General features: G+C 67.5%; 56 protein-coding genes and 1 tRNA gene (2 of these 57 running past the window's edge). 27 read left to right on the top strand and 30 right to left on the bottom strand.

Annotated features, from left to right (window positions below; all coding sequences use genetic code 11):
* Positions 1-527, top strand: partial view of an alpha-D-ribose 1-methylphosphonate 5-triphosphate diphosphatase gene (locus tag LC066_RS15515; protein WP_224900831.1) — the 3' end only. The gene continues 658 nt to the left of window position 1, outside the view; only the last 527 of its 1185 coding nucleotides appear in the window; the start codon falls outside the window, past its left edge; it ends in the stop codon at positions 525-527.
* Between the two features lie 139 nt (positions 528-666).
* Here the strand turns inward: LC066_RS15515 and LC066_RS15510 are convergent, their stop codons facing one another.
* The 5 genes from LC066_RS15510 to phnC all read right to left on the bottom strand — a co-directional run bounded on the left by LC066_RS15510 (position 667) and on the right by phnC (position 5489).
* Entirely contained in the window at positions 667-1284 is a 618-nt protein-coding gene (locus LC066_RS15510; protein WP_224900828.1) for a chloramphenicol acetyltransferase, read from the bottom strand.
* Between the two features lie 124 nt (positions 1285-1408).
* Complete coding sequence (gene phnE / locus LC066_RS15505; RefSeq protein ID WP_224900825.1) at positions 1409-2740, bottom strand: phosphonate ABC transporter, permease protein PhnE; 1332 nt, start codon at positions 2738-2740, stop codon at positions 1409-1411.
* Positions 2737-3627 (bottom strand): phosphonate ABC transporter, permease protein PhnE, encoded by an 891-nt coding sequence (gene phnE, locus LC066_RS15500; RefSeq protein WP_224900822.1) that lies wholly within the window; start codon positions 3625-3627, stop codon positions 2737-2739. Before phnE (LC066_RS15500) ends, phnE (LC066_RS15505) begins: the two co-directional genes overlap by 4 nt.
* Positions 3628-3697: 70 nt before the next feature.
* On the bottom strand, positions 3698-4600 hold the full coding sequence (phnD, locus tag LC066_RS15495; RefSeq protein ID WP_085887160.1) for a phosphonate ABC transporter substrate-binding protein: 903 nt from the start codon (positions 4598-4600) through the stop codon (positions 3698-3700).
* A gap of 67 nt (positions 4601-4667) precedes the next feature.
* Positions 4668-5489, bottom strand: a complete 822-nt coding sequence (gene phnC / locus LC066_RS15490) for a phosphonate ABC transporter ATP-binding protein (RefSeq protein WP_224900819.1) — start codon at positions 5487-5489, stop codon at positions 4668-4670.
* A gap of 457 nt (positions 5490-5946) precedes the next feature.
* Between phnC and LC066_RS15485 the strand changes: the two genes are divergently transcribed.
* The gene (locus LC066_RS15485; RefSeq protein WP_224900816.1) at positions 5947-7437 is read left to right on the top strand and encodes a sensor histidine kinase; all 1491 of its coding nucleotides are present in this window, start codon (positions 5947-5949) and stop codon (positions 7435-7437) included.
* A 3-nt stretch (positions 7438-7440) separates the two neighbouring features.
* On the top strand, positions 7441-7860 hold the full coding sequence (locus LC066_RS15480) for a response regulator (RefSeq protein ID WP_224900813.1): 420 nt from the start codon (positions 7441-7443) through the stop codon (positions 7858-7860).
* A 402-nt stretch (positions 7861-8262) separates the two neighbouring features.
* Here LC066_RS15480 and LC066_RS15475 read toward each other — a convergent pair whose 3' ends face one another.
* On the bottom strand, positions 8263-8982 hold the full coding sequence (locus LC066_RS15475; RefSeq protein ID WP_224900810.1) for a response regulator: 720 nt from the start codon (positions 8980-8982) through the stop codon (positions 8263-8265).
* 189 nt (positions 8983-9171) lie between these two features.
* Between LC066_RS15475 and LC066_RS15470 the strand changes: the two genes are divergently transcribed.
* From LC066_RS15470 to hisH, 3 genes are all read left to right on the top strand, one after another.
* Complete coding sequence (locus LC066_RS15470) at positions 9172-10032, top strand: sensor histidine kinase (protein ID WP_224900807.1); 861 nt, start codon at positions 9172-9174, stop codon at positions 10030-10032.
* Positions 10033-10224: 192 nt separating this feature from the next.
* Positions 10225-10812, top strand: coding sequence for an imidazoleglycerol-phosphate dehydratase HisB (gene hisB, locus LC066_RS15465; RefSeq protein WP_224900804.1), 588 nt, complete (start codon positions 10225-10227; stop codon positions 10810-10812).
* A gap of 62 nt (positions 10813-10874) precedes the next feature.
* Positions 10875-11519: an imidazole glycerol phosphate synthase subunit HisH gene (gene hisH / locus LC066_RS15460; protein WP_224900801.1), complete on the top strand. Its 645-nt coding sequence runs from the start codon at positions 10875-10877 to the stop codon at positions 11517-11519.
* A 4-nt stretch (positions 11520-11523) separates the two neighbouring features.
* Here hisH and LC066_RS15455 read toward each other — a convergent pair whose 3' ends face one another.
* The 3 genes from LC066_RS15455 to LC066_RS15445 form a co-directional block, all read right to left on the bottom strand.
* Complete coding sequence (locus LC066_RS15455; protein WP_224900799.1) at positions 11524-12033, bottom strand: hypothetical protein; 510 nt, start codon at positions 12031-12033, stop codon at positions 11524-11526.
* Positions 12034-12120: 87 nt separating this feature from the next.
* Entirely contained in the window at positions 12121-12543 is a 423-nt protein-coding gene (locus LC066_RS15450; protein ID WP_224900796.1) for a DUF2147 domain-containing protein, read from the bottom strand.
* A gap of 268 nt (positions 12544-12811) precedes the next feature.
* Entirely contained in the window at positions 12812-13195 is a 384-nt protein-coding gene (locus tag LC066_RS15445; protein ID WP_224900793.1) for a DUF2147 domain-containing protein, read from the bottom strand.
* A 212-nt stretch (positions 13196-13407) separates the two neighbouring features.
* On the opposite strand from LC066_RS15445, the gene hisA reads away from it, so the two are divergent.
* The 5 genes from hisA (at position 13408) to LC066_RS15420 (ending at position 16003) form a co-directional block, all read left to right on the top strand.
* On the top strand, positions 13408-14130 hold the full coding sequence (gene hisA / locus LC066_RS15440; RefSeq protein WP_222474859.1) for a 1-(5-phosphoribosyl)-5-[(5-phosphoribosylamino)methylideneamino]imidazole-4-carboxamide isomerase: 723 nt from the start codon (positions 13408-13410) through the stop codon (positions 14128-14130).
* 1 nt (position 14131) lies between these two features.
* Positions 14132-14509 (top strand): hypothetical protein, encoded by a 378-nt coding sequence (locus LC066_RS15435; protein WP_224900790.1) that lies wholly within the window; start codon positions 14132-14134, stop codon positions 14507-14509.
* Positions 14506-14838, top strand: coding sequence for a hypothetical protein (locus LC066_RS15430; protein WP_222474861.1), 333 nt, complete (start codon positions 14506-14508; stop codon positions 14836-14838). The genes LC066_RS15435 and LC066_RS15430 overlap by 4 nt, the downstream gene beginning before the upstream one ends.
* A gap of 73 nt (positions 14839-14911) precedes the next feature.
* Complete coding sequence (gene hisF, locus LC066_RS15425) at positions 14912-15673, top strand: imidazole glycerol phosphate synthase subunit HisF (RefSeq protein ID WP_222474862.1); 762 nt, start codon at positions 14912-14914, stop codon at positions 15671-15673.
* A 9-nt stretch (positions 15674-15682) separates the two neighbouring features.
* Positions 15683-16003 carry a phosphoribosyl-ATP diphosphatase gene (locus tag LC066_RS15420; RefSeq protein WP_085887175.1) on the top strand — a complete coding sequence of 107 codons (321 nt, stop codon included), beginning with the start codon at positions 15683-15685 and terminating at the stop codon, positions 16001-16003.
* Positions 16004-16007: 4 nt separating this feature from the next.
* Here LC066_RS15420 and LC066_RS15415 read toward each other — a convergent pair whose 3' ends face one another.
* The 3 genes from LC066_RS15415 to rlmB form a co-directional block, all read right to left on the bottom strand.
* Positions 16008-16889, bottom strand: coding sequence for a DMT family transporter (locus LC066_RS15415; RefSeq protein ID WP_224900787.1), 882 nt, complete (start codon positions 16887-16889; stop codon positions 16008-16010).
* 42 nt (positions 16890-16931) lie between these two features.
* Positions 16932-17366 (bottom strand): CoA-binding protein, encoded by a 435-nt coding sequence (locus LC066_RS15410; protein WP_224900784.1) that lies wholly within the window; start codon positions 17364-17366, stop codon positions 16932-16934.
* 315 nt (positions 17367-17681) lie between these two features.
* Positions 17682-18461, bottom strand: a complete 780-nt coding sequence (rlmB, locus tag LC066_RS15405; RefSeq protein ID WP_222474865.1) for a 23S rRNA (guanosine(2251)-2'-O)-methyltransferase RlmB — start codon at positions 18459-18461, stop codon at positions 17682-17684.
* Positions 18462-18719: 258 nt separating this feature from the next.
* Between rlmB and LC066_RS15400 the strand changes: the two genes are divergently transcribed.
* Positions 18720-18803 (top strand) — tRNA-Tyr (locus tag LC066_RS15400).
* Positions 18804-19039: 236 nt separating this feature from the next.
* Here LC066_RS15400 and LC066_RS15395 read toward each other — a convergent pair.
* From LC066_RS15395 to LC066_RS15375, 5 genes are all read right to left on the bottom strand, one after another.
* The gene (locus tag LC066_RS15395) at positions 19040-19621 is read right to left on the bottom strand and encodes an NYN domain-containing protein (protein ID WP_224900781.1); all 582 of its coding nucleotides are present in this window, start codon (positions 19619-19621) and stop codon (positions 19040-19042) included.
* Between the two features lie 527 nt (positions 19622-20148).
* Positions 20149-20316 carry a hypothetical protein gene (locus LC066_RS15390; RefSeq protein WP_224900778.1) on the bottom strand — a complete coding sequence of 56 codons (168 nt, stop codon included), beginning with the start codon at positions 20314-20316 and terminating at the stop codon, positions 20149-20151.
* Positions 20313-21437, bottom strand: a complete 1125-nt coding sequence (locus LC066_RS15385) for a YeeE/YedE family protein (RefSeq protein ID WP_224900775.1) — start codon at positions 21435-21437, stop codon at positions 20313-20315. The genes LC066_RS15390 and LC066_RS15385 overlap by 4 nt, the downstream gene beginning before the upstream one ends.
* The gene (locus tag LC066_RS15380) at positions 21434-22342 is read right to left on the bottom strand and encodes a sulfurtransferase (protein ID WP_224900773.1); all 909 of its coding nucleotides are present in this window, start codon (positions 22340-22342) and stop codon (positions 21434-21436) included. Before LC066_RS15380 ends, LC066_RS15385 begins: the two co-directional genes overlap by 4 nt.
* Positions 22343-22660: 318 nt before the next feature.
* Positions 22661-24109, bottom strand: coding sequence for an aldehyde dehydrogenase (locus LC066_RS15375; protein ID WP_224900770.1), 1449 nt, complete (start codon positions 24107-24109; stop codon positions 22661-22663).
* Between the two features lie 239 nt (positions 24110-24348).
* Between LC066_RS15375 and LC066_RS15370 the strand changes: the two genes are divergently transcribed.
* Positions 24349-24825 carry a response regulator gene (locus tag LC066_RS15370; RefSeq protein WP_224900767.1) on the top strand — a complete coding sequence of 159 codons (477 nt, stop codon included), beginning with the start codon at positions 24349-24351 and terminating at the stop codon, positions 24823-24825.
* A gap of 3 nt (positions 24826-24828) precedes the next feature.
* Positions 24829-26793 carry a sensor histidine kinase gene (locus tag LC066_RS15365; protein ID WP_224900764.1) on the top strand — a complete coding sequence of 655 codons (1965 nt, stop codon included), beginning with the start codon at positions 24829-24831 and terminating at the stop codon, positions 26791-26793.
* Between the two features lie 42 nt (positions 26794-26835).
* On the opposite strand, the gene LC066_RS15360 is transcribed toward LC066_RS15365, so the two are convergent.
* The 5 genes from LC066_RS15360 to LC066_RS15340 form a co-directional block, all read right to left on the bottom strand.
* Positions 26836-28125: a TRAP transporter large permease gene (locus LC066_RS15360; RefSeq protein WP_222478393.1), complete on the bottom strand. Its 1290-nt coding sequence runs from the start codon at positions 28123-28125 to the stop codon at positions 26836-26838.
* A gap of 85 nt (positions 28126-28210) precedes the next feature.
* Positions 28211-29212 carry a TRAP transporter substrate-binding protein DctP gene (gene dctP, locus LC066_RS15355; protein WP_224900761.1) on the bottom strand — a complete coding sequence of 334 codons (1002 nt, stop codon included), beginning with the start codon at positions 29210-29212 and terminating at the stop codon, positions 28211-28213.
* 32 nt (positions 29213-29244) lie between these two features.
* Entirely contained in the window at positions 29245-29712 is a 468-nt protein-coding gene (locus LC066_RS15350) for a TRAP transporter small permease (RefSeq protein WP_224900757.1), read from the bottom strand.
* Between the two features lie 73 nt (positions 29713-29785).
* Positions 29786-30922, bottom strand: coding sequence for a MaoC family dehydratase N-terminal domain-containing protein (locus LC066_RS15345; protein WP_224900754.1), 1137 nt, complete (start codon positions 30920-30922; stop codon positions 29786-29788).
* Between the two features lie 29 nt (positions 30923-30951).
* The gene (locus LC066_RS15340; RefSeq protein ID WP_222478401.1) at positions 30952-32517 is read right to left on the bottom strand and encodes an acyl-CoA synthetase; all 1566 of its coding nucleotides are present in this window, start codon (positions 32515-32517) and stop codon (positions 30952-30954) included.
* 149 nt (positions 32518-32666) lie between these two features.
* Here LC066_RS15340 and LC066_RS15335 point away from each other — a divergent pair, with 149 nt between their 5' ends.
* From LC066_RS15335 to LC066_RS15310, 6 genes are all read left to right on the top strand, one after another.
* Positions 32667-33452 (top strand): IclR family transcriptional regulator, encoded by a 786-nt coding sequence (locus tag LC066_RS15335; RefSeq protein ID WP_224900751.1) that lies wholly within the window; start codon positions 32667-32669, stop codon positions 33450-33452.
* A 4-nt stretch (positions 33453-33456) separates the two neighbouring features.
* On the top strand, positions 33457-33882 hold the full coding sequence (locus LC066_RS15330; protein WP_224900748.1) for a PaaI family thioesterase: 426 nt from the start codon (positions 33457-33459) through the stop codon (positions 33880-33882).
* Positions 33879-35099, top strand: coding sequence for a CaiB/BaiF CoA transferase family protein (locus tag LC066_RS15325; RefSeq protein WP_224900745.1), 1221 nt, complete (start codon positions 33879-33881; stop codon positions 35097-35099). Before LC066_RS15330 ends, LC066_RS15325 begins: the two co-directional genes overlap by 4 nt.
* Positions 35100-35336: 237 nt before the next feature.
* The gene (locus LC066_RS15320; protein ID WP_224900743.1) at positions 35337-36332 is read left to right on the top strand and encodes a hypothetical protein; all 996 of its coding nucleotides are present in this window, start codon (positions 35337-35339) and stop codon (positions 36330-36332) included.
* Between the two features lie 173 nt (positions 36333-36505).
* A complete protein-coding gene (locus tag LC066_RS15315; RefSeq protein ID WP_224900740.1) occupies positions 36506-39232 on the top strand; it encodes a hypothetical protein in 2727 nt (908 codons plus the stop codon).
* Positions 39233-39426: 194 nt separating this feature from the next.
* Positions 39427-41304 (top strand): monovalent cation:proton antiporter-2 (CPA2) family protein, encoded by a 1878-nt coding sequence (locus LC066_RS15310; RefSeq protein WP_224900737.1) that lies wholly within the window; start codon positions 39427-39429, stop codon positions 41302-41304.
* A gap of 88 nt (positions 41305-41392) precedes the next feature.
* Here the strand turns inward: LC066_RS15310 and cobT are convergent, their stop codons facing one another.
* Entirely contained in the window at positions 41393-42403 is a 1011-nt protein-coding gene (gene cobT / locus LC066_RS15305; protein ID WP_224900734.1) for a nicotinate-nucleotide--dimethylbenzimidazole phosphoribosyltransferase, read from the bottom strand.
* A 67-nt stretch (positions 42404-42470) separates the two neighbouring features.
* On the opposite strand from cobT, the gene cobS reads away from it, so the two are divergent.
* Positions 42471-43208: an adenosylcobinamide-GDP ribazoletransferase gene (cobS, locus tag LC066_RS15300; protein ID WP_224900731.1), complete on the top strand. Its 738-nt coding sequence runs from the start codon at positions 42471-42473 to the stop codon at positions 43206-43208.
* Between the two features lie 73 nt (positions 43209-43281).
* Here cobS and LC066_RS15295 read toward each other — a convergent pair whose 3' ends face one another.
* The 5 genes from LC066_RS15295 to LC066_RS15275 all read right to left on the bottom strand — a co-directional run bounded on the left by LC066_RS15295 (position 43282) and on the right by LC066_RS15275 (position 48320).
* Complete coding sequence (locus LC066_RS15295) at positions 43282-43791, bottom strand: CarD family transcriptional regulator (RefSeq protein ID WP_085887203.1); 510 nt, start codon at positions 43789-43791, stop codon at positions 43282-43284.
* A 265-nt stretch (positions 43792-44056) separates the two neighbouring features.
* Positions 44057-44395: a ferredoxin FdxA gene (fdxA, locus tag LC066_RS15290; RefSeq protein WP_222478418.1), complete on the bottom strand. Its 339-nt coding sequence runs from the start codon at positions 44393-44395 to the stop codon at positions 44057-44059.
* Positions 44396-44445: 50 nt separating this feature from the next.
* Entirely contained in the window at positions 44446-44811 is a 366-nt protein-coding gene (locus tag LC066_RS15285) for an RNA-binding S4 domain-containing protein (RefSeq protein ID WP_224900726.1), read from the bottom strand.
* Between the two features lie 24 nt (positions 44812-44835).
* On the bottom strand, positions 44836-47727 hold the full coding sequence (locus LC066_RS15280) for a helicase-related protein (RefSeq protein WP_224900721.1): 2892 nt from the start codon (positions 47725-47727) through the stop codon (positions 44836-44838).
* 29 nt (positions 47728-47756) lie between these two features.
* On the bottom strand, positions 47757-48320 hold the full coding sequence (locus LC066_RS15275; protein WP_085887207.1) for a tetratricopeptide repeat protein: 564 nt from the start codon (positions 48318-48320) through the stop codon (positions 47757-47759).
* 71 nt (positions 48321-48391) lie between these two features.
* Between LC066_RS15275 and LC066_RS15270 the strand changes: the two genes are divergently transcribed.
* From LC066_RS15270 to LC066_RS15250, 5 genes are all read left to right on the top strand, one after another.
* The gene (locus LC066_RS15270; protein ID WP_085887208.1) at positions 48392-48688 is read left to right on the top strand and encodes an SCP2 sterol-binding domain-containing protein; all 297 of its coding nucleotides are present in this window, start codon (positions 48392-48394) and stop codon (positions 48686-48688) included.
* A 99-nt stretch (positions 48689-48787) separates the two neighbouring features.
* Positions 48788-49747, top strand: a complete 960-nt coding sequence (locus tag LC066_RS15265) for an alpha/beta fold hydrolase (protein ID WP_222478424.1) — start codon at positions 48788-48790, stop codon at positions 49745-49747.
* A gap of 91 nt (positions 49748-49838) precedes the next feature.
* Positions 49839-51689 (top strand): M3 family oligoendopeptidase, encoded by a 1851-nt coding sequence (locus LC066_RS15260; RefSeq protein WP_224900718.1) that lies wholly within the window; start codon positions 49839-49841, stop codon positions 51687-51689.
* A gap of 1 nt (position 51690) precedes the next feature.
* Positions 51691-51921 carry a hypothetical protein gene (locus LC066_RS15255; protein ID WP_222478428.1) on the top strand — a complete coding sequence of 77 codons (231 nt, stop codon included), beginning with the start codon at positions 51691-51693 and terminating at the stop codon, positions 51919-51921.
* A gap of 71 nt (positions 51922-51992) precedes the next feature.
* Positions 51993-53180, top strand: coding sequence for a dipeptidase (locus LC066_RS15250; protein WP_224900715.1), 1188 nt, complete (start codon positions 51993-51995; stop codon positions 53178-53180).
* A gap of 115 nt (positions 53181-53295) precedes the next feature.
* On the opposite strand, the gene rpoH is transcribed toward LC066_RS15250, so the two are convergent.
* Together rpoH and LC066_RS15240 are read right to left on the bottom strand one after the other, a co-directional pair.
* Positions 53296-54192 carry an RNA polymerase sigma factor RpoH gene (gene rpoH, locus LC066_RS15245; protein ID WP_224900712.1) on the bottom strand — a complete coding sequence of 299 codons (897 nt, stop codon included), beginning with the start codon at positions 54190-54192 and terminating at the stop codon, positions 53296-53298.
* 293 nt (positions 54193-54485) lie between these two features.
* Positions 54486-55550: an RluA family pseudouridine synthase gene (locus tag LC066_RS15240; RefSeq protein WP_100148562.1), complete on the bottom strand. Its 1065-nt coding sequence runs from the start codon at positions 55548-55550 to the stop codon at positions 54486-54488.
* On the opposite strand from LC066_RS15240, the gene LC066_RS15235 reads away from it, so the two are divergent.
* Positions 55549-55564, top strand: the 5' portion of a protein-coding gene (locus LC066_RS15235) for a DUF6476 family protein (RefSeq protein ID WP_224900709.1). It continues 299 nt past the right edge of the window; only the first 16 of its 315 coding nucleotides appear in the window; it begins with the start codon at positions 55549-55551; its stop codon lies off the right edge, out of view. The two genes, LC066_RS15240 and LC066_RS15235, sit on opposite strands and share 2 nt — an antisense overlap.

The raw sequence follows: 55564 nt of genomic DNA, 5'->3' as shown, positions 1-55564 counted from the left end.
GCATGGGCGTGACCTACGGCAGCCACGACGACCCCGATGGCGAGACGCGTGAGACCTTCTCGATGATCGGCGCCAAGATCTGCGAATTTCCCACCGCGCGCTCGGCGGCGGCCCTGGCCCGCGCCGTGGGCGACCCGATCCTGATGGGCGCCCCCAACGTGGTGCGTGGCGGTTCGCAGTCGGGCAATATCGCCGCGGTGGAATTGATCCGCGCGGGCCTCTGCGATGCGCTGGTGTCGGATTACTACTACCCGGCACTGCACCAGGCAGCCTTCGCCCTGGCCGACAGCGGGCTGCTGCCCCTGCCCGCCGCCTGGGACATGATCTCGGCCCGCCCGGCGGAGATCCTGCGCCTGCCCGACCGGGGCCGCCTGCAACCGGGGCTGCGCGCCGACATGGTGGTCATCAACCAGCAGACCCGCGCCATCGAGGCGACGATCTCGGCTGGGCGTATCACCCACCTGGCCGGCGAGGCCGCGCATCGCTTCACCGCCCTGCCGCAAGGCACGGCCATGGCCGCCGAATAGGCCTCCGGCTCCGGTCCGCCTTCCAGATTCCCCGCGCCTGGCGCCGCCCGGGGTGCCCGGCCCTGTATTCTCTTTGCCGAAAACATCCCAAGGGTAACAGTCATCCCCTCTCCGCCCAATAGAGGCGGCCCGCACGCGCTCAGCCCTCGTATTTCTCCAGAAAGGCCTCGGCGCTCAGCGCCCGAAAATCCTCCAGGCGCGCGCGCAGGGTGGCGTGATCCCAATCCCACCAGGCCAGGGCGATCAGCCGATCTGCCACCGCCTCGGGCTGGCGCCGACGCAGCACCCGGGCGGGCGTGCCCGCGACGATGGTGTAAGGCGCCACATCCTTGGTCACCACGGCGCCGGCGGCCACCACGGCCCCGTCGCCCAGCGTGACCTCGGGCTTGATCATCGCGCCATTGCCGATCCATGTATCATGCCCGACGCGAGCGCGCCGCGACCGGCGATGCTCGAAGAAGGCCGTGTCGTTTTCCACGTCGTCCCAGTAGTCGGCGGAGCGGTAGAGGAAGTGATGGCAGGCGGCGGTGTCCAGCGGGTGATCCGTCGCGCCGATCCGGGTGAAGGCGGCGATATTGGCAAACTTGCCGATGGTCGCGTTGGCCACATCGGCGTAGCGGTCGCAATAGCTGTAGTCGCCGAAACTGGAATGCGCGACGCGGCTGCCCCGCCCGATCTCGACATAGCGGCCCAAAGTGGTCTCGGTCAGCTCCACATCCGGATGCAAATAGGGGGTTTCGGCGGTCAGTCGGGCCATGGAGTGTCCTTTGGAAGAAGTCAGGGCGCAGGCCTCGACCCGCGCCCATCCGTGATGTCATTGCGTCCAGCAAAGCTGCAAAGCGGGCAGTTTGCAAAGGTGATCGGGGCCAGCGGCGGCAGGGTCAGTGTCCGCCGTCGTCGCCCTTGATCAGCTTGCGCCGCAGCCAGCCGGAGAAGCTGTCCATGGCGAAGACCAGCATCACCACCAGGATGATGTAGTAGGTCACCTCTTCCCAGTCCTTCTGGGTGATCATCGCCTGGGTCAGCAAGAGCCCGATGCCGCCGCCGGTGATCGCGCCGATGATGGTGGCCGAGCGGGTGTTGCTTTCGAAGAAGTACAGCACCTGGCTCAGCAGCACCGGCGTCACCTGCGGGATCACCCCGAAGCGATACCGTTGCACCGGCTTCGCCCCGGTGGAGCGGATGCCCTCGATCTGCTTGTCATCGACGTTTTCCAGCGCCTCGGAGAACATCTTGCCGAAGGACCCGGTGTCGGTCAGCAGGATCGCCAGCGCGCCGGTCATCGGCCCGGGGCCGAAGGCGCGGGACAGCACGATCGTCCAGATCAGCGCATCCACCCCGCGGCAGAGGTCGAAGATACGGCGGAAGAACTGCCGCACCAGCATCAGCGGCGTGAAGTTGCGCGCCGCCAGGAAGGCCAGCGGCAGCGCCACGATGGCCGCGCCGAAGGTGCCGAGGAAGGCCATCAGCAGCGTCTCGAACAGGGCCCAAGCCACGTCGGCATGCCGCCACATGTTGTTCTGCCAGAAGTCATGCCAGATCGCCCCGGCCTCGCCGGAGGTGGCCCGCGACAGCAGCTCGCCGGCGCTCAGCCCGTGATAGGGGCTGTCGAGGGTGAAGAAGAAGAGCTCCCACCCGGTGAAATAGCGGAAGACCTCGGTGCGGTTGCGGGTGATCGTCACCCGGCCGGCGTCGGTCACCACCATCACGCGGTTGCGCGCCGCGGAAATGTAGTCGGGCATCGGGCCATCGGGATAGGTGGCCTCCACCCCCCGCCCCTCGGACCTGGCGCTGATCGTGCCATAGCCGGGGATGTCGTATTCCACGTGGTCGGGGTAGTAGCGCACCTCGTGGCCCTCGGGCATCTCGACCGTGGTCACGTCGCCATCGACGGTCACCCAGTCGGGCCGCTCACCCTCGGGGTATTCGCCCTTGCGCTCCCCCTCGATGGCATAGCTCATCTCGCCGGTGCGGTTGTCGCGTTCGACGTGGGTCTTGTAGCTGTAGATGTCGCGCATCAGGATCGCGCCGTTTTCCGGGCGCGCCCGGTCGATCAGCCCGGGGAGATCGAAGGCGAAGAAGGCGTAGACGAGATAGAGCAGCACCAGCCCCGGCAGGCCGAAGGACCACAGCCGCTTGGTGCGGAACATCGCATCGGCGCGGGTCTTCAGGCTGTCGGTGGGGGCGGTGTGGATGTCGGATGCCATGGTCATGCCAGCACCTCCTCCTTGCGGCCATGGGTCAGCCGGTCACGGAAATGGCTGCCGATCTGGTCGACGGCCACGATGGTCACGAAGAGCAGCAGGAAGATCGCCGCGGCCTCGTCGTAGCGACCGATCCCCCAGGCCATGGCGTTCTTCAGCTCATACCCGATGCCGCCGGCGCCGACGAAGCCCAGGATGGCCGAGGCGCGGATGTTGATCTCGAACCGCAAGAGCGCGTAGCTGAGGTAGTTGGGCGCCACCTGCGGCATCACCCCCAGCACCATGCGCTGCGTCCAGCTGGCACCGACGGAGGTCAGCCCCTCGACCGGTTTCAGCGAGGCGTTCTCGTTCACCTCGGAGAAGAGCTTGCCGAGCGCGCCGACGGTGTGGAAGGCGATGGCGATCATCGCCGGAACCGGACCACCGCCCAGCACGAAGATCAAAACCAGGGCGATGACGATTTCGGGCACCGCGCGCATCACGTCCATCATGCGGCGCCACAGCGGGATCAGCCGCGGCCAGCGGGCCAGGCCCCGGGTCGCCAGCATCGACAGCAGGATGCCACCCGCGGCCCCGATCAGCGTAGAAACCGCAGCAATGTTGATCGTTTCCACCAGGGCGGGGAAATATTTCACCAGGTTCGCGGGCAGGTCGGTGATCTTCTCCGCCGCCTCGGACATGACGGCCGCGGGGAAGGCTCCCAGCTGATGCAGCCCGTCCCAGAACCCGCCGGCATTGCGGGCGTCGGCGGTGATGAAGCCGCTGGCCATCAAGGCCACGAAGACCGCAAGGATCATGCCCCCGTAAAGGCGTTTGCGGCGCGTCTGCGCCATGTAGCTTTCGCGGATCTGGGCCGAGGAGGATCCCCCTGCGCCCGAAGCGGTCTGATCTGCCATGGAAGGTCCCGTCATGGGGGGAAACAAAGAGAAAGGGCCCGCACGCGGCGGGCCCTTTCGGAGGGGTTCATCAGTTGTTGATGACCGAGCGGCGTGCCGCGACGATGGATTCGTACTCGGCATGGGTCACCGGGATGAAGTCCTTCGCGTCGCCGGCGGCCACACCGTAGGCGCAGGTGGGATCTTCTTCCCACAGGTCGGCGGTCAGCTGGGTGACGGCATCCTTGACGTCCTGCGGCAGGGCCTTGCGCAGCACGAAGGGACCTTCGGGGATGATGTTCGACTGCCAGATCTGCACCAGGTCGTTCATGTCGACCAGGCCCGCGTCCACCGCGCGACGCAGGGCGCCGGAGTTGAAGCCGTCTTCCCAGTTGCCCAGGCCGTCGGCCCAGGTCACGCCGGCGTCAACGTCGCCGTTGTTGACCGCGACGATGGTCTGTTCGTGGCCGCCGGTGAAGACGACATCACCGAAGAACTCACCCGGCTCCATCGGGAAGCCAGCGGCAGCGATCTCGACCGAGGGGATCAGGTAGCCGGAGGTGGAGTTCGGGTCACCAAAGCCGAATTTCTTGCCTTCCAGGTCGGCCAGCTCGGTCACGCCGCTGTCGACGCGGGCAAAGCCGATGGAGTAGTAGCCGATGGAGCCGTCGAGGTTCTGCTTCACCAGCACCGGCTCGACCGCGTCGGCGTCGGCGATGTAGGTGCCGGCGTAGGAGGAGGCGCCCATCCAGGCCGCGTCGATGGTGCCGCCCAGCAGGCCCTGCATCACGCCGTTGTAGTCTGCGGGGGTGAAGACCTGGACCGGCACGCCAAGCGCATCGGAGATCTTGTCGGCATAGCACTCGTTGTTGGCCATGCGGTCCTGGGCGTTCTCGCCGCCGAGGATGCCGAGACGGAATTCGGAGATTTCCTGGGCCTGGGCAACGCCGGCCAGGGCGGTGGTGGCCAGCGCGGCCGCGATCAGTTTTTTCATCTTACAAGCTCCTTGGATTGGCCCCGGCAATCCCTTGCTCCCCGGGGCAGACGAAACGTGGGGTTGGTCAGGCGGTCACCTTCGCCAGCGCGGCCTTGGCGGCGCTGCGGTCGATGGTGTCGATCTCGGTCGAGGTGGCCTCTTCCGAGAAAGTGGCGTCGGCGCCGTAGATCTCGCGCGCCATGTCTGTGGTCAGCTGTTCGGGCAGGCCGTCGAAGACGATGCGCCCGGCCCGCATCCCGATCACCCGGTCGCAATAGCGCCGCGCGGTATCCAGGGTGTGCAGGTTGGCGATGACCATGCGGCCGTCTTCCTCGTGGATGCGGCGCAGGGCGTCCATCACCACCTGGGCGTTCATCGGGTCGAGGCTGGCGATCGGTTCATCCGCCAGGATGATCTTCGGGTCCTGCATCAGGGCACGCGCGATCGCGACGCGCTGCTGCTGCCCCCCCGACAGCGCCTCGGCCCGCTTAGGCGCATGTTCGGCGATGCCCAGCCGGTCGAGGATGTCGATGGCGCGGTGGATGTCCTCGCTGGGATAGAGGTTGAACAGCGTCGAAAACGCCGAGCGGCGGTTCAGCGTGCCGTGCAGCACGTTCGACACCACGTCCATGCGCGGCACCAGGTTGAACTGCTGGAAGATCATGGCGCAATCGGCCTGCCAGGCGCGCTTGGCCGCGCCGGTCAGGCTGCTGACCTGGCGATCCTCGAAGGTGATGGTGCCCTCGCTGATGTCTTCCAGCCGGTTCAGCATGCGCAGCAGCGTGGACTTGCCGGCGCCGGAACGGCCGATCACGCCGATCATCATCGGCTTGTCGACGTGAATGGTTGCGCTGTCCACCGCGGTGTTGCGCCCGAATGTCTTTGTCAGTTTCTCGATGCGAAGCACGAAGTCATCCCCTAGGTCCTTGCGCCGGTCCTAGGGGGCTTCGAAAAAAGATTTGTATCGGGACGGTTAACTTTTTGTAACACCTGCCGGGTCGTGCCGTCCCGCTGCCTGAGGGCCGCTGCGGCCCCCGCCCGCTGCCTGATATGCCGACATTTCGAGTGACCTTTTGCTTCGCGGGCCTCCCCCGAACCGGTGAGGTTTAACACATCTTTCAATCGCTCTCCCTTAGGGTCTGGAGGCTGACTCCCGCGCTCCGCCGCGCCACGCCGGCACCGGGGATCCTGTCAGAGGGCGTGAAGAGGCGTCCGCTTACGCCGGCCGTGCGATGGCCGGCCCGCTGCCCCGGCGCGCATGACATTCAGGGTGAGGTGCCATGACCTATCACAGACCGGCTTCAGAAGGGTCCGGCCCCGCCTCCCCCGGGGGCCTCCCCCCGCCTGCACAGCCCGGCTGCACCATGTTGCAGGACGCGCACAGAGGCGCCGACGCCCTGTCGATGCAGGAACTTCAATCCCGCTACGATCTGGCGGTGGCTCTGTGTCCGGTGCCGGCGCTGATGGCCGATGTCGACGGTCGGATCCGTTGTGCCAATGCCGCGCTCTACCAGCTGTTCGGCCATGATCCCGGCAGCCTGACCGGTCAGGCGGTGGAGGTGCTGATCCCGCAAAGTTCCCGCGATCGTCACCCGATCCTGCGCGGCGCCTTCGCCCACCAGCCGGCGCAGCGCAGCATGGGCCAGGGCCGCGAGGTGTTCGGCCTGCACGTGGACGGCAGCTTGATCCCGGTGGAAATCGGCCTTTCGCCTGTCCCGCTGGGTGCGGAGACCGAGGTATTCACCACCGTCGTCGATATCAGCGAACGGCGCCTGAACGAACGCCGCCTACGTGAGGCGCTGGACGCCTCGGCCACCGCCATGGTGCTGGTGGCGCCCGACGGCACGATCGAGCTGGTCAACACCATGGCCTGCGAACTGCTGGGCGGCGCGCCACGCGATCTGGTCGGGCGCAACGTCGACAGTTTCGTCCCGCATCACATGCGGCTGCAGCACTCGGTCTTTCGCCAAAGCTACCTGTCGGCCCCCCGGCCCCGGGCCATGACCTCCGGACGTGAACTGAACGTCGTCGGCCTCGACGGTCATGCGACGCCGGTGCATGTCGCCCTCACGCCGATCAATGGTGTCGGCGGGCAGCGGATCATGGCCACGCTCGTCGATCTGACCGACATCCACGCCAAGGAGCAGGAGCTGCAGCGCCACAACGCCCGTCTGTCGGCCCTGAACGACGAGCTGACCCAGTTCGCCTATTCCGCCAGCCATGACCTGCGCGCCCCCCTGGCCACCATCGCCGGGCTGCTGGAGTTGTGCCTCGAAGACCTGGCCGCCGGCGAAACCGCCGAGACCCGGCGCTGCATCCAGGACGCCCTGACCACCGCGCGGCGCAATATAAACAAGGTCGAACAGGTCCTCACCCTTGCCCGGGCCGGGCTGGATGCCATTCCCGACGAACGGATCGACCTGGTCGCCACCGCCCAGGCGATCTGGGACGACATGTCATCGAAATGGACCACGCGCCCGGGCTTCACCATCGTCACCCGCGGCACCGCCTGGCTCCTGACCGAGCGTCCGACGCTGGAGACGATTATCGAAAATCTGCTGTCGAACGCGATCCGTTTCCGTGATCCGGCGAAGGCCAGTCACTGGATCGAACTTTGCTTCGACACCCGGAGCGGTACTCATCTGACCTTGCGGATCAGCGACAACGGAACCGGGATCGGCACCGCTGACAAGGGCCGCGTCTTCGAGATGTTCCGCCGCTCTGCGCGCAGTGATGGCCACGGCCTGGGCCTGGCCATCGTCCAGAAACACGTGCGCCGCCTGTCAGGGGACATCCGCCTCGACAGTTCTCCCGGCGGCAGTCGCTTCACCATCACACTTCCACTCAGGACCTGACCGATGATCCCCACTTTCATCGTCGATGATGTCGCTTCCGACCGCTATATCGCGCGCCGCCGCCTGGCCAAGAACGGCAACTTCCACCCGATCAGGGAATCGGCCGACGGGACGGAGTTTCTCGAACGCTTCTTCGCCGCCGATCGCCCCGCGCCGGACAAGGACACGCCGCCGGAGCTGATCCTGCTGGACATCAACATGCCGGAGCTTGACGGTTTCGAAACCATTGAGGAGCTGAAGCGTCGGCGTAGCGCGGCGGAGGCAGAGATGCAGATCGTGGCGCTCTTCTCTTCTTCGGACAACGAACGCGACCAGGAACGGTCGCAGCTGAGCGGGGTGGTCGAACATTTCTTCACCAAGCCGATCAGCGATGCCGCCATTGAAGAGATCCTGGAGACCTACCGCGCCCGCGGCTACCTGTGAGCGTGCCAGGTCGGTCGAAAGCTCCCGCAAGCGGGAAAGCGGACCTGGACCGCAGCCCAAGCAGGATTGCCGAAGCAACGATCACATACAGAGTCGCATGCAGACCCGCGATCAGCGTGGCGCACCGCCCCATGCTGCGGCAGACCGCTGAAACTGGCCTAAGGCGTCGCTCTGATTGGTGGTGCCGAAGCAGCACCCCGTCCGCTGACGTGGGCCACCCGCGGTTCCGTGCCGCGTTTACAGGGCGGGCCCAAGCAACTTTTGCGGCCACTGTTGCGCCAGCCACTGACAGGCAACCAGTCTGCCGTGGCTTTGCCTGGTGGGACGGCGGCAAGTTGGGATGGCAGGAAGGGACGCCACGCCCTTGGGGCAGCGACGTTCAAGCGGCGACGGCCACCAGGCTCAATGCTTGCGGAAGACGAACTGCATCGCCGGATCGTCCAGCAGGTCTTCCCAGTCGCCAGACTTGTCTTCCGGGATCAGCCCGTAGGACCGCAGCATCTGCAGGGTAACCGCGCCGCCCTCCGGAGCCGTCGCATCGGGCACGCCGCGCGACAGTTCTTCACGCACGATGGCGCGCATGGCGGCCACGATCTCCTCTCTTTGCGCTTCCAGCGCGGATTGCAGGTTCTGCTGGGCGACCCGGCTGCCCGCTTCCAGGGCGCGCAGGATCAGGGATTTCAGCGCGTCGCGGTCCAGATCCGTCTTCGCCTTGTAGTCGATGCAGCCGCTGCGGATCGCCTCCACCGCCACGTCATGCCGCGCCTCGCCGCTGATCATCACCACCGGCGCCTGGCCGTTCTTCTCGATCCCCCGCAGCATCTCCTGCGCGGCAAGGCCATCGCCGTCCGGCAGCAGGTAATCGATGAAGACGACGTGGTAGCGCCGGGCCTGCAGCATCTGGCGAAATTCCTCGATCCCGCTGGCGATGGACACCCGCACGGGCAGGTCCGTCGACCGGCAATCGCGCTGCAACTGCAAGGCGTCGAAACGGCTGTCGTCGAGCACCAGCACGTCGATCAGCGTCGGCTCCGGCTCGGCCGGCGTGGTCAGCAGCCCCGGCACCTCGGGAACATGAGGCGCCGCCGGCTCCCTGCGCGGTTCGTCCTGATGCGGCTCCATCTCCCGACTCCTTCTCGTCAAACGATATCCCGGGAAGAGCTTCCCCCTCCCGTCCTTGCCAAGCTGTTAAGGGGCACCTGCCAGACGCCTGAAATTCAAACGCAATTTTCGGCAATATCACTGCAGATCCCGGGTCCCAGCGCCGCCCCCATTAAGGGCTTGTTCGCCTGCGCCCCACATTCTGCGGGCATGACCGAAGACCCTCCTCCCCCCGACGCTCCGGCCGTCCAGACCGCCGGCCCCGGCCTTGCCAGGAACGACCCGGCCGATCGCGATCCGGCAGCCGGGATGGAGGAGTTCATCTACATCATCACCCATGATCTGCGTGCCAGTTTCCGTGCCTTCCACACGATCCCCGAATGGATCCGCGAGGACATGGGTCCCCTGCCGCCGGAACGTGAGGCCATCGTGGCGGAACACCTTGACCTGCTGACGACCCAGGCCGCCCGTGCGGACCGCATGCTGCTGGACCTGCGAGATTTCTCCCGCATCGGGCGCCTTGCCGACCCGATCGGGGCCCACCCGCTGGAGGAGGTGCTGGACCGTGCCAGCCAGATCTCGCCTTTCCCCGATCGGGCCAGCCTGCAGGTCACGGGCAGCGCGACCCTTACGGGGCCGGGCAATGAACTCGCCATGCTCTTCGCTGCACTGCTGTCCAATGCGGTCAAGCACCATGACCGCGACCAGGTACGGATCAGGCTGAGCCTGGCGGATGACGGCCCCCTCCTGCGCCTGACCCTGGACGATGACGGGCCCGGGATTCCCACCCGGTTCCGGGAGGCGGTCTTCGCCCCGTTGCGCACGCTGCGCCCGCGGGATCAATGCGAAGGGTCAGGCATGGGCCTGGCCATCGCGCGCAAGATCGTCACCCGCCTGGGCGGCGAGATTCACATCGCCCCGCCCGAGGATGCAGACCCTGAGGGCCCACGGCCTGCCAAGGCGACTGTGGAAACCGTCGTGGATCAGGCCACGGCGCCCCCCCGCGGCACGCGGGTGGTGTTCACCCTGCCCGGCCAGATGGAGGATCCGCCCCCGCCGCGGCTGAACTGATGCGACCGCCCCGCGCCCTGCCTGACGACCCAACGTCAACGCGCGGCTACCCTTCGAGGCCAGACTGTCCATCAAGCTCAGTCCGGCCATGGCGCCCGGTCGGCGCCACGCGCCTGGCCCGAGGCACCATGCGCCCCCTTCCCAAATCCCCCGCTCCCGGCCTATAAGCCCCCGGAAACTCCGGAGGCTTCCATGCGCAATGCCAAGGTCACCCGCTCGACCGCAGAAACCGACATTCACGTGGTCATCGACCTCGACGGCACCGGCCAGTACGAATGCGATACCGGCGTCGGGTTCTTCGACCACATGCTGGACCAGCTGTCGCGCCATTCGCTGATCGACATCACCGTGACCTGCAAGGGCGACACCTTTATCGACGACCATCATAGCGTCGAGGATGTGGGCATCGCGCTCGGCCAGGCCCTGACCAAGGCGCTTGGCGACAAGCGGGGCATCCGCCGCTATGGCGATTGCCACCTGGCGATGGACGACAGCCTGGTCCGCGCCGCCCTGGACCTGTCGGGCCGGCCCTTCCTGGTGTGGAACGTCGACTTCCCCACCGAGAAGATCGGCAGCTTCGACACCGAGCTGGTGCGCGAGTTCTTCCAGGCCTTCAGCACCCACGGCGGCATCACCCTGCATGTGGACAAGCTGCACGGCCTGAATTCGCACCATATCGCCGAGGCGGCCTTCAAGGCCGTGGCCCGCGCCCTGCGCACCGCCGTCGAAAGCGACCCGCGCAAGGCCGACGCCATCCCCTCGACCAAGGGCACGCTCTGACCCGCCCTTGACCCCGTTCCGCATCCGGGCCACGACAGGCCCGGATCACGAAAGGCGCCCCCATGCTCACCGTTCTCATCGACTACGAAAGCGGCAACCTGCACTCGGCCGAGAAGGCGTTCCAGCGCATGGCGCGGGAGGTCGGCGCGGGCGAGGTGATCGTGTCGGACCGCCCCGAGGACGTGGCGCGCGCCGACCGGATCGTGCTGCCCGGCGACGGGGCCTTCCCCGCCTGCCATGCGGCCCTGGCCGGTGCGGGCGCGGGCTCCGTGCTGGAGGCGCTGCGCGAGGCGGTCGAGGTGAAGGGCCGCCCCTTCATGGGCATCTGCGTCGGCATGCAGCTGATGGCACGCGTGGGTCACGAATACGAGGAATGCCCAGGGCTCGGCTGGATCGACGGCGAGGTGACGAAAATCCTCCCGGAGGATCCAAAGCTGAAGGTGCCGCACATGGGCTGGAACGATCTGGTCATCGATCGCCCCCACCCTGTGCTGGAGGGGATCGAAACCGGTCACCACGCCTATTTCGTGCACTCCTACCACATGAGCGTCGCCGACCCCGCGCAACTGATCGCCCACGTGGAGTATGGTCAGCCGGTCACGGCCATCGTCGGGCGCGACACGATGGTGGGAACGCAGTTCCACCCGGAAAAGAGCCAGGCCAACGGCCTGCGGCTGATCGCGAACTTCCTCAGCTGGAAACCCTGACCCCTCAGCCCGGCGCTTGCAGCCAATCTGCGATGTGCCCGGCGGCCTCTTCGGCCGACAGCGCCGTCACATCCAAAGCCAGCATGCGGTCCGCGCCGCAGGACAGCAGCGGCTTGCCCGCATCATGCTTGGCATCCGCATAGGCCGGATCGCGCGGCTTGCCTGCCCCGGCCCGCTCGGGCGCGGCCATGCGGCGACGGTTCTCGGCCCGATCGCAGGACAGGTTGACCACCGCCAAGCCGCCCCGGGCTGCCCCCAGGTGCCGGAGCCGGACCAGGTTTTCCTCGATCCAGGGATCGAGGGGCGGCCATCCAGCCAGCACATCGGTGAAAATAACCATCCGCCCGGGTGGCAGCGCCAGGATGCGGGGATCGACCACCGGCCAGACATCGCGGATGATGTCGAAATAGGCCTCCGACTTCGGCGTGGCGAGGGCGTAGGCCGGATTGTAGAGCGTGTGGATGTCCAGAAGCACCGCGCCAGTTCGGTCGGCCAGATGACGCGCGATGGTCAACTTGCCGACGCCCGGCTAACCGTTCAGAAGCAGGATCATGCTCTTTGCCCCCGGGTCGCGGTTTCAGACAGTCGGACAGGCTGCGGGTCAGTGCACCCGTCGCCAGGTCTGGCTGTTGCAGATGATGCCGGCGCAGCCGCGCACCTCCAGCTGATCGCCCTGCACCTCGACCTTGGCCGCCACCACCTTGTCCAATAGCGGCACGTAAACCTGCCCCTGATAGGCGCCGCCCGCGGCGGGTTCCATGCCGCGCAGAACCATCTCGCCCACGGCCTTGGTCACGATCTCCTGCCCTTCGGGATCGAAGGCCCGTTCGAGGCGGCCACAGTAGGCACCGCCGCAATCGCGGATGACCACATGGCCGGTCTGTCCCTTGCGGTCAGGGGGCGAGGCCCAGGTACCGACGACTGTCTCCGCGGCGCCGGCCTGCCCGGCCATCACCGCCAGCAGGCAACCGCCCAGCAGCCGCCGCAGGGTCGCGCCCTTGCCTGAAATCTGATCCGTCATCATCGCTCGATCTCCCTTCTGGAGTGCTCCCACCCATAATGGATCCCGGAATCCTAACGCCGCGCGCCGTTCCCGCCATGATCGGCGACAAGACGTAGCAGGAATCCCTTCGCAAAGAGAGAACGCCGCAGTCGAAAACGCGGTTCCGGCAGGAACTGGCCGAGGAAATCTCGCGATTTTTCTGAAAATGGCCCGTTTGGCGCCAGGCCTGCAACGCCCCGGACGGGGCGTCGGAGCCGGGGGCAGGCCTGCGCCCGCCCCGCCGGCTGGATCACTTCACCCGCGTCCAGGTCTGCCTCTTGCAGATCGGCCCGACGCAGCCCGCGACCCGCAGGACGTCGCCCGACAGTTCCATCTTCGAGCGATAGACCTTGTCGGTGGAGGGCTGCCAGATGCGCCCGTCGCCGTACTTGCCGTTGCCCTCGGCCTGCATGTCCCAGACGATGGGCTTGCCGCGGTTGGCGCTCTGGTATTCGCCAGAATTGTTGAAGGTGCGGCTGATGACACCACACAGGGCGGCGCCGCAGGGGGCGAAGGTGACATGGGCGTAACTGCCGTCGTCCACTTCCGTCTTCCAGATCCCCTCGACCGGATCCGCCATGGCCGCCCCGGCGCCAAGCGCGACGAAACCGGCCGCAACCAGTGCCTTGAACATGAGATTTCCTCCCTCAGAACTCCTCTAGGCATACCCTGACTCCTCAAAGGTCCACCGTGCAAGGGCGCGGGCATATGACTTGACGTCAAGGTCAGGCATGCTGTCCCACCCGCGTCAGGCCCTGCCCGAGACCCCGCCGGACGCGCTCGCACGTTGCAATTGGCGCGGCGCCCGTGCCATAGGCTTTGGCGACCAAGGAAAGGGCCCGCGCGATGATCCTCTACCCCGCCATCGACCTCAAGGACGGCCAGGCCGTGCGCCTGTTCAAGGGCGACATGGACAAGGCCACCGTGTTCAACGACGACCCCGCCGCCCAGGCGATGGAGTTCGTGGAGGCGGGCTGCGAATGGCTGCATCTGGTGGATCTGAACGGCGCCTTCGCCGGCAGCCCGGTGAACGCCGCCCCGGTCGAGGCGATCCTGGAGCGCTGCAAGGTGCCGGCCCAGCTGGGCGGCGGCATCCGCGACATGGCCACCATCGAGATGTGGCTGGGCAAGGGCCTGCAACGGGTCATCCTGGGCACCGTGGCGGTGGAAAACCCCGCGCTGGTGCGCGAGGCGGCGAAGGCCTTCCCCGGCCAGGTGGCCGTGGGCATCGACGCCCGCAACGGATACGTGGCGACCAAGGGCTGGGCGACGGAAACCGACGTGCAGGTCACCGACCTGGCGCGCAGTTTCGAGGACGCGGGCGTGGCTGCCATCATCTACACCGACATCAACCGCGACGGCGCGATGCAGGGCCCCAACATCGAGGCCACGGCGGCGTTGGCCAATGCGGTGTCGATCCCGGTGATCGCCTCGGGCGGTGTCTCCTCCATTGCCGACCTGCAGGCGTTGAAGACCTGCGGTGCGCCGCTGAACGGCGCGATTTCGGGCCGGGCGCTTTATGACGGGGCCATCGACCTGGCCGAGGCGCTGGCGGTGATGAAGGGCTGACATGGCACGCCGCCCCGCCACCCGCCGGCTGGACCGGATCGCGCTGGTCCTCGTCTTGGCGCCGCTTGCCCTGTGGCTGGGTGCCATCGGCGTGACCCTCGCCCTGGGCGCGGCGGGCTGTGCCATCGACGAGGGATCGGCCCATCCCTGCACCCTTGCGGAGCTGGACCTGTCGGACTTCGCCTATACCACCGGCATCTTCGCCGCCTGGGGCGGGCTGTTGATGCTGCCCTTCTCCGGCGGCTTCGCCTTGCTCTGGGCGGTGGTGCGGCTGATCCTCTTGATGGCCCTGCCCCGCTCCGCGACTGGCCCGGGCCCCGAAGACAAGATGACGCCCGGCACCAAAGAAAAGACAAACAGGGACGACACGACGAAATGACCAAGGACATGCTGGCCATCCTGATGGTGGCGATCCCGCTGGCGGCCTTCGGCCTCAGCTTCTTCACCCGCAACCGCATGGCCTTCTGGCTGCTGCGGATCGCCGGGCTGACCTTCGCCATCTCGCTGTCGCTGATGATCATCGCCGACAACAACTGCTCGGGCGACCTGCTGAACGGGCTGTCGGACTGCGCCGCCGGGCTGACCGGCCCGCTGACCGCCATTGCCCCGATCCTGCTTCTGCTGTTCATGAGCTATCTCTACTTCGGCCCTGTGATCCTGCTGGTCAGCCTCGGGCTGGAGATCTACACCCGTGTGACGCGCCGCTGACCCGGCCCCTCTGGCCAGCGCGCCCGCCGCGCGCTAAACCGGCGCCGACCCATCCCCGCACCGGGAGATCCCCATGCTGAAGACCCGCATCATTCCCTGCCTCGACGTGGCCGACGGCCGCGTGGTGAAGGGCGTCAATTTCGTCGACCTGCGCGATGCGGGCGATCCGGTGGATGCCGCGAAGGCCTATGACCTGGCCGGCGCGGACGAGATCACCTTCCTCGACATCCACGCGACCCATGAAAACCGCGGCACCATGTTCGACGTGGTCACCCGCACCGCCGAGAACTGCTACGTGCCGCTGACCGTGGGCGGGGGCGTGCGCACGGTGCAGGACGTGCGCAACCTGCTGCTGGCGGGGGCCGACAAGGTGTCGTTCAATTCCGCCGCCGTGGCCGACCCGGACGTCCTGGCCCGCGCCGCCGACCAGTTCGGCAGCCAGTGCATCGTCTGCGCCATCGACGCCAAGACCGTCAGCCCCGGCAAGTGGGAGATCTTCACCCATGGCGGGCGCAAGCCCACGGGGATCGACGCGGTGGAGTTCGCCAAGCTGGTGGCGGCCAAGGGCGCCGGAGAGATCCTGCTGACCTCGATGGACCGCGACGGTACCCGCGCGGGGTTCAACCTGCCGCTGACCCGGGCGATTTCCGATGCGGTCTCGGTGCCGGTCATCGCCTCTGGCGGCGTCGGCACGCTGGATCACCTGGTCGAGGGCGTGACCGAGGGCGGCGCCTCCGCCGTGCTGGCCGCCTCGATCTTCCACTTCGGCGATCACACCATCCGCGAGGCCAAGGAACACATGGCCGCCGCGGGCATCCCGATGCGACTGCAGTAGGAGGCCGCCATGACCGACACGCTTTCCCGCCTCTCCGCCACCATCGAAAGCCGCCGCGGCGCCGACCCCGACAGTTCCTGGACAGCCAAGCTGTTGGCCAAGGGACCGGAGAAATGCGCCGAGAAGTTCGGCGAAGAGGCCGTCGAGGCGATCATCGAGGCGGTGAAGAACGACCCCGAAAAGCTGGCCTCGGAATGCGCCGATGTGCTTTACCACATGCTGGTGATGCTGGCGGCGCGGGACGTGCCGCTGCAGGCTGTTCTCGACGTGCTGGAGGCGCGCGAGGGCACCTCGGGCGTGGCCGAGAAGGCCAGCCGCCCCAAGGGCTGATCCCTCAGGCCGCCCCCTGCCCCGCCAGCCGCGCCTGCCGCTGGCCGACCAGCAGCGAGCCAACGCCCGACAGCGCGATCAGCGCCAGACCGGCCAGCGCCCAGACATCGGGCCAGTCGCCGAAGACCAACGCCCCCAGCACCATGGCCGACAGCAGCTGGCTGTAGACCAGCGGCGCGATCAGGCTGGCCTCCGCCCGGCGGCTGGCCATCACCAGCAGGAAATTCCCCATGGCCGATCCGCCGGCGCTGATCGCCACCAGCCCAGCCAGCGTCCAGGTCATCCCGGGCCAGTCGCCGCCCAGGCCGAAGGGCGTCAGCATCGCCGTGCCCAGCAGTAGCTGCGACAGCAGCAGGAAGCGGGGCCGAACCTGGCCCGAGACGACCCGCGTCATCACCAGGTAGGCGCCGTAGAAGGTGCCGGCGGTCAGCGCAAAGGCCATGCCGATGGTGGCCCCGAACCCCGGTTTCACCACCAGCATCACCCCCGCGAAACCGACGGCCAGCAGCAGGCTGCGCAGCGGTGCGGGGCGTTCGCCCAGGAACAGGATCGCCAAGACATAGGCCACCACCGGGCCGATGAAGAAGGCGCCGAAGACATTGGCCAGCGGTTCTGTCCGCAGCGCCGTCAGGATGCAGCTGATCCCGGCGGCGATGAAGAAGCCCCGCAGCACCACGCGCCAGTCCAGCAGGCGCGGCAGCTCGGCCCGGGTCAGCCCGCTGAAGGGCAGAAGCACCAGCGCGGCCAGGCCGAAGCGCGTCCAGGCGACCCAGACCGGATCAATGCCGGAGGAGGTCATCAGCTTGCCCGCCGTATCCCCGATCACCACGCAGGTAACCGCGCCAAAGACGGTGGCGATCAGCCCGGCCAGCTCAATCCCGCGCATCGCCGGCCCCTGCGGTCATGGCGTCGCGGGCCCCGGCGCCGCTCACAATCCCAGCCTCGCGATCTCGATCTTCGGGCAGCGGTCCATCACCACCTCGACGCCCCGCGCCTCGGCCATGTCGCGCCCCTCGGGGCTGATGACCCCGATCTGCATCCAGACTGTCTTCAGCCCCGGCAGGGCCGCCAGCGCCTCCTCGACCACGCGGGGCACGGCGTCGGAGCGGCGGAAGATGTCGACCATCTCGACTGCCGCGCCCAGGTCGCGCCCGACCTCCGCCAGGTCGGCGCGCACGGTTTCCCCGAACAGCGTTTCTCCCGCGTGGCCGGGGTGGACCGGGATAACCCGATAGCCCTTCGCTGTCAGCATCTCGCCCACCCCGTGACTGGGGCGCGTCGCATCGGGCGAGGCGCCGACCATGGCGATCACCCGCTGTTCGGTCAGGATCCGGCGCAGGCCGGCGTCGTCTTCGATTGTCATGGCGGGATCCTCCTGTCGCGCGTGCCACGCCAGACTGGCGCCTTCATGCGGCAGAGGCAATGGCCCCCAGATGGGTCGCGAATGGAGCCACGCCCCCGGGGACGCCGGGCCAGCAAGAAAAAAGCGCCCAGGAAGACCTGGGCGCCAGTACGGAACGAGGGACAGTGAAAGGAAACATCGGCGTTCCAGGCCGGTGTTTCTGTACGATACGTAAGGTCGCCGTACCGGACATGAAGAGGCTGTAATAGGAATGTGAACAAAGCCCTAAGACGAAGCGTCTTCAGGCCGTCCCCCCGGGTCGGTAACCGGCGCGCCTCAGCCGCGCGCGGCGTAAAGCGCCACGGCAGCAGCGTTCGACACGTTGAGAGAGCCGAAATCGCTGGCAAAGGCGATCTTCACCAGCCCGTCGCAGACCTCGCGCGTGCGCGGGCGCAGGCCCGGCCCCTCGGCGCCCAGAACCAGCGCCACCGGGCGGTCGCGGCGCCCCTCCAGGGCCTCTTCGACGGTCTGTTCGGCCTCACCGTCGAGGCCCAGGACCAGGTAGCCCATCTTCTGCAGCTCCAGGATGGAATCAGCCAGGTTGCGGATGCGCAGGTAGGGCTGGCGTTCCAGCGCCCCCGAGGCGGTTTTCGCCAGCGCGCCGGTTTCCGGCGCCGCATGGTGGCGCGGGGCGACAACGGCCAGGGCACCGAAGACCTCGGCCGAGCGCAGGATGGCGCCGACGTTGTGCGGATCGGTCACCCGGTCCAGCAGCACCAGCCGCGGCGCCCCGGCACCGCGGTTCGACAGCGCCACGTCTTCCAGGCTGCCCCAGTCCAGCGCCTTCACCTCCAGCGCCGCGCCCTGGTGCACCGACTGCGGGTCGATGGGGGCGGCGAACTTGCGCGGGTCGCTCATCTCCGGCTCGATCCCGGCCTCGGCCACGGCATCGGCCAGCTTGTCCAGCGCGTTCTTGGTGACCACCAGCCGGACCTTTTCGCGCGCCGGGTTCATCAGCGCGTCGCGCACCGCATGCAGGCCGAACAGCCAGAGCGTCTCGGCCGCGGCCGCGCGCTTGGTCTTTTCCTTGTCGATCACCCACTGCGGTTTCTTCATCGCGCCTCTCCCGGCCGGGCCGGCCCTGCGCCCTTGCGTCAGCCCCTGCCTTGTTTCCTGCTTTGCAAACACCCGCTCACCGCCCTGGCGAGGCCGGGTATTTTCCCTTCTACAGGGTCCCGGCGTCCTACGCTGCCCCTGTTTTCCACGCAAGCGGAACGGGGGTGAAAAAGGCCCGGATTTTCCTGTTGACGCCCCCGGCCTGCACCCGTAAACACCCGCTCACGGTTGGCGGGGCGCTTCGCTCCAGACCAATTCGGGCGACGAGCTGCAAGGTGCGGCAGCGGACTGTAACTCCGCCGGGGAGACCCATGCCTGGTTCGATTCCAGGGTCGCCCACCACTTCCCCTTTATCTTTTGATATCAATGGGTAGGTGGCCCGCACCGCCTGTTTTGCGACCTATTGGTTTCAATAGGTTAGCGGCGGAGTGTCCCGCAACTTGGCCAGTCCGAACCCAGGTCTGGCGTTCCATCCATATGCTCAGCTTTCAGTGATCGAATGTCGGTCCGCTATCCACTTTCCACGCTCACCAGCCGAACAGGCTGTGAGGCGTAAGATCATTGGGGCGCCGGTCATTCTACTGCTGGTCGGTTAGAGGCCGCGCCAACCAAAGCTTCCCGGAGCGATACCCCCCGCGCACCAGACGGTTGCCGCGGGCGAGCTCCGGGTACTGTTCAACCCAGTCTCGAAAGCGATCATTGGTGACCACGCGCGCATCATAATCGCGGGCCGCAGCGAGAATGATCTCGTCTGCAGCTGTACCTTTGGCGACAACCATTACCCTGCCAACTCGAAGCCCCAAGAGCTTCGCAAGCTCGACGTCGCTCTGATACCGATTGACCAGTTTGTATCCAACATTTGCATCGAAAACCACGCAAGGCGCGTAGCCCTCATTGCTCAGGTATTGCGTGACATCTCTAACCGCAGCGATGTCCGGACCGTGTCCCTTCCAGTGCATGATGTTGGAGCCATCCAGCAGGATCCACGGCGTATTCACACGCCGCGAAAGGCCAGTTCCCCGGACACGCCAGAGCAGAAGAAGCAAGCTGCCGATCACGCCAGGTCCCGCCAGAAGCACAAGGTCCGAAAGCCCAGGCACGAACAAGCCAGCCAGGAGAGCTGAGAGGGATAGGGTTAGAATGAAGATCAATCCGAACACAGGAGCTCCCCTTCCCCGACAGGTAACTACGGCAGCGGCAGCCCAGCAAGCAGGATGTCGCGGGCCCCTCGGCCCCTCGAATTCGCACCTTCGAGCAAAGAGTAAAGGTAACCGAAGGCCCCGATCTGACAGCTCCGAGGGCATGGTGAGGCCCAGCCCCTTACGAGGCACGTCCCCAAGTGCAGCATGAAGGGCTGCCTTCGACAGGAAGTGGGACGAGTTGTCGTTCGATGCACCTTGCCTCACGGCAATGAGGCGCAGGCAGCAGACGTCGCAACAGCGACATGCGGCGCGGGCGGACCTGCCGCGATCAGCCCGAAGCTATCGTTCGCGCCCTCCGCAGCAGATGATCGCTCGCAGCCCCTATCCGTACCCCGGACTCCCGCCCAAGAGCGCACGGCCAACCGGCCCGATACGGTGGAGCCCCGAAGAGAGCAAAGTATCGGACAGCTGGGTCGGGGCCATTCGAGGGCCTGCTGAAGCGCGCGCTTTCGTGCTGCGCCGACAGCAGGCCCGTGTGAGCCGTGTCAGCCAGGCAGGGCGCCGCAGAAGCCGCCCGAGGCCGCTTCGCCGGAGCCGAGGCCGAAGGCCGGCGGCGCCTGGTAGGGGTTCAGGTCCGAGGTCGCCTGGTCGAAGACCAGCAGCGCCGCGACGAAGACCAGCGACAGGGTCGCGGTAAAGGCACGGGTTCTCATTTCGCCTCCAGTCCGACCAGGGGCCGGATCTTGATGCCCACGAAGGCGCCCCCGAAGGCCGCGATGAACCAGGCCCAGCCGTGGAAGCTGCCCGTGGCGATGCCGGAGAAGAAGGCCCCCACGTTGCAGCCGAAGGCCAGCCGCGAGGAGTAGCCCAGCAGGAGACCCGCCACAACGGTCGCCACCCAGGCCCGCGCCGGGTAGGACGGCAGCGGCGAGGACAGCGCCCCGCGCCGCCAAGCCGCCACCAGGAAGGCCCCGGCGATGATGCCGATGTCGGTCAGCGAGGTATAGTCGGTCAGGATCGAGGACTGCAGCCGATCCATGGAGCCGGGCGCGCTGAAGAAGGCCGAACCGGACAGGTCGCCGCCAAGCGCGGTGAACCCCTTCGCGGCCCAGAGGCCCAGGCCGTAGACCACGCCCCAGGGCTGGCCCGCGATCGCGAGGTTCGCAAGCGCCAGCACGGCCAGCAGCACGGCGGCGATCACGTAGCGGCGCGGCAGGGCCCGGCTGCCCTTCTTGCCGAGGAAGAAGAACAGTGCCGCCGCCAGCGCCAGCAGCACCAGTGTCATCACCGTGCCGCTGAGGCCCTGGAAGGACAGGATCGGCAGCGCGCCAAGGTTGGTCCACCAGATCAGGTGATAGGCCCCGGCGAAGGAGCCGACGGCGAAGAAAGGCAATGCCAGCAGGCTGACCGGGTTGCCGCTGCCGGCGTTGACCAGCGTGCCCGACCCGCAGCCCAGCACGATCTGCATGCAGGCGCCGAAGACGAAGGCGCCGCCGATCATGGCGAAGCCGATCGGCGCCTGGGCCCCGGTGATCTCGCCCGGGCGGGCGGCGATCAGCGGGATGGCGATGACGGTGACCAGGGCGATGGACAAAAGCTGTGCCAGCACGCCCGCGGGTTCCCGGAACAGGATCATCCGGCGCCACGGCCCGGCAAAGCCGAAGCGCAGCCCCTCCAGCACGATGCCAAAGCCAAGGCCCACGGCCAGCAGCAGCCCGTAACGGGCGCCGGCCAGAAACATCACGGCGACAACGGCAACAAGCGCGGCAAGCAGAAGCCCGCCGCGCCGCGCCGTCACGCCGCCGCCCGAAGGCAGAACGGCCGCGTCGCTCATTTGAACTGCCCCAGCAGGTTCTGGATCAGGCCCGGCTCGTTCAGCATGTCACCGTCGGTGGAGGCATATTCCACCATCGAACCGGGGTAGAGCGTCACGTTCGGCACGCCACCCAGCTCGCTCAGGGCGAACCAGTTGGTCGCGGCCCAGTGGCCGGTGTTGCAGAAGGAAACGACCTCCTCACCGGGGGTCACGTCGAATTCCTCCAGTAGGGCGTCGACGTTGGACGGCTGGCTGATCGCCGTGGCGCCGGGCTGGAAGAACCGGGTGTATTCCAGGTTCTGCGCACCGGGCAGCGTGCCGGGACGCGCGGCGGCGCCATGGGATTGCTGGCCCTCGTAGAAGGCCTGCGGACGGGCGTCGATCAGGGCCGCGCTGCGGTCGCCTGCGATCACCTCGTTCACCTCCGCCGTGTCGGCGGTCCAGGTGTCGTCCCAGGCGATGTCCAACTCGGTCGGCTCGATCTCGGGCACGTCCTGGGTCACCGGCAGGCCGGCATTGACCCAGGCCTGGGCGCCACCGTTGAGGATCGACAGATCGGTGAAACCGCTGCTTTTCAGCGTCCAGTAGACCCGGGCGGCAGCGCCGAAATCGCTGTCGTTGGCGCCCTGGGAGACGATGACAACCGGCTCATCCGGGCTGAGGCCGAGGGATTCATAGGTTGCTTCCAGCTCTTCGACGGGGACCAGCTGGCCGGGGTTGTCCGCCGGGCCGCGGAACAGGCCATAGGGCGCGTCCAGCGCGCCGTCGATGTGGCCCTGATCATAGGCGTCGCCGCGGATGTCCAGGACGGTGACCTCGGCCCCGTCCAGCTCGGCCGGCGTGACGAGCGGGCCGAGATCGGCGGCGAAGGCCGGCGAGGTCAGGGCGATGAGAGCGGTGGATGCAAGAAGGGCACGAGGCATGGGGAAGCTCCGTCAAAAGGGAATTTACCGCTTCATGTCGCGCATTTGGCGGGAACTTCAAGGGCTTCACCCGAGGCCACCACATCGCCCCCAAGACGAACGTTTTGCCCGGACGGTCGTTGTCGGAACAAGGGTTTCACGGCGCACGCGCCATGGAACGAAGCCCGCCCTGACGGCGCGGACACGGGCGAGTGTTCTTTTTGACGGAAAAACCGTCCGACCGGCCCGGACAGCAGAAAGGCGGCCATGCGAAGATGGCCGCCTCCCCCTTTCGCAGCAGATCCCGCCGGGATCTGCCGCCCGCAGATCGGACCTGTGTCAGATCGGATAGTGGATGTCGCCGTCCTGCATGGTGATCCAGCGCAGGTCGGTGAACTCGGCGATGCCCCAGTTGCCGCCGAAGCGGCCATAGCCCGAGCCCTTCACACCGCCGAAGGGCATCTGCGCCTCGTCATGCACCGTGGGGCCGTTGATGTGGCAGATGCCGCTTTCGATCCGCTTGGCCACCGCCAGCGCCGCCAGGGTGTCGCGGCTGAAGACGGCCGAGGACAGGCCGAACTCACTTTCATTGGCGATGCGCACGGCCTCGTCCACCGTGTCGGCGCGGATGATCGCCACGACGGGGCCGAAGCTTTCCTCGCTGTAGATCCGCATGTCGGAGGTCACGTTATCCAGCGCCGCGGCGTTCAGGATGGTGCCCTCGCCGCCACCGGCGATCAGGGTCGCACCCTTCCCGGTGGCATCGGCGATCAGCTCCTCGACATGACCGGCGGCGGCGCCGTTCACCACCGAGCCCAGCGGAGCGTCACCGTCGCGCGGATCCCCGGCGACCAGGCTTTCGACCTTGGCGGTGAAGGCCTCGACGAAGCGGTCGCCGGCCTCGCCCACCACGATGATCCGCTCGGTGGACATGCAGATCTGCCCCTGGTTCATGAAGGCCCCGAAGCCCGCGGCGGCGACGGTGGCGTCGATATCGGCGTCCTCCATCACGATCATCGGGGCCTTGCCGCCCAGTTCCAGCAGCGCGGGCTTCAGGTTGCGCCCGGCGATTTCGCTGATGATCCGCCCGACCCGGGTGGAGCCGGTGAAGTTCACACGCCGGATCGCCGGATGTTCGATCAGCTCCTTCACCACCTGCGGCGCGTCCTCGGGATCGTTGGAGATCGCGTTCAGCACGCCCGCCGGGAAGCCGGCCTCGGCCACCGCCTCGATGATCAGGGCATGGACGCGCGGGCACAGTTCGGAGGTCTTCATGACCACGGTATTGCCGCAGGCCAGCGGGGTTGCGATCGACCGCACGCCCAGGATCACCGGCGCGTTCCAGGGCGCCATGGCCAGCACGACGCCCGCCGGCTGACGGATCGCCATGGCGGTGGAACCGGGGCGGTTCGAGGGGATGATCTCCCCCTTGATCTGGGTGGTCAGCGCGGCGGCCTCGACCAGCATGTCGGAGGCCAGCATGACGTTGAACCGCGCCCAAGCCTCGGTCGCGCCGATCTCTTCCTTCATGGCGGCGACGATGTCATCGCCCCGCGCCTTCAGGTTCTCGGCGGCGGCCAGCAGCATCTTGCGCCGTTCGCCCGGGCCGGTGGCGGACCAGCCGTCGAAGGCCGCCGCGGCCGCCTCGACCGCCTTCGCCACATCCGCCGATCCGGCGGCGGCGGCCTCTGTCACCACGTCGCCGGTCACAGGGTTCGCGCGGGTGAACACCCTGTCGCCGTCCGCCGGAACGTGATCGCCGCCAATGTAGAGGTTGAGCTTCTGCATGAGGTTCTCCTTCACTTCACCCCGGGGCCCGCCGCCGTGTCGCGACGGATCGCCCGGACAGGTCGCCCCCAACAGATAGCAACGAAGAGACAAAGGCAAAGCACAGCGGCGCGACGTCACCGCACAGCCCGCCCTGCGCCTCTGCCCTGCCCGTCCCGCAAATTGCGTCGAATGCGAACTTCGCCACCGCCCCGCCGTAACGAAGCTTTCAGCCTTTTTCCCTTTCCTCGGGAAGCACCATGGATCGGAGGACAGCGATGACGGAGGGGCATGAGACACCAAGCGTCCTTCTGGTCGAGGACAGCCGGATCGACGTGAAGATCTTCGAGCGCGCCGCGCAGTCGGTGGCCCTGAACGCCCGGATCGAGGTCGCCTCCGACGGGCTGGAGGCGCTGGAGCGGCTTCGCCGCCTGCAACGGGGCCAGGACCCGGGGCCGCGCCCGGCGCTGATCGTGCTGGACCTGAACATGCCCAACATGACGGGGTTCGAACTGCTGGAGGCGATGCGCAAGGACGAGACGCTGCGCGACCACCTGGTCTTCGTGATGACCACCTCCGCCGCCTCCGCCGATGTGCAGCGCGCCTATGAGCTGAACGTGGCGGGCTACATGACCAAAACCTCGGATTTCAGCGACTTCCGGCCGAAGCTGAAATTGCTGAACGACTACCTCGCCCAGGTCGACCTGCCGCATCCGTCGCAACCGGCGCAGGTCTGACCCATGCGGCTCGCCACCCGTGCCCAGCTCATCACGATCGGCGCCCTGATCGTTGTCACGCTGTTTCTGGTGGGGATCATCGGAGCCAACCATCGCGACCTGCTGCGGCAGCATCTGGAAGAATCGCTGGCGGCCGAGGTCACAGCCAAGGTCAGCGCCATCCGCACCCGGATCGACGCCTCGCAGCACCTGCTCCGACGCCTGGCGGGCGGGCCGGCAATGCACCGCTTCCTGGAAGAGGGGGCGGCGGAGGATCTGACGGACCGCTTTGCGGTCCTGGCCGCCAATCACCCGCAGATCCTCCAGGTGCGGTTCCTAGACACCGGCGGCCAGGAAAGGCTGCGCGTCGACCGGGTGGCGGGACAGGCCCGGGTCATCCCCGAGGCCGATCTTCAGGACAAGTCGGGCCGCGCCTACGTGGAACAGGCGCTGACGCTTGCCCCAGGCGAGGTCGGACTGTCGGCGCTGGAGCCCAACCGCGAGTTTGGCGAGATCCAGTATCCCCTGACCCCCACCCTGCGCCTGATGATGTCGGTCTTCGACGGTCGGGGACAGCGCGTCGGCCTGCTGGTTCTGAACCTCGACGGGTCGAAGATCCTGCCGGCGGCGCACGTCGGCGAGACGGAGCTGCGGATCATGCGGCCCGATGGCACTTACCTGCTGCACCCCGACCCCGCCCAGACCTTCGGCCTAGAACGGGGCACCGGGACCGGCGCCCGGGCCGAGTTCGACCTGGTGCCCGCCACCCTGTCGGCCGCCCCCGGCTTTCTGCGGCTGGAACCGAGCGGTGCGCCCTGGGCGGCGCCTGCCCTGGCGGCCTATCAGTGGGTGTCGCTCGGGGACGCCACCCGGCAACGCTGGCTGGTCATGGCCAGTGTCCCCGAAAACCTGCTGGCAACCCTGGTGCGCCGGGATTTCCTGACCCTGGCCGGCACCGCCGGGCTGATCGCCGCCCTGGCCTGCGCCCTGATCTGGGCGGTGCTGAACCGGGTCGCCCGCCGCCTCGATCACATCACCCGGGCTGCGCGCAGCATCAGTGCGGGTGACCGCGGCATCACGGTTGCCACGCAGGGCGACGACGAACTGGCGATCCTGGGCCAGGCCTTCAACGGCATGACCCGTGACCTGGAAACCGCGCTGGAGATGGAACAGAAAGCGCGCGCCGAGCTGGAGGACACCAACACCGAGCTGCAGCGCTCGAACGCCGACCTCGAAAGTTTTGCCCGCGCCGCCGCCCATGACCTGAAAACGCCTCTGCGGGCCCTGCGCATCCTGCCCACCTTCATCGAGGACGACGCCCCGGATCTGGGCCCCGAGCTTTGCGATCACCTGCACGAGATCACCAACCAGGCCGAGCGGCTGGAGGATCTGGTCGACGGGCTGCTGAAATATTCGCTCCTGGGCCGCGAACGCAGCCTGCCCGAAAGCTTCGCCCCCGGCGAGGTGATCGACCGGGTGCTGCGCACCTGCACCCTGCCCGAGGGGTTCACCCTGCGGCAGGAGATCGACCTGGCCGTGATCCACTGCGTCATGGTCGAGTTCGAGATCGCCCTGCGCAACATGCTGCAGAATGCGATCCGTCACCATGACCGGCGGACCGGCACCCTGGTGATCCGTGTCACCCGCGATGACAGCCTGTTCCGGATCGAGTTGCAGGACGACGGCCCCGGCATCCCGGACGCCATGAAACCCAAGGTGCTGCTGCCGCTGCGCACGGGCAAGAGCCAGGAAAAGGGTGGCGGCACAGGCCTGGGGCTGGCCTTCATCGCCAAGATCGCCGACCGCCGCGGTGGCCGGGTGGAGCTGCTGGATGCGCCGGGGCGCGGGTTGATCGTGCGATTGAGCCTGCCCGCGACGCCCTCGGAGGACCGACCGACCGACCGGCGCGACGGGCTGCCTGCGGCCCCGCCGCCGGCGCTGTCCGACAAGGCGGCGCCACGGCGCCCGGCCGCCGGACGGCTGCACTGACCGAGGCAGGAGCGCGATGCCCCTGCCCCGACCGCCTGCTGATCAGCGCAGCATCAGCCCCGGCAGCCAAAGCGTGATCTGCGGCACCAGCAGCAGAAGCAGAAGCACCAGGATCTCCATCGCGACGAAGGGCAGGATGCCGCGGAAGATCGTCTTCAGCGGCACCCCGGTCTGCCCCGCCGCCACATAGGCGTTCAGCCCGAGGGGCGGCGTCAGCAACCCGATCTCCACCGTCTTGGTGACCACGATGCCGAACCAGACGGGATCGAAATCCAGCGCCATGGCGGTCGGGAAGGCCAGCGGCATGGCCAGCGACAGGATCGCCAGCTGGTCCATGAACATCCCCATCACCAGCAACGCCAGGATGATGATCGCCATGATCGTGGTGCGCGACATCTCCGTCTCCGCCACGAACTCCAGCAGGGCGTGGGTGATCCGGGTGAAGGCCAGGTAGTTCGAAAAGATCGCCGAACAGGCCACGATGGCCACGATCATCACCGTGGCCCGGATCGCGCCGGACACCGAGCGGTTGAATGTGGCGAAGCTGATCGTGCGTTGCAGCAGCACGATGATCAACGAGCCCATGACGCCAAGCGCCGCCGCCTCCGAGGGCGAGGCGATGCCGCCGTAGATCGAGCCGATCACCAGCACCATCAGCACGATCATCGGCAGCACGTGGCGGCTGGCCTTGACCGCGCGCTTCAGCTCGAAGGGCTCCCCCGCCGGGGCCTGGTCGGTGGTATGGGCGATCAGCTTGATCACGATGGCCAGGCCCGTCGCCGTCAGCAGGCCCGGCACGATCCCCGCGATGAACAGCTTGCCGATCGAGGTCTCGGTCAGCACGCCGTAGACCACAAGCACGATGGAGGGCGGCACCACCACGGCCAGCGTCCCACCGACCGAGACCACGGCAGCGGCCAGACGGCGGGAATAGTTGTGCGACCGCATCTCCGGGTAGGCCGAGGAGGCCATGGCGGCGGTCGAGGCGGTCGAGCTGCCGACCAGCGCCGCTAGGATCACCGAGGCGCCCACGGTGGCCATGGCCAGCCCGCCCTTCACGTGGCCCAGCCAGCCCTGGCAGGCCAGGATCGCCCGGCGGGTCACGTCACCGAAGGTCAGCAATTCGGCCATCAGGATGAACAGCGGGATCGCCACCAGGATGAAACTGGCGGAACTGTCGAAGAAGCTGCGTTCCAGCACGGCCAGCGCGGGTTTCAGCCCCAGTTGCAGGGACAGCCCGAGGAAGCCGGTGATGCCCATGGCAAAGGCGATCGGCACGCGAAAGGCCATCAGCACGGCCAGCAGCAGGAGAATGGCGAAGAAAGTCAGCATGGTGCGAAGGCAAGCCCTTGAGTGAGGCAGCCGGGCCCGCAGGTCCGGCCGCCATGCTCCGTCGAAAGGGTGAAGGCGGGCGCGATTACTCGCTCATCGCGGCCTGGTAGAGGTCGAGGACCTCTTGCGCGGCCTCGCCGCCCATGCGGCTCACCCAGTCCTCGGTCACCGGCGCCATGCCGTCGCGCAGGGTCGCCAGTTCCTCTTCGGTAAAGCTGTAGGTGTCGATGCCCTCGTCGGTCCATTGCTGGATCAGATCATCCACGCTGTCGTCCTGGGCCTGGGCCACGTGGACCGCAATCTCGTCACCGGCGGTGATCATCGCCTCCTGCACCTCGGGCGACAGGCCGTCGAAAAGGTCGCTGCGCACCACCATGACGAAGCTGTAGCCGCCGAACGACCCGTTGGTGGAGATATGGCTGACCACCTCGTTCAGCTTGTAGCCCGGCACCGAGGCCAGCGGGAACAGCACCGCGTCGAGCCGGCCACGTTCGACGGCCGTGTAGACCTCCGGCCCGGGGATCGAGATGCCGACACCGCCGAGGCTGCGCGCGGTCATCGCCTGCGTGGCGCCCGAGGTGCGGATGTCCAGCGCGTCCCAGTCGGCAGGCATGCCCAGACGGGTCTTGGCCAGCACCTGGTAGGGCGGCAGGACGAAGCCGAAGATCGGCGTGACGCCCGCGGCCAGCAGCTCGTCGCGCAGCGGGCCCTCCTTCAGCAGGGCCTGCACCGCGCGGGTGCCTTCCACGGCCGTGCCGTAGTAGCCCGGCAGGCCCACGACGGAGTTCAGCGGCAGCGTTTCGGAATGGTAAAGCGCCCCCAGCAGGGCCGCATCCAGGATGCCGGAGTTCACCGCATCCAGCTGCGCCTTCGACTTCGCCGCCTGCTGCGAGGGGAAGTGATCGAAGGTCACCTCGCCCCCCGTCGCCTCCTCGACGGCGGCCATCCATTTCGTCGTGCCCTCCACCGACACGATATGGCTGGTCGACTGGAAATCGCCCAGGCTCAGCGTTTCCGCCAGCGCCGGGTTGGCGGCCAGGGTCATCACGCCGCCCAGGGCGGCCAGTGCCTTTGTCATCATGGTCATTGTCTTCTCCTCCCAAAGAAATGTTGCCGGGTTCACTCCGTCGACGCCTGTCCTCCCATGGCGTCATAGAGCAGCCGCAGGACCAGCACGCCGCAGCCCAGAGGCACGACGATGTAGGCCCACCCGAGCGGCCAATCGACCACCCCGAACTCCACGTCTCCCTGCGCGAAGGCATGAAGCGCGAACGCCCCGGACATGTAGGTGACGGCGGCGAAGAAGGCCGCCGGCAAGAGCAGGCGCAGATGCGCCACGACCTTGCCGAACCATCCGGGCAGGTGATCGGGAACGAAGTCGAGCGCCAGGTGTCCGCCGTCGCGGAAGACCCGCGACAGGGACAGACAGGCCAGCGCGGGCATCAGGTAGAGCTCGGTGAACTCGAACTGGAACTGCACCGGGTGGTTGAACACCACACGCAGCAGGATGTCCGCGTTGATCAGGGCGACGACGACGATCAGGCAGAGGCACCCGGCAAGATGCAGGATGTCCTCCAGTTTAGACAAGATGATACCGAAGACGTTCAACCTTACCTCCCAGTTGGTTGACGCGGACGGCGGCCCCGAAGGGCCGGCCCCCCTAGCGTTTCGGAAGCTCGACGATGGCCGAGCCGGCGGCGGACAGCTCTCCGTCCTGCTGTTCCGCCTGCTGGCGGATCTCCAGCAGGTAGCGGCCATCCTCCTCGAACTTGCGCACCACCGTACCGTGGATCAGGATGATGTCCCCTTCCGGGTTGTGCCGGCGCACCTGGCATTTCGCCTGGCGCAGGAAGCCGTCATCGCCCATCCAGTTGGTCACCTGATGCGTCAGCCAGGAGGTCCGCTCCGGCCCATAGTCATAGGCGCCGGGCGCGCCCACTTCGAGGGCAAACTCCTCCTCCCAGTGCACCCGCTCGGGGCAATCGGGGATGCCGAAGCGGTTCTTGATCCCCGCCGAGGGGTGTTTCTGCTGCAGCTGCCAGGCCAGCTTGTTGGCGCGGATGTAAAGACCGCCCCACCCTTGCGCATAGGCGATGAAGCCAGTCGCGGTCATCGGGCCCTTGACCATCGTGGGCAGTTCATCCCCCTCGACCACATCGTCCCAGTAGCGGGTTTCGGCGCCGCGGATCTCTTCCTGCTCGTAGTACTTGTAGTATTCCTGCAGTTCTTCCTCGGTCCAGACGCGGCGGCCCTTCTCCTTGGCCTCGGTGTACTTGGTGCCGTTCTCGCGCGCCGCGTCGCGGTCGGTGCGGAAGCACCAGCTGTCGGCCTCGGCCAGCATGTCGCCGGTCTTCGCGTCGAAGAAATCGACGTGATAGATCTGCTGCACGGCCTTCCCGGCAAAGCGGGTCTGATGCTCGACCAGGTCTTTCAGATAGGCCTCTGTGCGGAACTCGGTGTTGCGCATGATGGGCTTGTGCCAGGTCCAGTTGGCCCCCGACCACATGGCATGCACGCCCGGCAGACCACCGACGTAGCCCGAGATGATGCGGCTGGTGGCAAAAAGGAAACTGGGCAGCGCGATGACGTCGCCGTATTTCGTCGTCTTGGCGTATTCGGGATCACACCACAGCGGATTGTCGTCGCCGATGCCGTGGGCGTAGTGGCGAATGTTGTCGCGGGTCGCCTCATAGCACCAGGGCTCGACCGTGCGTTCGATCTTCACACCGATGCGCTTGCGAAGATCGTCGAGGCCCTCCTCCGTGATCTTCGGAAACTTCCGTGTCATGTCGTTCATTTTTCTCTCCTCCAAAGATGTGGCGTCGCTCAGTCGGCGGCGGCCAGTGTTTCTGCATTGCGGTCGCGCAGGATCTTCCGGTTCACCTTGCCGGCCGGGGTTTTCGGCAGCTCGGTGACAAAGGCGATCTGGCGGGGATATTCGTGGCGGGCGAGACGCGCCTGGACGTGCTGCTGGATGGCGCGGGTCATGGCGTCGCTGCCCTCCTGCCCGTCCTTCAGGATGATGAAGGCCTTCACCACCTGGCCGCGCAGGGCATCGGGGCTGCCGATGACGCCGCATTCGGCCACGGCGGGGTGGCTGAGGATCGCGTCCTCGACCTCGACCGCGCCGATGGTCCAGCCGGCGGAGATGATCACGTCATCGGCGCGGCCGCCGTGGTAGAAATAGCCGTCGGCGTCGACCCGGCCCAGGTCCTTGGTGGGGAACCACTTGCCCCCCTTCTTGACCATCAGCTCTCCGGTCTCGCCGGGATCGCAGCGGCTGCCGTCCTCGCGTTGCACCTCGACCTCGACGCCCGGCACGGCCTTGCCCATGGCGCCGTCGCGCACCTCCAGATCATCGGCGCCGGGGTAGTTGGCGATGATCACGCCGATCTCGGTGGTGCCGTACATCGACCGGACCTTGGTGCCGAAGATCCGTTCCACATAGGCCGCCGTCTCGCTGTCGATGGGCTCGCCGGTGAAGGACAGCTTGTCGAAGCAATAGGTGAAGGTTTCCGCCTCGCCCGAATTGCGCATCATCCGGTAATGCGTCGCCGCCGCCGTCAGGTTGGTGATCTTGAAATCCTGCAGGGCCTTCAACAGGCGCACCGCGTCGAACTTGCCCGAGAAGGTGCCGGTCGACACGCCCATGGCCAGCGGCGCCAAGGTGCCGTGCCAGAGGCCATGACCCCAGGCAGGCGAGGACGGGCAGAAGAAGCGATCGCCGGGCCGGATGCCCGTGGCGTAAAGCGCGGCCACCATCAGCGTGACGATGGACCGGTGGCTGTGACGCACCGCCGCCGGCAGGGCGCGCGTGGTGCCGGAGGTGTACTGCAGCACCGCCAGATCGTCGCCCGCCGTGTCCCAATCATAGGTCGCGGGCAGATGATCCAGGCTTTCCAGAAACTTGCGGTCGCAGGCGATGACGTTCTCGGCCCCGCCCTCGCGCGCCTCGGGGGCCTTTTCGGCATTGGTGAAGAAGACCCGCGGATTGCAGTCCCCCACCCGCAGGCGGATGCCGTCGGGGCCAAACAGGGTGAACATCGGCACCGCCACCGCGCCCGCCTTCATCGCACCGAAGAGCGCGCAGTAGAAGGGCAGCGAGGGCTCGATCATCACCGCCACGCGGTCGCCCTTGCCGATCCCCTGCTCTGTCAGGAAATGCGCGATCTGCGAGGACCGGCGGGCGATCTCGGCAAAGCTGATGACCTCGTCCCGACCATCGGCATGGGCGATGCGCAGGGCCACGGCGTCGCCTTCGACATGACGGTCGATGCACTCATGCGCGATGTTGAACCGCTCGCGGCTGCCGTCGAACAGCTCCCACAGCTTGTCCTTGGCGTAGTGCTTTTGCGCGTCCTCGTAGGACGTGAATTCCGTCAGCCGCGTCATCCGCAACCCCCTCCCTCTCGTGCCGGTGAACCGGACCCGACTTTCATCAGGCGGCTCGTTGACAAGCCTAGGGATCGAGGCGAATTATTGTCAATATGATTATATCATTGTATATAGGCAATGAAATGCAGGGAAATCAGGAGGCTGGCGTGACCACGGACGAGGCAAAGACGACCACCAAGCGGCAGGTGCCGGCGGTGACGCGGGCCGTTGCAATATTGAGGTTTCTGGCCCGTTCGCCAGAACCCGTGGGGGTGAATCCCATGGCGCGCGAGCTGGATCTGATCCCCTCCACCTGCCTGCACATCCTGCGGGTGTTGCAGGACGAGGGGCTGGTGGAATTCGATTCGCAGACCAAGCGCTACTCGATGGGAATCGGTATCCTGCCGCTGGCCCGGGCGGCGCTTCAGAAGAACTCCTTCTCGACGCTGGTGCAGCCGCGCCTGTCGCAGCTGTCGGAGGATTTCGGCGTGACCGGCATCGCCACGCAGCTGGCCGAACCGAACCAGATGGTTGTGGTGGCCCTGTCGCATTCCAACATGCCCTTCCGCTTGCAGGTAGACATGGGCAGCCGCTTCCCCACCCTGATCAGCGCCACCGGGCGCCTCTTCGCAGCCTTCGCCGAGCTGGACCGCGACCGCCTGCAGGAAAGGTTCGCGCGGCTGGTCTGGGATCACCCGCCCAGCTTCGAGGACTGGCTGGCGGAGGTCGAGGAGGCCCGCACGCGCGGCTTTGCCGTCGACGAGGGCAGCTATATCTCCGGCGTCACCGTCATCGCCGTGCCGGTCTTCGACGCGCGCGGCAAGATGATCCGCTCGCTGGTCGCCATCGGCATTTCCGAGCGGCTGGCCAAGGGCGACGTGCCGAAACTGGCGAAGGCGCTGATCGCCATCCGGGATGAGATCCAGGACAGCCAGGTCGTGATGGGGGCGTGACGCGATGACCGAGACGACACCCCCCGCAGGCTGGCGCCCGATGCGGATCGACGGGCTGATCGGCCTGATCGGCCCCCTGCTGCGCCCCGATCCGCGCGACGACACCCCGCGCTATGCGCTGCAGACCGACGCCCGCCACGCCAATGCCCTGGGCGTGATCCACGGCGGCACGCTGACCGCCCTACTGGATCAGGCCATCGCCCTGCTGGCCTGGGAAGCGGCGGAGCGGCAACCCACGGTCACAGTGCAGATGGACACCCGCTTTCTCGACGCGGCGCGCCCCGGCGATCTGCTGATCGCCCGCCCGCGCATCCGCCGCCAGACCCGGTCGCTGCTGTTCCTCGACGCCGAGTTGACCGTAGGCGACCGGCCCGTGGCCGATGCGACCGCCGTGATGAAGATCCACAGACAGACAGGAGCCGCCCGATGACCCAGGCCGACGACACGCCCCGCAAGGGCCCGCTTTCGGGGATCCAGGTGCTGGACTTCTCGCGCATCCTCTCGGGGCCTTACGCCAGCATGGTGCTGGCCGATCTGGGCGCCGATGTGATCAAGATCGAACCGTTGGGCCGGGGCGATGAAACCCGGGGCTTTCCGCCGCACCAGGGGCCGCTCAGCCACTATTACATCGCCCTGAACCGCAGCAAGAAAAGCGTCGCACTGGACCTGAAGTCGCCCGAAGGGTTGCAGATCGCCCGCCAGCTGGCGGCGCAAAGCGACATCCTGCTGGAGAACTTTCGCCCCGGGGTGATGGACCGGCTGGGGCTGGGCTACGACACGCTGAAGACGGAAAACCCGGGGCTGATCTACACCTCGATCTCGGGCTTTGGCGCCGACAGCCCGCTGGGCGAGAAGCCGGCCTTCGACATCGTGGCCCAGGCACTTTCGGGGGTGATGAGCGTGAACCGCGAACCCGGCCAGCCGCCCAACCGGCTGGGCCTTCCGCTGGGCGACATGGCGGGCAGCATCTTCTCTCTCTTCGGGCTGCTGGCGGCACTGCATGAACGCAATGTCACGGGCGAGGGCCAGCATGTGGAGGTCGCCATGCTGGACAGCCTGATCGCGATGCAGGGCTACCTGTCGCAGATCTATTTCCTGACCGGGCAGAGCCCCGAACCTGTTGGCACCCGCCACCCCAGCATCGTACCCTACGGCGCCTTCCCCACCTCCGACGGCCATGTGATCGTCGCCTGCCTGACCGAACGGTTCTGGCACAACTTCGCCCGCTGCCTCGGGCAGGAGGAGCTGATCGAGGACCCACGCTTTGCCGCCTATGAGGCGCGGCTGGCCAACCGCGACGCGCTGGAGCCGCTGATCGCCGCGCGCATGACGCAGGACGACACGGCCTATTGGCTGGACCGGCTGGCCGAGTTTGACGTGCCAAGCGCCCCGATCCTGTCGATCGGCGAGGCCCTGACCCAGCCCCACGTGGCCGCGCGCAGCATGCTGGACCAGGTCAGCCATCCGGTCGCGGGGGAGATGACGCTGGTGCGCAGTCCGATCCGCTTCGACGGCCAGGGCGCGGCCCCCGCCCGCGCGCCCAGCCTATTGGGCGAGCAGACCGAGGAGGTGCTGAGCGAGCGTCTGCGAATGAGCGCGGAGGAGATCGCCGCCCTGCGCGCCCTCGGGGTGCTGGCCGGGACCTGAACGGCTCACCTCCCCGCCCTCCGGACAGACTTCCCGCCCCGCGTCCAGCGCAAGCTGCGTGGGGCGACAATTCGGGCAGGCTTCCGCCGCGGCAGATCGCCCGTCGCCCGCGCGCCGTGCAGCCTGCGGCATTCCCCCGCGCAGGGTGCCACCGGGCCTTCCGACCCGCTGCCCCCCTGACTATAGTCCGGCCGAGATCCCCCACGGCCCCCGGGCCGTCCAGACAGAGCGGTAGGCATGACGCAGCAGGCACGGCCCTTCAACATCGTCATCGTCGGCCAGTCCGGCCGGCTGCAATACGAGGCCGTGCTCTTTGCCGCCTCGCTGCGGGCCCGCAGCCCGGGCTTCGCCGGACGCCTCTTCGTCGCGGAACCACAGCCAGGCCCCCTCTGGCCCGGCGATCCGCGCATCACCAACCCGCAGGTGCGCGAGGCACTGCACGCGCTCGGGGCCGAGATCCTGCCCTTCGAGAGCCGCCATTTCGGCGCCGATTACCCATACGGCAACAAGATCGAATGCCTGGCCGCCCTGCCGGCGGGCGACCCCTTCGTCTTCTTCGACAGCGACACCCTGGTGCTGGACGAGCTGACCGATGTGCCCTTCGACTTCGCCCGCCCCGCCGCCTCGCTGCGCTGCGAAGGCACCTGGCCGCAGATCGAGCTGTACGGGCCGGGCTACACCGAGACCTGGCGCAGTCTTTACGACAAGTTCGGGCTGGATTTCGAAAGCTCCCTCGACCCGGCCTGGCCGGAGGAGTTCTGGCGCCACTACCTCTATTTCAATGCCGGGTTCTTCTACCACGAAGACCCGCAGGCCTTCGGGCAACGCTTCCTCGACTACGCGCTGGCGATCCGCGACGACGCGCCAGAGGCGCTGGTCTGCCAGAGCCTCGATCCCTGGCTAGACCAGGTGGCCCTGCCGCTGGTCATCCATTCCTTCGGCGGCGGGCGCGACGCCCTGCCCGAGGGCTGGCTGGACGGAAAGACGACCTGCCACTACCGCCTCTTCCCGCTGCTCTATGCGCGCGAGGACGACCGGGTGGTCGAGGTGCTGGAGGAGGTCGCGGCGCCCAACAAGATCAAGAAGGTGCTGAAGCAGTACGAACCGATGAAGCGGATGATCTACCAGGGGCGGGGCGCCAAGGTGCGCGCGCTCTTCGAGGGTCAGCCGCTGCCCCGGAAGGAACAGGCCCTGCGCAATCGCCTGAAACGCGAGGGCTTCTGGATGCGCTAACCCTGGCCGGGCACGCCCTTAGGCTGCTGCGACGTTTTCCCGCCGACGCGCCGCGCCCCCCTTTGCCTGCGCCTCTCGCTGCGTTAATGTCCCCGTGAAAAATCGGGAGGTTACGCCTCCTTCTTATAGCAGCCGCCATTTTCGGCCCCGCCTGACGCAGATCCGTGGGACACATGCGACCGAATTTTGCCTTGAATATCCTGGCCGACGGGCTCCACCTGCTTCACCGCGCCTCGCCGGGCTGGGAGCGCGTCGGAGAGGTCTCCTTCGAGGAGGATCTGACCGCGGGCCTCGACCGGCTGCGCCGCCTGGGCGAGGCGCTGGATCCCGCGCCGATGCGCACCAAGCTGATCCTGCCCAACGAACAGATCCGCTACATGTCGGTCTTCACCGGCGCCACGACCGAAGACGACCGGCGCGCGCTGGTGATGTCGGAACTGGACGGCGCCACCCCCTATGCGCTGAAGGACCTGGCGATCTGCTGGTCGGTGTCAGGCACCACCACCCATATCGCCGCCGTGGCCCGCGAAACGCTGGAAGAGGCCGAGAGCTTCGCCGCCGAGAACGGGCTGAACCCGGTCAGCTTCGTCGCCATCCCGGGCGAGGCCAGCTACCTGGGCGAGCCCTTCTTCGGCCCGACCCGTCTGGCCGACAGCCTGCTGAAGGGCGAGACGCTGGAGCGCGACGCCGTGCAGGTCCACGAGATCGGCAAGGCAAGGCTACCGGATCTGCCCGCCGCAGCGCCGGAGGCGGTCACCCGCCCGGCTGACGCCCCGGCACAGGCGCCGGGCCCGCAAGGTACCGCGCCGACATCGCCCGCCCCTCAGCCCCCCGCGCCGAGGGCGACCCCCGACACGGCCAGCGATGCCCCGGCAAAGCCCGACATACCTGCACGCAAAATCCCGAAGACGCCTGATACCGCCAGCGACGCGCCGACGAAACCAGCCAAGCGCCCCGCAGCGCCGGGCCCCTCCGCGGCGTCCGCCGCTCCCGACGAGACGGCAGGCGATGACGGGCCTCCCCCGACCTTCCGCGCCCGCCGAGACCTTTTTGACCACCCCGAAGCCCTTCCAAAGGCACGTCCCACCCCCCGTCCGACACCCGCGAAGCCGGCCCCGGCAGGCACTGCCGACAAGGGCAGGGACGCCAGCAGCGCGCCCGCAGGCGGTTTCGTCTCGATCCGCGCGGACAGGGGCGATACACCACCGCCCCCTCCCGCCAGGGGCAAGGCCCGCTCGACCAAGGGGCCTACAACGCCGAAAGAGTCTCCGGCGGCAGAACCTGCGGCCTACGCCGTGGCCAAGGCATCCGCACAGACACCGCCCGCCGCAGCTAAGAAGAAGACCGCCCCGGTCGCACGCCCTGCTCCGACGGAGGCGCCTGCCGCCCCACGCGCCACGCGCAAAGCCCCGGACGCAGAGCAACAGCGCGCGCAAGAGGCAGAGCAGCTGACCGTCTTCGGTGCCCGCCCCTCGCAACAGGACGTGCCCCCGAAGGAGGGGCGCCGCCTGCACCGGCTGGCCTTGGCCGCCGCCGGGGTGGCCGTGGTCGCCTTGGGCGCCTGGGCCTTCCTTGGGGGAGGTGAGGAAGCCGCCGTCCCGCAGGCCACGACCAGCGAGATCGCCGAGGCCGAAACGCCTCAGGCACAGCCCCCGCAGGACGATACCACGGCGGACGAAAGCCAGCAGGCCGCCCTAGTCCCGGACCCTGAGGCCGCTGCCGAACCAACCCCGTCCCCGGAGGTTACGGTCGAAGAGGTCCCCCCGGCAGAGCAGGCGCCCGCAGAGCCCGAGGAGAGCCGGGAGGCCGCCGCCCCCGCCCCGCCCGAGACGCCGATGAACATCCGCCCGGCGCCGGCCACCCCGGCCGAAGCGGCCGCGCGCTATGCCGCCACAGGCATCTGGCAGCGCGCGCCCCAGGCCCCGGTCTCTCCCGTTGCCACGCCCCTGGGCGAGATCGAGGTGGCCGCCATGGCCCCCGCCGACCGGGTCGAAGGGGTGACGGGCCTGGCCGACACCAACCAGTCCAGCCCGCTGGTCAGCTTCAGCAGCCCGCCGAACCCGCCGCTGCCCTCGCAACGCTTCGACCTCGACGCACGCGGCTTGGTCGCCGGCACCGAGGACGGCGCCCGGACGCCCGAGGGGCACCTGGTCTTTGCCGGCCCGCCGCCGGTGGTGCCGCCCAGCCGGCCCGAGGCCACACGGGTCCCCGGCGACAGCGCCGCCGACCTGCTGCCCGCCGCCCTGACCCCGCCCGCGACGGAGGCCCCGGAGGACACCGCGCCCCAGGCCACGGAAGACAGCGAGACAGCGATCGCCACCGAGCCCGCGGAAGAGATCGCGGCGGACACCGTGGAGGAGATCGTCACCGCGCCGGAGGATCAGCTGCGCCCGCGTCTGCGCCCGGAGGGCCTGGCGCCCGAATCCGAAGCAGACCCCGAGGCGGAGGCGGAAACCACCGACGGCGCGGCGGAAGACGGCTCCGAGGAGACCCAGCCGGAGCTGGAAGACACCGGCACCGACCTGGCCACCGACCTGGCCCTGCGTCCCCGCCCCCGTCCCGACGGGTTCGAGGCGCTGGTCGCGGCCGCGCAGGCGGCGGCGGTTGCTCCGCCCACCGTCAGCATCCCCAGCCCCACGGTCAGCCCCTCCGCGCCCAGTCAGCCCTCGGTCGCGCGACAGGCCACGGTCGAGAACGCGATCAACCTGAACAACGTCAACCTGATCGGCGTCACCGGCAGCCCGTCGGAGCGCACCGCCCTGGTGCGCCTGCCCGACGGGCGTATCCGCAGCGTTCAGGTCGGCGACCGGCTGGACGGCGGTCGCGTGGCGGCCATTGGCGACACGGCCCTGCGCTACGTAAAGGGCAATCGCAACCTGCTGCTGGAAATGCCCGACTGATCCACCGCCCGCGATCTGCGCAGCGCCCCGCCCGGACCTCCTGGACCGGGGACGCGCACAAGGCTCGCGCGCCGCATGGCTGTTGCCCCTGGGCCGGGTCGCTCTCTATCATTGGCCCGGGTGTCGCCCCGACGCCTGCAGCGCCCTGCCCGTGACCGGTGCCCTGTGCCCGCCGGCCCCCTCAAGGAGATGACATGGAAGGCTTTCTCTACCAGGCCACGATCTACCTCTGCGCCGCGGTGATCGCCGTGCCCCTGTCGGCCCGCCTCGGGCTGGGGTCCGTGCTGGGCTACCTGGCCGCCGGCATCGTGATCGGCCCGGTGTTCCACCTGATCGGCCACGACACCCACGACCTGCAGCATTTCGCGGAATTCGGTGTGGTGATGATGCTGTTCCTGATCGGCCTGGAACTGGAGCCGCGGGCGCTGTGGGACATGCGGCACAAGTTGCTGGGACTGGGCGGGCTGCAGGTGGTGCTGACCATGCTGGCGGTGATGGCCGCCGGCATCGCCTTCGGGCTGGAGTGGCAGCCGGCGCTGGCCGTGGGCATGATCCTGGCGCTTTCATCGACGGCCATCGTGCTGCAGACCCTGTCGGAAAAGGGGCTGATGCAGACCCAGGGCGGGCGATCCACCTTTGCCGTTCTACTGACCCAGGATATCGCCGTGATCCCTATGATCGCGGCCCTGCCCCTGCTGGCGGTGCCGACACTGATGCAGCTGTCGCCCGACGGATCGATCACCGTCGGCGGCGCCGAGGAGGCCGCGCATGACGGCATGTCCCTGGTCGAGGGGCTGCCGGGCTGGGGTGTCACCCTTGTCACCCTGGGCGCCGTGGTCGCCGTCATCCTGATCGGCATCTACCTGATCCGCCCCGTCTTCCGCTTCATCCATGCCGCGCACCTGCCGGAGATGTACACCGCGCTTTCCCTGGCCATCGTCATCGGCATCGCCTTCCTGATGAACCTGGTCGGGCTGTCGCCCGCGCTCGGCACCTTCCTGGCCGGCGTGGTCCTGGCCAACAGCGAATTTCGGCATGAGCTGGAAAGCGACATCCAGCCCTTCAAGGGCCTTCTGCTGGGGCTCTTCTTCATCACGGTGGGGGCGGGCATCAACTTCGACACCTTCCTCGATGCGCCGCTGAAGATCTTCGGCATCGCCGTCGGGGTCATGGCACTGAAATGGGTGATCCTGCTGGTCCTCGGCCTGCTGTTCAAGCTGCGCAAGCGCAACCTGATGCTGTTCACCCTGGGCCTGGCGCAGGCGGGCGAGTTCGGCTTCGTGCTGATCTCCTTCTCGCGCCAGGTGAACGTCCTGCCCGGCACCCTGTCTGAACAGCTGCTGCTGTCGATCACCCTGACGATGCTGCTGACGCCGCTGTTCTTCATCGCCTACGACCTGCTGTCGCGGCGGATGCACGACGATGGGGGCAACGAGGAGCCCGACGAGATCGCGGAGGACGGGCCGGTCATCATCGCGGGCATCGGCCGCTTCGGCCAGATCGTGAACCGGATGGTGCAAAGCTCCGGCTGCAAGACGATCGTGCTGGACAACTCCATGGCGACGATCGAGCTGATGCGGCGCTTCGGCTTCAAGGGCTATTTCGGCGATCCGACCCGGCCCGACATCCTGCATGCGGCGGGCCTCGACAAGGCGCGGGTGCTGGTGGCAGCGATGGACGACAACAATGCGGTGACGCAGCTGGTGGCCTATGCGCGCGCACAGCGGCCCGACCTGCACATCATCGCCCGCGCCTATGATCGCACCCATGTGTACCAGCTGTATCGCGCGGGCGCCGACGACATCGTGCGCGAAACCTTCGACAGCTCCCTGCGGGCCGGGCGCTACGTGCTGGAAAACATCGGGCTGAGCGATTTCGAGGCGGCAGAGGCCGAGAAGATCTTCTTCCACCATGACCGCGACGCGATCCGCGAACTGGCCGAGCTGTGGGATCCGAATATTCCCACGGGCCAGAACGAAGCCTATATCGCCCGATCGCGCGAACTGGCCAAGGGGCTGGAAGCGGCGCTGCTGTCGCAGCTGTCGGACGAGGAGGAGGACGAGCGGGGCTGACCCTTCGCCCGTCCCTAGTCCATCCCTTTTGTCGCCCCGCCGGTCGATGCCTCCGGCGGGGATATTCCGGCAAGGAGAAGAGCTGGGGTCAGTCCTCCGACACGCCGGCCTCGGCGAAGGTCGCCATGCCGGAATGGCAGGCCACAGCCGCCTTCAGGATGTTGATCGCCAGCGCCGCGCCCGATCCCTCGCCCAGGCGCAGACCCAGGTCCAGCAGCGGCGCCTTGCCGAGCTTTTCCAACAAGGCGCGATGCGCGCCCTCGGCACTGACATGGCCGGCGACACAGTGGTCCAGCGCCTCTGGCGCCTCTGCCGCCAGGCAGGCCGCGGCGGCGCAACAGATGAACCCGTCAAGGATCACCGGGATGCGCAGGGCTCGCGCCCGTGCGATGGCCCCGGCCATGGCCGCCACTTCGCGCCCGCCAAGGCAGCGCAGCGCCTCCAGCCCGGCCTTCGGCGCATGCAGCGCCACGGCGCGGGCCACCACCTCGGCCTTGTGAGCCACGCCCTCGGGGTCCAGCCCGGTGCCGCGCCCGGCCCAGTCCGCCGCCGCCCCACCATGGAGCGCATGGGCCAGGGCTGCGGCGGAGGTCGTGTTGCCGATGCCCATCTCGCCGGTCACCAGCAGATCCGCCTGCGGGTCGACGGCCTGCCAGCCCGCGTTCAGCGCCGCCAGCAGTTCCGCCTCGCTCATCGCAGGCGCCGTGCTGAAGTCCGCCGTGGGCCTGTCCAGGTCCAGCGCCACGATCTTCATCTGCGCGCCTGCGACCTGAGACAGCTGGTTCACCGCTGCACCGCCGGCCTCGAAATTCGCCACCATCTGCGCCGTCACCTCCGCCGGGAAGGCGGAAATGCCCTGGGCCGTGACCCCGTGGTTGCCGGCGAAGATCACCACCTGCGGCGCCTCCAGCCGGGGCCGCGCGTCCCCGCGCCAGCCCGCGTACCAGATCGCCAGGTCCTCCAGCCGGCCAAGCGCGCCCGGCGGCTTCGTCAGCATGCCGTTGCGCGCCATCGCCGCGTCGCGCGCCTGCGGGTCGGCCAGCGGGGCGGCGGCCAGGGCCGCGCGGAAGGCGTCGAGGGAGGGAAGACTGTCAGTCATGTCGGATCCGTTGTATGTCGCCACTACCTCCTGTCTATTCCCTGCGCCTGCCGGAGCAACCGCGAAGATGGACCTGACCCGCCCCTGGACCGACCTTCTGTCCGCGCTCGGCCTGCTGAGCCGCCTGCCCCTGCCCGCCCACGAAGGGCGTGGCGCCCCTGCCGCCTGGGCCTATCCGCTGGCCGGCGCGGTGCTGGGTGGGCTTGCAGCGCTGGCGGGGCTGCTGGCGCTGGCCCTGTCGCTGCCGTCGCAACTGGCCGCGCTGATCTGTCTCGGCACCTCGGTCGTGGTGACCGGCGCGCTGCACGAAGACGGTCTGGCGGATGTGGCCGACGGGGTCTGGGGCGGTTTTGATCGCGCCCGACGGCTTGAGATCATGAAGGACAGCCGCATCGGCGCCTATGGGGTCATCGCGCTGGTGCTGTCACTGCTGGCGCGGTGGAGCGCGCTGTCACTGCTGTTTGCCGCCCCCGACGCCGCCTGGGCGGTGATCGCCGCCGCCGCCCTGTCCCGCGCCGCGATGCCCGCGCTGATGGCCGCCCTGCCCCATGCCCGCGACACTGGCCTGTCGCGGGCGGTCGGGCGCTGTTCAACGCCCGTGGCCGCTCTGGCAGCTTTCATCGGGGCTGTCCTGGCGCTGGTCCTGCTGGGCTGGATCGCCCTGCCCGCCCTGCTGGCCGCGGCGCTGGTGACATTGGCGCTGGCACGGATTGCCAATGCGAAGCTCGGCGGCCAGACCGGAGACATCCTGGGCGCGGCGCAGCAGCTGGCGGAAATCGCGGTGCTGTTGGTGCTGATCGCCTGAGACCACGAAAAAGGGCCGCCCCGACGGGACGACCCTTGGATCATTCGCATTGGCCCGGCTCAGACCGTCCACATCAGGCGGCGCGGCTCACCAGAACCTCATCCACCTGCTTGGCGGCGGCCACTTCGTCACCACCCGAGACGGCGGCCACTTCGCGGGTCAGGCGTTCCAGCGCCGCTTCGTACAGCTGACGTTCGGAATAGGACTGTTCCCGCTGGTCGTCGCTGCGGTGCAGGTCGCGCACCACTTCGGCGATGGCGATCAGGTCACCCGAGTTGATTTTCTGTTCGTATTCCTGGGCGCGACGCGACCACATGGCGCGCTTCACCTTGGCCTTGCCCTTCAGGGTCTTCATCGCCTGGCTGACCACATCGGGGGTCGACAGCGACCGCATGCCGATCTCGGTCGCCTTGTGCGTAGGCACACGCAGGGTCATCTTGTCCTTCTCGAAGGAGATGACGAAGAGTTCCAGCTGGATACCGGCGATCTCCTGGCTCTCGATGGAGACGATCTGCCCCACACCATGAGCCGGGTAGACAACGTAGTCATTCGGGCTGAACTCGGGTTTCTTGGTCTTGGTCATAGAGCATCTTCCTCACCTGCCCGTCCATCAGAGGGCACGAAAACGTCCGGCGCCGGCCTGCGGCACCAAACGTGCATTTCCAACTCTTCAGATCTCGGATTCACGGTCAGCAGCGCCCGGAATCCCGGATGGGGCAGTATCTGTCATGTGTAGAGACAGTGTATAGCACAGAATCACCGCGAATCAAAGCGGCGCCTCATTCCTGTGCAAAACCGGCCAGACCCGGCGCGATGGCCGGGGTGACGCCGGTCGGTTTTCGCCTGGCTCAGCCGCCCTCGCCCGGCGCTTCGGAGAAGTACTTCTCCATCTTGCCCTCTTCGCCGTCGCGGTCGTCCGCCTCGGGCATCGGGTCCTTCTTCGAGATGATGACCGGCCAGAGTTCCGAATACTTGCGGTTGAACTCGACCCACTTGTCCATGTCCGGCTCGGTATCGGGGCGGATCGCGTCGGCGGGGCACTCGGGCTCGCAGACGCCGCAGTCGATACATTCGTCGGGATGGATCACCAGGGTGTTCTCGCCCTCGTAGAAACAATCCACCGGACAGACTTCGACGCAGTCGGTGTACTTGCAGGCGATACAGTTTTCGGTGACGACGTAGGTCATGGCTTACTCTCGAAGTGCGGTCAGAGGTTTAGCTAATCCAGTGTCCGGGATCATTCAAGCGGTCCACGGCGATCAAGATCGAGTTTCCTGCGGTCACGCTTCGTCGGGCGAGAATTGCCTTCGATCCGGGCAATCGGCGGAACGGGTTTCCGCTCCTGCTCTTCGGGTGGGGACAGGTCTTCGTAAAGGGCCTGCGCCTCGGGCGCCGGGCCGCGCCGGGTGCCAAGCGCCACGATCTTCACCACGCGGATCAGACGGCCCTGGGGGAAGGTCAGAACGTCGCCCGGGCCGACAGCGGCCGAGGCCTTGGCGGCCCGGTTGCCGTTGACACGCAGATGCCCCCCGGTGACGCAGCCTGCGGCTAGGCTGCGGCTCTTGAAGAACCGCGCCTGCCACAGCCATTTGTCCACGCGCATGCGGGGGGCAGCAGGTTCCAAGGATCAATCCTTGGTCTTCAGGCCCATGAGCGCCGCAGCGAAGGGGTTGTCCGGATCGATCCGGTCCTTCTTCTTCGGCGGGGCGGATTCGAAGGTCTTGGCCTTCTGACCGCCCTTGCCCTCGGGCTTGCGTCCCTTGCCGGGCTTGCCGCCCTTGCCACGATCACCGCGCGGGCCGCCCTTGCCCTGACGCTCACCCTGCGGACGATCGCCACGGGGACGACCACGCTGGCCGTCACGGTTCTGGCGCGCGGCCCGACCGGCCCAGGTGAAGGTGAAGAAGACCTCCACCTCGGGCGTGCCATCCTCGCCCAGCACCGGCACCATCTCAGCGGCGGGTGCCTCGACGGGGGCCTCGGCGCTGGTCTCGGCCGATGCCTCGGCCGGTGCTTCTGCCGGAGCTTCTCCCTCGGCGGTGGGCTCTGCCGGGGTCTCCGTGCTGTCGGCGGCAGGCGTTTCAGCGGGCGTGTCGCCGGCCTCCGCGGCAGTCGCCTCGGCCGCCGGGGCCTCGGCGGGCTTCATCTTGGTCCGCTCGCCCTTCTCGGCCTTGTAGCCCAGGCCCTGCATCAGGTCGGCGAACTGTTCCAGCGTCATGCCGGTGATCGACAGCATGTCGGCCTTGGCCTCGAACCCGCCACGGCTGTCTTCGCCACGCAGCATGTCGGCCAGGCGTTCCAGCATGTCGATGCGGATGGCGCGTTCGCCGGCGGCGCGATAGCCGGCCATGGCGAAATAGCCCTGCGGCAGGCCGTTGTCGGCCGGCACGGTCACCAGGCCCGGCGGCGGCGCCTCGGGGAACTCCTGCAGGTCCTTGGACAGCGACCACAGCACCAGGCGCAGGCGCGTCGGCGCGGGCTTCAGCAGCGCCGGCATGAAGATGGTGTACTGACCGAAGCGGATGCCGTGCTTGCGCAGCGCGCCGCGGGCCTCCTGGTCCAGCTGCTTCACCTCGTCGGCCACTTCACCGCGCGGGATGATCCCGAGGTTCTCGACCATGCGGAAGCCGAAGCCACGGGCCAGGCCCGTCAGGGTCTCGTCGCGCTGCAGGTTCATCAGCGGCTCGAACAGGGCCGCGACCTTGCGGTCGATGAAATGCTGCAGACGGCGTTGCACCTTCTGCGCGACGTCCGGGCCGGCTTCCTCGTCGACGAAGGCCACGACCTGCGGCTTCATGGGCTCGGGTCCCGCGGCCAGCTTGCCCACGGCCTGCTCGCCCCACATCAGCCCACCTTGCTCGGTGAAGTCGATCTCGGTGTCCGGCGCGTTGTAGAAACGATCCGCACGCAGGTTGAAATGGGGGATCAGCGCCTGGAGGCTGGCCTGGCGAATGGTCTTCGCCTCCTGCCCCTCGGCCTCCTTGTCAGCGCGGAAGCGGAAACCTTCCAGCCGTCCCACGAATTCGCCTTCGACGGTCACTTCGCCGGTATCACTCACTTCGGCCAAGAGGGCCTCCTTCTGCTTGAGCCGGCGCATCAATACGCTGGTGCGCCGGTCCACAAATCTCTGGGTCAGGCGCGCGTGGAGCGCGTCCGACAAGCGGTCTTCTACAGCGCGAGTCTCCCCGCGCCAATGACTTTCGTCGTTCACCCAGCCATTGCGCTGCGCGACGTAGGTCCACGTGCGGATGAAAGACAACCGTTTGGACAGCGCGTCGATGTCGCCATCGGTCTTGTCGATGCGACGGATCTGGCCGGCCAGCCAGTCGTCGGGCACCCGCCCCTTCTCATGCAGGAAGCCGAAGATGCGGGTCAGCAGGCCGGCATGTTCATTGTGGCTGATTCCCCGGAAGTCGGGGATCCGGCAGACGTCCCACAGCAGACGCACCGAGGCGGTGTCGGACGCGCGCGCACGGACCTCGGCATCGCTCGACATGCTCTTCAGCGCGATCTGGTCGTCGGCCTCCCGGGCGCGCAGCAGACGTTCGTCCTTGGGCGCCACCTCCAGCGAGGCGATCAGCGGCTCGATCCCGGCAAAGTTCATCTGCGGATTGCGCCACTGCAACTTGCGCACCGGGGCAAAGCGGTGCTCCATGATCGCCTCGGCCAGCTCGGGCGGCAGCGGCCCGGCCTCGCCCGTCACCCCGAAGGTGCCATCGGCCATGCCACGCCCGGCCCGGCCCGCGATCTGGCCCATCTCATGCGGGAACAGCTCCCGCATCCGGCGGCCGTCGAACTTCGTCGTGGCGGAGAAGGCCACGTGTTTCACGTCGAGGTTCAGGCCCATGCCGATGGCGTCCGTTGCCACCAGGTAATCCACGTCGCCGTTCTGGTAGAGCTCCACCTGGGCATTGCGGGTGCGCGGGCTCAGCGCCCCCATGACGACCGCTGCGCCGCCCTTCTGCCGGCGGATAAGCTCCGCCATGGCATAGATATTATCGACCGAGAAGCCCACCACGGCAGACCGCGACGGCAGGCGAGATATCTTCCGGTCGCCGGCATAGGTCAGCTGCGACATGCGTTCGCGCCGGATGAACTGCGCCTCAGGCAGCAGGTCGGCGATGACGCCACGCATGGAATGCGAGCCCAGGAACATCGTCTCGGTCAGACCCCGCGCGCGCAGCAGCCGGTCGGTGAAGACGTGGCCGCGCTCGGGATCGGCACAGAGCTGGATCTCGTCCACGGCAAGGAAGTCGCAGCCCATGCCCTCGGGCATCGCCTCGACCGTGCAGACCCAGTATTTCGTGCGCGGCGGCACGATGCGTTCCTCGCCGGTAACCAGCGCCACGACCGACGGGCCCCGTGCAGCGACGATCCGGTCGTAGACCTCCCGCGCCAGCAGGCGCAGCGGCAGGCCGATGATGCCTGTCCGATGCCCCAGCATCCGTTCGATGGCGTAATGGGTCTTGCCGGTATTCGTCGGCCCGAGGACCGCGGTGATCCTGCCCTTCTGGGACATGCCCTGCCCTCGCTTTCGTTCTTACGGGGTCAGGTATCGCTGCCAGATACGAGAGGTGCAAGCCGATCACGTCCGGCCTGGGCCTGTTCATGTGCGGGGTAGACCGACAGCACGGCGCGGTAACCGTCGTAGGCCGCGTCGATCCGGCCCGTCTGTTCCATCAGCGCGGCCAGTCCGAAGGCGGCCTGGAAATGCTGCGGGTTCAGCGCCAGCGCCTGCATCAGGTCAGATTGCGCCTGGCCGAATTCCTCCAGCTGGTAGAAGGCTGACGCCCGGATATGCCAGCCTTCGGCGAAATCGGGCGCATGGTCGATCAGCGCCGACAGATGGCCGATGGCCGCCTGCGGATCACCGCCCTGCAGCGCGTCGCGCCCCTTGCGCAGCAGCAGATCCATCGAGGAGGAGCCGGAGCGCGACCATATCAGCTCCAGCTCGCGCTCGATCTGTTTCGCCTCGGCCGGTTCCGCCTGCCCCAGACCGTCCAGCAGCCGCGTGACCGAATCGTCGGCCCGTCCTACAGTCGGGACTGTGAGGAATAACGCTGCGGCACTCGCCGTCAGAACGAATTTGAGATGTCGATTGAAAGCGCGCATGACGCTTATAAGTGTAACGCGAGGAGAGGGCTTTGATAGCCCCGATCATGTAAAATTGAAGGAAGCGCGACATGAGCGAAGTGATTACCACGGCGGTGGCAGCACTGAACGAGAAGCTGGCCGGGGAAACCATTGATTTCACGGCCAAGTTCGTGATCGAGGGCGAGGGCGAGATTTTCGTCGATGACAAGGGCGCCCGTGCCGCCGAAGAGGGCGACGAAGCCGACGTCACCATGACCGCCGAAGCCGACACCTTCCAGGACATGCTGTCGGGTGACCTCAACCCCACCTCCGCCTTCATGACCGGCAAGCTGAGCGTCGATGGCGACATGGGCACGGCGATGAAGCTGGGCTCGCTGCTGGCCTGATCTGCAGGGGGCGACCGGGCGCCCGTCGCCCGGCTGCCCCGTCCTGGCCCGCTGCCGCCCTCCGGACGGCGCCCTACGACGGAAGATACGGTGACCCCCATGACCGACGCCACCACAGCGCCCCTGTTCGACGAGGTGGCCGATGGCCCCGAGGGCGGCATCGCCCGCTGGATCACCACCTCCGACGGGGTTCGCCTGCGCGTGGTCCATTGGCCGATGGAGGGCGCCAAGGGCACCGTGCTGCTGTTCACCGGCCGCACGGAATATGCCGAGAAATACGGCCGGGCCGCCGTCGACTTCGCCGCCCGCGGCTATGCCACCGTCACGCTGGACTGGCGTGGCCAGGGGCTGGCCGACCGGGTATCGGGGGACCCCGCGCTTGGCCACGTGGCGGAATTTTCCGACTACCAGAAGGACGTCGCGGCCCTGATGGAGGCGCTGCCGGGTCTCGGCGTCGAGGGGCCGCTGTTCTTGCTGGCCCATTCCATGGGCGGCGCCATCGGGCTGCGCGCCCTGCACGACGGCCTGCCGGTGGCCGCCGCCGCCTTCTCCGCGCCCATGTGGGGCATCGGCATGCCCGGCCTGCTGCGCCCGATCGCCTGGCTGCTGACCGGCACGTCGCACCTTCTGGGAATGGTGGAGGCGATCACCCCCGGCACCAAGTCGGAAACCTACGTTCTGTATGAGCCCTTCGAGCAGAACAAGCTGACCCACGACCGCGAGATGTACGATCACATGCGTCGCCAGGCGCAGGCGCATCCCGCGCTGATGATCGGCGGGCCGACGATGAAATGGCTGAACGAGGCCCTGCGCGAAACCCGCCGGCTGGCCCGCATGCCCTCTCCCGCCGTGCCTTGCCTGACCTTCCTGGGCAGCGACGAGGCCATCGTCGACACCGCCCGGATCCGCGCCCGCATGGCCGCCTGGCCAAACGGACGGCTGCAGATGATCGAGGGCGGGCACCACGAGGTGATGATGGAAGGCCCGGCCATTCGCGCGCAGGTCTTCGATGCCTGCGCCGCCCATTTCGACGCCCATCTGCCCGCCCCCACGTCCTGAGGCGCGCGTCCGCGCGCCCCGCATCCCGGCGGCCTTGTCCTGCTGGCCCCGGCGGCATATGTCGAAGGTCCGGAACCAAACTGGAGGATCCATGCGCCCGCTCCCCTTTGCCGCCCCGTTTCACGCCCCCCTGCCCCCGCGCGACGCCAACGCCAGCGCCGGTGACGAGGCGGCCCCCTTCGGCAACCTGCCGGAATGGGACCTGAGCGACCTCTACGCTTCCCCCGATGCGCCCGAGCTGAAGCGCGACCTGGACTGGCTGGAAGACGCCTGCGCCCGCTTCGCCGAGGATTTCGAGGGCAAACTGGCCGAGCTGGACGCCGAAGGGTTCCTCGACTGCGTGCTGCGCAACGAACGCATCCAGGCGGTGTCGGGGCGCATCATGTCCTACGCCGGCCTGCGCTATTATCAGCTGACCACCGCGGGCGACCGGGTGAAGTTCATGTCCGACATGCAGGACAAGCTGACCAATTTCACCACGCCGCTTGTCTTCTTCACGCTGGAGATCAACCGCCTGCCGGACGATCACCTGAACGGTCTTTTCGATGAAAACGCCGAGCTGGCCCGCTACAAGCCGATCTTCGACCGCATCCGCGCGATGAAGCCCTACCAGCTGTCCGACGAGCTGGAGAAATTCCTGCACGACCTGGGCGTCGTGGGCGATGCCTGGGAGAAGCTCTTCGATGAGACCATCGCCGGGCTGACCTTCATCATCGACGGCGAGGAACTGGGCATCGAGGGCACGCTGACCCTGCTGACCGATCACGACCGGTCCAAGCGCGAGGCCGCGGCCCGCGAACTGGCCGCCGTGCTGGGCGAGAACATCCGCACCTTTTCGCGCGTGCACAACACGACCGCCAAGGAGAAGGAGGTCATCGACCGCTGGCGCGGCATGCCCAACCCGCAGACCGGCCGCCACCTGTCGAACCACGTCGAACCCGAGGTGGTCGAGGCGCTGCGCAATGCCGTCGTCGATGCCTACCCCCGCCTGTCGCACCGTTATTACGAGCTGAAGCGGAAGTGGCTGGGCCTCGACCGAATGCAGGTCTGGGACCGCAACGCGCCCCTGCCCACCGAGGAACCCAAGCTGGTCAACTGGGACGAGGCGCAGAAGACGGTGATGGAGGCCTACGCAGGCTTCTCCCCCCGCATGGCCGAGATCGCCGAGCCCTTCTTCGACAAGGGCTGGATCGACGCGGGCGTGAAGCCCGGCAAGGCCCCCGGTGCCTTTGCCCATCCCACCGTGACCGACGTGCACCCCTACGTGATGCTGAACTATCTCGGCAAACCGCGCGACGTGATGACCCTGGCGCATGAGCTGGGCCATGGCGTCCACCAGGTGCTGGCCGCCGGCCAGGGCGAGATGCTGTCCTCCACGCCGCTGACCTTGGCCGAAACGGCCTCTGTCTTCGGCGAGATGCTGACCTTCCGCGCCATGCTCTCCAAGGCCGAAACCAAGGAGCAGAAGAAGACCCTTCTGGCCGGCAAGGTCGAGGACATGATCAACACGGTCGTGCGCCAGATCGCCTTCTACGACTTCGAGTGCAAGCTGCACGAGGCCCGTCGCCACGGTGAGCTGACGCCCGAGGACATCAACGCGCTGTGGATGTCGGTTCAGGCCGAAAGCCTCGGCCCGGCGTTCGACTTCATGGAAGGGTATGAGACCTATTGGGCCTATGTCCCCCACTTCGTCCACTCCCCCTTCTACGTCTACGCCTATGCCTTCGGCGACGGGCTGGTGAACGCCCTCTACGCCGTCTACGAAGAGGCGCCCGAGGGCTTCCAGGAGAAATACTTCGAGATGCTGAAGGCCGGCGGGTCGAAGCACCACAAGGAACTTCTGGCGCCCTTCGGCCTCGATGCCTCGGACCCGGCCTTCTGGGACAAGGGCCTCTCGATGATCGAAGGCTTCATCGACGAGCTGGAGGCGATGGAGGACTGAGATGTCCCCCATGCCAACCCGGCGTGAACGTTTCAAACGCTGGTCGCGGCGGGCGCTGGTCCGCATCCGCCGCACCCTTCCCCCCGGCACCCGCCTGCCCGTCGGCCTGTTGCTGATGCTGGGCGGGATCCTGGGCTTCCTTCCCATCGTCGGCTTCTGGATGCTGCCTCTCGGCGTGGCCGTCGCGGCGCTGGACGTGGGCCCGCTGATCCGCCGTCTGCGCGGGCGCTAAAGCTACTTGCCGTCGCGTCCTGCTAGGCGCTGCGTCCGCCCCCTCCTAGGCTGCGCGCGAGGGAGGACATCATGAAATTCATCCGCAATACCATTCTGGGCCTCGTGGTCCTGGCCGCCATCGCCCTGGCGGTGATACTGATCTACGTGCCCGGCTACGTCGAGCAAAGCCGCAACCCCGTGGCGGACCACCCCGCCTACCCGGTCTCGGACGCGGCGCAGGCGCTGCACGACGACCTTCTGATCGGCGACTGGCATGCCGACAGCCTGCTGTGGAAACGCGACCTGACGGAACGCGGCAACCGCGGCCAGGTCGATTTCCCCCGCATGCGCGAGGGCAATGCCGCGATCCAGGTCTTCACCACCGTCACCAAGAGCCCCAAGGGGCAGAACTACGAGGAAAACTCGGCCGATGCGGCGGACAACATCACGCTGCTCTCCATGGTTTCCCTCTGGCCGCCGCGCACCTGGGACGACCTGACGGAACGGGCCCTTTACCAGGCCGAGAAGCTCGACGGCTTCATCCGCCACGACGGCGACGTGACCCTGATCCGCAGCGTGGCCGACCTGGACGCGGTGCTGGCGGCGCGTGCCGAGGGGCAGCCGCACCTGGGCGCCCTGCTGGGCATCGAAGGCGCGCATGCGCTGGAGGGGGATCTCGCCAATCTCGACCGGCTGGAGGCAGCCGGGTTCCGCGTGATCGGGTTGCACCATTTCTTCGACAACGCGCTCGGCGGCTCGCTGCATGGCCATTCCGAGGCCGGGCTGAACGACTTCGGCCGCGCGGTGGTCGACCAGGTGGTGGCGCGCGGGATGGTGCTGGACCTCGCCCATTCCTCGCTACAGGTCGTCGAGGAGGTGCTGGCGATGACCGAAATTCCGCTGGTGGTCAGCCATGGCGGCTTCGCGGGCTACTGCGACGTGAAACGCAACATTCCGGTGGACCTGATGCGCCGCGTGGCCGACAGCGGCGGCGTGGTCGGCATGGGCTACTGGGCCGATGTGACCTGCGGCGACGCCAGCCCCGCCAACGTGGCCGAGATGATCGCCGCTGCCGTCGCTGAACTGGGCGAGGACGCAGTGTCGCTGGGCTCAGACTTCGACGGGTCGGTCGCCACGGCCTTCGATATTTCGGAACTGCCCGCGCTGACCCAGGCCCTGATGGACACGGGCCTGAGCGAGGCCCAGATCGGCAAGGTCATGGGCGGGAACATGGAACGTGTGCTGCGCGCCCGCCTGCCCGCCCAGAGCCAGAACTAGCGCCACCGCCAGGTCACAAAGGCAGAAGGCCGCCCCGAAGGGCGGCCTTTTCCGTGAGTGGGCGGGTCCGGGGGGATCGGACCATGGGGGAACAGGGACGAGGATCCGGCGCGGATCAGGCCTCGGCCATCATTCCCTTCTCTTCCGCCAGCTCGCGCATGCGCGTTTGCAGCTTTTCGAAGGCGCGCACCTCGATCTGGCGGATCCGTTCGCGGCTGACGTCGTACTTGGCCGACAGGTCTTCCAGTGTCACCGTCTCTTCCGACAGGCGGCGCTGCGTCAGGATGTCCTTCTCGCGGTCGTTCAGCACATCCATCGCCTCGGCCAGCATGGCCCGACGGGCGGTCAGCTCGTCCCGCTCCTCGTAATCGGTGGCCTGGTCGGCATCTTCGTCTTCCAGCCAGTCCTGCCACTGCATGGTGCTGTCGGCATCGGCGCCCACGGTGGCGTTCAGCGAGGCGTCCGAGCCCGCCATCCGGCGGTTCATCGAGGTCACCTCGTCCTCGGTCACGCCCAGGTCGGTCGCGATCTGCTTCACGTGTTCTGGCCGCAGGTCACCGTCCTCCAGCGCGCCGATGCGCGCCTTGGCCTTGCGCAGGTTGAAGAACAGCTTCTTCTGCGCGCTGGTAGTGCCCAGCTTCACCAGGGACCACGACCGCAGGATGTATTCCTGGATCGAGGCGCGGATCCACCACATGGCATAGGTCGCCAGGCGGAAGCCCTTTTCGGGGTCAAAGCGTTTCACGGCCTGCATCAGGCCCACGTTCGCCTCTGAAATCACCTCGGCCTGGGGCAGGCCGTAGCCGCGATAGCCCATGGCGATCTTGGCGGCCAGGCGCAGGTGGGACGTGACCATCTTGTGCGCGGCGGCCGTGTCCTCCTGCTCCACCCAGCGTTTGGCGAGCATGTATTCTTCCTCAGGCTCCAGCATCGGGAACTTGCGGATTTCCTGCATGTAGCGGTTCAGACCGCCTTCCGGCGTCGGCGCCGGCAGATTGGCATAGTTACTCAAGTCTCTGTCCTTCCCAAATTTCCCGCACGGCCCATGTAAATGCTGTTAACATACACATGGGCACATGGGGCCGCGGGTTCAAGCATTTGTCATGCAAACCCAAACGGGAGGTAAACGTTCCAAGGCCCCGGTCACCTTCCGTTGAGGATGGCTGGGACCCGCTGTTGCAATGAGATTACCGTCGCGCGCCGGAGTCGCACAAGACAAACCGACCTCGCATGAGCGCACAACTTCGTGCGCAAAACCGCATTGCGCGCGCTGAGGCACATGGAACCATACGGCCGATCGGGCCCTCAATTGGCGGGCAGCACGTCCAGAAGGGCCTGCATGTCGGCCGGCAGCGGCGCCTCGAAGCGCAGCCATTCGCCCGTCACCGGATGCGCCACGCCCAGCACGGCGGCGTGCAGAGCCTGGCGCGGGAATCGGGTCACGGCCTGGGCACCAGCCACGCCCAAAGCCCGCTCCGACACCTTGCGCTTACCGCCATAGACCGGATCCCCGACCAGTGCGTGGCCCGCATGCGCCATATGCACGCGGATCTGATGAGTGCGCCCCGTCTCCAGCCGGCATTCCACCAGCGCCACGGCGGGCGGGTTGCCGTAGGTGCGCAGAAGCTTCGCCCGGGTGATCGCATGGCGGCCGCGGTCGAAATAGACCGCCTGCTTCTGCCGGTCGCTGCGGTGGCGATCCAGCTGCGTGGTGATCTTCAGCACGCCGCCGGTCTCGAAGGAGGCGCCGCGCACCCCGCGCAGGCGCGGGTCGGAAGGGTCCGGCACCCCGTGGCACAGCGCCAGGTAGGCGCGTTCCGCGCTATGGGCCTCGAACTGCGCGGCCAGAGCGTGATGCGCCCGGTCCGACTTCGCCACCACCAGCAAACCGGAGGTTTCCTTGTCGATCCGATGCACGATGCCCGGACGTTTCTCGCCACCGATGCCCGACAGGCTGTCACCGCAATGGGCCAGCAGGGCGTTGACCAGTGTCCCGTCGGGAGAGCCGGGGGCCGGATGCACCACCATGCCGGCGGGCTTGTTGACGATCACCATCTCCTCGTCCTCGTAGACGATATCGAGGGGGATCACCTGCGGCTGCGCCTCGACCTCCACCGCCTGCGGCAGCACGATCTCCAGCACGTCGCCCTCGGCCACCTTGGCCTTGGGATCGGTCAGCGCCACGCCGTCGCGGCTGACCTGCCCCTCGGCGATCAGCCGCGCCAGGCGGGTGCGCGACAGGGCGGCCTCCTCTGGCACATCGCGGGAAAGCGCCTTATCAAGGCGGCCGGGCGGATTGGCACCGATCTGCACCGACAGACGCGCGCCGGAGGAGATCTCGGAGATGGGCCCGGACAAGGACTCGGACATGGAAAAGGACCTTC

The sequence above is a fragment of the Pseudooceanicola marinus genome (assembly GCF_020177265.1).
In the GTDB taxonomy this organism is placed as follows: Bacteria; Pseudomonadota; Alphaproteobacteria; order Rhodobacterales; family Rhodobacteraceae; genus Pseudooceanicola; species Pseudooceanicola marinus_A.
This window is presented reverse-complemented; position numbering and strand designations above follow the sequence as displayed.

Bases quoted from the DNA above. Each gene is read 5' to 3' on its own strand.
- LC066_RS15260 (WP_224900718.1), top strand. From the start codon at position 49,839: ATGCGCCCGCTCCCCTTTGCCGCCCCGTTTCACGCCCCCCTGCCCCCG.
- LC066_RS15285 (WP_224900726.1), bottom strand. From the start codon at position 44,811: ATGCGCGTGGACAAATGGCTGTGGCAGGCGCGGTTCTTCAAGAGCCGC.
- LC066_RS15470 (WP_224900807.1), top strand. From the start codon at position 9,172: ATGACCGAAGACCCTCCTCCCCCCGACGCTCCGGCCGTCCAGACCGCC.
- dctP (WP_224900761.1), bottom strand. From the start codon at position 29,212: ATGACCATGATGACAAAGGCACTGGCCGCCCTGGGCGGCGTGATGACC.
- LC066_RS15485 (WP_224900816.1), top strand. From the start codon at position 5,947: ATGTTGCAGGACGCGCACAGAGGCGCCGACGCCCTGTCGATGCAGGAA.
- LC066_RS15310 (WP_224900737.1), top strand. From the start codon at position 39,427: ATGGAAGGCTTTCTCTACCAGGCCACGATCTACCTCTGCGCCGCGGTG.
- LC066_RS15480 (WP_224900813.1), top strand. From the start codon at position 7,441: ATGATCCCCACTTTCATCGTCGATGATGTCGCTTCCGACCGCTATATC.
- hisF (WP_222474862.1), top strand. From the start codon at position 14,912: ATGCTGAAGACCCGCATCATTCCCTGCCTCGACGTGGCCGACGGCCGC.
- LC066_RS15420 (WP_085887175.1), top strand. From the start codon at position 15,683: ATGACCGACACGCTTTCCCGCCTCTCCGCCACCATCGAAAGCCGCCGC.
- LC066_RS15390 (WP_224900778.1), bottom strand. From the start codon at position 20,316: ATGAGAACCCGTGCCTTTACCGCGACCCTGTCGCTGGTCTTCGTCGCG.
- LC066_RS15265 (WP_222478424.1), top strand. From the start codon at position 48,788: ATGACCGACGCCACCACAGCGCCCCTGTTCGACGAGGTGGCCGATGGC.
- LC066_RS15255 (WP_222478428.1), top strand. From the start codon at position 51,691: ATGTCCCCCATGCCAACCCGGCGTGAACGTTTCAAACGCTGGTCGCGG.
- phnE (WP_224900825.1), bottom strand. From the start codon at position 2,740: ATGACCATGGCATCCGACATCCACACCGCCCCCACCGACAGCCTGAAG.
- LC066_RS15450 (WP_224900796.1), bottom strand. From the start codon at position 12,543: ATGATGACGGATCAGATTTCAGGCAAGGGCGCGACCCTGCGGCGGCTG.
- LC066_RS15375 (WP_224900770.1), bottom strand. From the start codon at position 24,109: ATGCAGAAGCTCAACCTCTACATTGGCGGCGATCACGTTCCGGCGGAC.
- LC066_RS15275 (WP_085887207.1), bottom strand. From the start codon at position 48,320: ATGCGCGCTTTCAATCGACATCTCAAATTCGTTCTGACGGCGAGTGCC.
- LC066_RS15250 (WP_224900715.1), top strand. From the start codon at position 51,993: ATGAAATTCATCCGCAATACCATTCTGGGCCTCGTGGTCCTGGCCGCC.
- LC066_RS15330 (WP_224900748.1), top strand. From the start codon at position 33,457: ATGACCGAGACGACACCCCCCGCAGGCTGGCGCCCGATGCGGATCGAC.
- LC066_RS15365 (WP_224900764.1), top strand. From the start codon at position 24,829: ATGCGGCTCGCCACCCGTGCCCAGCTCATCACGATCGGCGCCCTGATC.
- LC066_RS15295 (WP_085887203.1), bottom strand. From the start codon at position 43,791: ATGACCAAGACCAAGAAACCCGAGTTCAGCCCGAATGACTACGTTGTC.
- hisH (WP_224900801.1), top strand. From the start codon at position 10,875: ATGCTCACCGTTCTCATCGACTACGAAAGCGGCAACCTGCACTCGGCC.
- cobS (WP_224900731.1), top strand. From the start codon at position 42,471: ATGGACCTGACCCGCCCCTGGACCGACCTTCTGTCCGCGCTCGGCCTG.
- LC066_RS15340 (WP_222478401.1), bottom strand. From the start codon at position 32,517: ATGACGCGGCTGACGGAATTCACGTCCTACGAGGACGCGCAAAAGCAC.
- LC066_RS15410 (WP_224900784.1), bottom strand. From the start codon at position 17,366: ATGACAATCGAAGACGACGCCGGCCTGCGCCGGATCCTGACCGAACAG.
- LC066_RS15415 (WP_224900787.1), bottom strand. From the start codon at position 16,889: ATGCGCGGGATTGAGCTGGCCGGGCTGATCGCCACCGTCTTTGGCGCG.
- LC066_RS15370 (WP_224900767.1), top strand. From the start codon at position 24,349: ATGGATCGGAGGACAGCGATGACGGAGGGGCATGAGACACCAAGCGTC.
- LC066_RS15325 (WP_224900745.1), top strand. From the start codon at position 33,879: ATGACCCAGGCCGACGACACGCCCCGCAAGGGCCCGCTTTCGGGGATC.
- LC066_RS15435 (WP_224900790.1), top strand. From the start codon at position 14,132: ATGGCACGCCGCCCCGCCACCCGCCGGCTGGACCGGATCGCGCTGGTC.
- LC066_RS15430 (WP_222474861.1), top strand. From the start codon at position 14,506: ATGACCAAGGACATGCTGGCCATCCTGATGGTGGCGATCCCGCTGGCG.
- LC066_RS15320 (WP_224900743.1), top strand. From the start codon at position 35,337: ATGACGCAGCAGGCACGGCCCTTCAACATCGTCATCGTCGGCCAGTCC.
- rlmB (WP_222474865.1), bottom strand. From the start codon at position 18,461: ATGAAGAAACCGCAGTGGGTGATCGACAAGGAAAAGACCAAGCGCGCG.
- LC066_RS15315 (WP_224900740.1), top strand. From the start codon at position 36,506: ATGCGACCGAATTTTGCCTTGAATATCCTGGCCGACGGGCTCCACCTG.
- LC066_RS15270 (WP_085887208.1), top strand. From the start codon at position 48,392: ATGAGCGAAGTGATTACCACGGCGGTGGCAGCACTGAACGAGAAGCTG.
- LC066_RS15240 (WP_100148562.1), bottom strand. From the start codon at position 55,550: ATGTCCGAGTCCTTGTCCGGGCCCATCTCCGAGATCTCCTCCGGCGCG.
- phnD (WP_085887160.1), bottom strand. From the start codon at position 4,600: ATGAAAAAACTGATCGCGGCCGCGCTGGCCACCACCGCCCTGGCCGGC.
- hisB (WP_224900804.1), top strand. From the start codon at position 10,225: ATGCGCAATGCCAAGGTCACCCGCTCGACCGCAGAAACCGACATTCAC.
- fdxA (WP_222478418.1), bottom strand. From the start codon at position 44,395: ATGACCTACGTCGTCACCGAAAACTGTATCGCCTGCAAGTACACCGAC.
- LC066_RS15475 (WP_224900810.1), bottom strand. From the start codon at position 8,982: ATGGAGCCGCATCAGGACGAACCGCGCAGGGAGCCGGCGGCGCCTCAT.
- LC066_RS15360 (WP_222478393.1), bottom strand. From the start codon at position 28,125: ATGCTGACTTTCTTCGCCATTCTCCTGCTGCTGGCCGTGCTGATGGCC.
- LC066_RS15345 (WP_224900754.1), bottom strand. From the start codon at position 30,922: ATGAACGACATGACACGGAAGTTTCCGAAGATCACGGAGGAGGGCCTC.
- LC066_RS15380 (WP_224900773.1), bottom strand. From the start codon at position 22,342: ATGCCTCGTGCCCTTCTTGCATCCACCGCTCTCATCGCCCTGACCTCG.
- LC066_RS15280 (WP_224900721.1), bottom strand. From the start codon at position 47,727: ATGTCCCAGAAGGGCAGGATCACCGCGGTCCTCGGGCCGACGAATACC.
- cobT (WP_224900734.1), bottom strand. From the start codon at position 42,403: ATGACTGACAGTCTTCCCTCCCTCGACGCCTTCCGCGCGGCCCTGGCC.
- phnE (WP_224900822.1), bottom strand. From the start codon at position 3,627: ATGGCAGATCAGACCGCTTCGGGCGCAGGGGGATCCTCCTCGGCCCAG.
- hisA (WP_222474859.1), top strand. From the start codon at position 13,408: ATGATCCTCTACCCCGCCATCGACCTCAAGGACGGCCAGGCCGTGCGC.
- LC066_RS15445 (WP_224900793.1), bottom strand. From the start codon at position 13,195: ATGTTCAAGGCACTGGTTGCGGCCGGTTTCGTCGCGCTTGGCGCCGGG.
- LC066_RS15385 (WP_224900775.1), bottom strand. From the start codon at position 21,437: ATGAGCGACGCGGCCGTTCTGCCTTCGGGCGGCGGCGTGACGGCGCGG.
- LC066_RS15510 (WP_224900828.1), bottom strand. From the start codon at position 1,284: ATGGCCCGACTGACCGCCGAAACCCCCTATTTGCATCCGGATGTGGAG.